The sequence below is a fragment of the Blautia sp. XA-2221 genome (genome assembly GCF_028767025.1).
Taxonomy (GTDB): domain Bacteria; phylum Bacillota; class Clostridia; order Lachnospirales; family Lachnospiraceae; genus Blautia_A.
Genome location: NZ_JAJQXX010000011.1, coordinates 1 through 56,904 on the forward strand (window position 1 = coordinate 1; position 56,904 = coordinate 56,904).

The 56,904-nt window shown below is 40.3% G+C and carries 67 protein-coding genes and 4 pseudogenes (1 of these 71 only partly in view); 3 read left to right on the forward strand and 68 right to left on the reverse strand.

What is annotated here, in order from left to right:
- Window positions 1-128 precede the first annotated feature (128 nt).
- The 16 genes from rd to LU279_RS09795 form a co-directional block, all read right to left on the reverse strand.
- Complete coding sequence (rd, locus tag LU279_RS09720; RefSeq protein WP_022066629.1) at window positions 129-290, reverse strand: rubredoxin; 162 nt, start codon at window positions 288-290, stop codon at window positions 129-131.
- A gap of 99 nt (window positions 291-389) precedes the next feature.
- Window positions 390-1,109 carry a type 1 glutamine amidotransferase gene (locus LU279_RS09725; RefSeq protein ID WP_274422340.1) on the reverse strand — a complete coding sequence of 240 codons (720 nt, stop codon included), beginning with the start codon at window positions 1,107-1,109 and terminating at the stop codon, window positions 390-392.
- The gene (locus LU279_RS09730; RefSeq protein ID WP_274422413.1) at window positions 1,106-2,443 is read right to left on the reverse strand and encodes a MurT ligase domain-containing protein; all 1,338 of its coding nucleotides are present in this window, start codon (window positions 2,441-2,443) and stop codon (window positions 1,106-1,108) included. Before LU279_RS09730 ends, LU279_RS09725 begins: the two co-directional genes overlap by 4 nt.
- 356 nt (window positions 2,444-2,799) lie before the next feature.
- Complete coding sequence (locus LU279_RS09735; RefSeq protein ID WP_022066626.1) at window positions 2,800-3,336, reverse strand: bL17 family ribosomal protein; 537 nt, start codon at window positions 3,334-3,336, stop codon at window positions 2,800-2,802.
- Between the two features lie 100 nt (window positions 3,337-3,436).
- Window positions 3,437-4,396: a DNA-directed RNA polymerase subunit alpha gene (locus LU279_RS09740; protein WP_274422341.1), complete on the reverse strand. Its 960-nt coding sequence runs from the start codon at window positions 4,394-4,396 to the stop codon at window positions 3,437-3,439.
- Window positions 4,397-4,514: 118 nt separating this feature from the next.
- On the reverse strand, window positions 4,515-5,108 hold the full coding sequence (rpsD, locus tag LU279_RS09745) for a 30S ribosomal protein S4 (protein ID WP_274422342.1): 594 nt from the start codon (window positions 5,106-5,108) through the stop codon (window positions 4,515-4,517).
- A gap of 18 nt (window positions 5,109-5,126) precedes the next feature.
- Window positions 5,127-5,522, reverse strand: a complete 396-nt coding sequence (gene rpsK, locus LU279_RS09750; RefSeq protein WP_022066623.1) for a 30S ribosomal protein S11 — start codon at window positions 5,520-5,522, stop codon at window positions 5,127-5,129.
- 180 nt (window positions 5,523-5,702) lie between these two features.
- Window positions 5,703-6,071 carry a 30S ribosomal protein S13 gene (gene rpsM / locus LU279_RS09755; RefSeq protein ID WP_274422343.1) on the reverse strand — a complete coding sequence of 123 codons (369 nt, stop codon included), beginning with the start codon at window positions 6,069-6,071 and terminating at the stop codon, window positions 5,703-5,705.
- A gap of 302 nt (window positions 6,072-6,373) precedes the next feature.
- Complete coding sequence (gene rpmJ, locus LU279_RS09760; RefSeq protein ID WP_003497809.1) at window positions 6,374-6,487, reverse strand: 50S ribosomal protein L36; 114 nt, start codon at window positions 6,485-6,487, stop codon at window positions 6,374-6,376.
- A gap of 335 nt (window positions 6,488-6,822) precedes the next feature.
- Window positions 6,823-7,704: a protease modulator HflC gene (gene hflC / locus LU279_RS09765; RefSeq protein WP_274422344.1), complete on the reverse strand. Its 882-nt coding sequence runs from the start codon at window positions 7,702-7,704 to the stop codon at window positions 6,823-6,825.
- 2 nt (window positions 7,705-7,706) lie between these two features.
- On the reverse strand, window positions 7,707-8,765 hold the full coding sequence (gene hflK / locus LU279_RS09770) for an FtsH protease activity modulator HflK (protein WP_274422345.1): 1,059 nt from the start codon (window positions 8,763-8,765) through the stop codon (window positions 7,707-7,709).
- A 484-nt stretch (window positions 8,766-9,249) separates the two neighbouring features.
- Window positions 9,250-9,855, reverse strand: coding sequence for a hypothetical protein (locus tag LU279_RS09775; protein WP_274422346.1), 606 nt, complete (start codon window positions 9,853-9,855; stop codon window positions 9,250-9,252).
- A gap of 51 nt (window positions 9,856-9,906) precedes the next feature.
- Window positions 9,907-10,920: an LCP family protein gene (locus LU279_RS09780; RefSeq protein WP_274422347.1), complete on the reverse strand. Its 1,014-nt coding sequence runs from the start codon at window positions 10,918-10,920 to the stop codon at window positions 9,907-9,909.
- Between the two features lie 17 nt (window positions 10,921-10,937).
- A complete protein-coding gene (locus LU279_RS09785; protein ID WP_274422348.1) occupies window positions 10,938-11,870 on the reverse strand; it encodes a hypothetical protein in 933 nt (310 codons plus the stop codon).
- Window positions 11,867-12,580: a CpsD/CapB family tyrosine-protein kinase gene (locus tag LU279_RS09790; RefSeq protein ID WP_442870154.1), complete on the reverse strand. Its 714-nt coding sequence runs from the start codon at window positions 12,578-12,580 to the stop codon at window positions 11,867-11,869. The genes LU279_RS09785 and LU279_RS09790 overlap by 4 nt, the downstream gene beginning before the upstream one ends.
- A gap of 26 nt (window positions 12,581-12,606) precedes the next feature.
- On the reverse strand, window positions 12,607-13,329 hold the full coding sequence (locus tag LU279_RS09795) for a YveK family protein (RefSeq protein WP_274422350.1): 723 nt from the start codon (window positions 13,327-13,329) through the stop codon (window positions 12,607-12,609).
- A 420-nt stretch (window positions 13,330-13,749) separates the two neighbouring features.
- On the opposite strand from LU279_RS09795, the gene LU279_RS09800 reads away from it, so the two are divergent.
- A complete protein-coding gene (locus LU279_RS09800) occupies window positions 13,750-15,117 on the forward strand; it encodes an MATE family efflux transporter (RefSeq protein ID WP_274422351.1) in 1,368 nt (455 codons plus the stop codon).
- A gap of 106 nt (window positions 15,118-15,223) precedes the next feature.
- Here LU279_RS09800 and LU279_RS09805 read toward each other — a convergent pair whose 3' ends face one another.
- The 6 genes and pseudogenes from LU279_RS09805 to LU279_RS09825 form a co-directional block, all read right to left on the reverse strand.
- Window positions 15,224-15,895, reverse strand: a complete 672-nt coding sequence (locus LU279_RS09805; protein WP_274422352.1) for a hypothetical protein — start codon at window positions 15,893-15,895, stop codon at window positions 15,224-15,226.
- A gap of 35 nt (window positions 15,896-15,930) precedes the next feature.
- Window positions 15,931-16,119, reverse strand: a complete 189-nt coding sequence (locus LU279_RS13625) for a DUF3696 domain-containing protein (RefSeq protein ID WP_442870155.1) — start codon at window positions 16,117-16,119, stop codon at window positions 15,931-15,933.
- Complete coding sequence (locus tag LU279_RS09810) at window positions 16,053-16,967, reverse strand: AAA family ATPase (RefSeq protein WP_274422353.1); 915 nt, start codon at window positions 16,965-16,967, stop codon at window positions 16,053-16,055. The genes LU279_RS13625 and LU279_RS09810 overlap by 67 nt, the downstream gene beginning before the upstream one ends.
- The gene (locus LU279_RS09815) at window positions 16,936-18,108 is read right to left on the reverse strand and encodes a DUF262 domain-containing protein (protein WP_274422354.1); all 1,173 of its coding nucleotides are present in this window, start codon (window positions 18,106-18,108) and stop codon (window positions 16,936-16,938) included. Before LU279_RS09815 ends, LU279_RS09810 begins: the two co-directional genes overlap by 32 nt.
- A gap of 549 nt (window positions 18,109-18,657) precedes the next feature.
- On the reverse strand, window positions 18,658-19,959 hold the full coding sequence (locus LU279_RS09820; RefSeq protein ID WP_274422355.1) for an AAA family ATPase: 1,302 nt from the start codon (window positions 19,957-19,959) through the stop codon (window positions 18,658-18,660).
- 79 nt (window positions 19,960-20,038) lie between these two features.
- Window positions 20,039-20,296: pseudogene (locus tag LU279_RS09825) on the reverse strand (transposase domain-containing protein); the annotation flags it as partial.
- 20 nt (window positions 20,297-20,316) lie between these two features.
- Here LU279_RS09825 and LU279_RS09830 point away from each other — a divergent pair.
- Window positions 20,317-20,583, forward strand: a pseudogene (locus LU279_RS09830) (transposase domain-containing protein); the annotation flags it as partial.
- Window positions 20,584-20,678: 95 nt separating this feature from the next.
- Here the strand turns inward: LU279_RS09830 and LU279_RS09835 are convergent.
- From LU279_RS09835 to LU279_RS10045, 43 genes and pseudogenes are all read right to left on the reverse strand, one after another.
- Complete coding sequence (locus tag LU279_RS09835) at window positions 20,679-21,605, reverse strand: LicD family protein (protein ID WP_274422356.1); 927 nt, start codon at window positions 21,603-21,605, stop codon at window positions 20,679-20,681.
- 2 nt (window positions 21,606-21,607) lie between these two features.
- On the reverse strand, window positions 21,608-23,050 hold the full coding sequence (locus LU279_RS09840; protein WP_274422357.1) for a lipopolysaccharide biosynthesis protein: 1,443 nt from the start codon (window positions 23,048-23,050) through the stop codon (window positions 21,608-21,610).
- A 7-nt stretch (window positions 23,051-23,057) separates the two neighbouring features.
- On the reverse strand, window positions 23,058-23,933 hold the full coding sequence (locus LU279_RS09845) for a hypothetical protein (RefSeq protein WP_274422358.1): 876 nt from the start codon (window positions 23,931-23,933) through the stop codon (window positions 23,058-23,060).
- Between the two features lie 9 nt (window positions 23,934-23,942).
- The gene (locus LU279_RS09850) at window positions 23,943-25,214 is read right to left on the reverse strand and encodes an O-antigen ligase family protein (RefSeq protein ID WP_274422359.1); all 1,272 of its coding nucleotides are present in this window, start codon (window positions 25,212-25,214) and stop codon (window positions 23,943-23,945) included.
- A gap of 42 nt (window positions 25,215-25,256) precedes the next feature.
- Window positions 25,257-26,042 carry a glycosyltransferase family 2 protein gene (locus LU279_RS09855; RefSeq protein WP_274422360.1) on the reverse strand — a complete coding sequence of 262 codons (786 nt, stop codon included), beginning with the start codon at window positions 26,040-26,042 and terminating at the stop codon, window positions 25,257-25,259.
- Window positions 26,043-26,069: 27 nt separating this feature from the next.
- Window positions 26,070-27,242, reverse strand: a complete 1,173-nt coding sequence (locus LU279_RS09860) for a glycosyltransferase family 4 protein (RefSeq protein WP_274422361.1) — start codon at window positions 27,240-27,242, stop codon at window positions 26,070-26,072.
- A 31-nt stretch (window positions 27,243-27,273) separates the two neighbouring features.
- Entirely contained in the window at window positions 27,274-27,705 is a 432-nt protein-coding gene (locus tag LU279_RS09865) for a 4Fe-4S binding protein (protein WP_118567168.1), read from the reverse strand.
- Window positions 27,686-28,648: a Coenzyme F420 hydrogenase/dehydrogenase, beta subunit C-terminal domain gene (locus tag LU279_RS09870; protein WP_274422362.1), complete on the reverse strand. Its 963-nt coding sequence runs from the start codon at window positions 28,646-28,648 to the stop codon at window positions 27,686-27,688. Before LU279_RS09870 ends, LU279_RS09865 begins: the two co-directional genes overlap by 20 nt.
- Window positions 28,649-28,680: 32 nt before the next feature.
- Window positions 28,681-29,781, reverse strand: coding sequence for a glycosyltransferase family 1 protein (locus LU279_RS09875; protein WP_274422363.1), 1,101 nt, complete (start codon window positions 29,779-29,781; stop codon window positions 28,681-28,683).
- A gap of 11 nt (window positions 29,782-29,792) precedes the next feature.
- Complete coding sequence (locus LU279_RS09880; protein WP_274422364.1) at window positions 29,793-30,794, reverse strand: polysaccharide pyruvyl transferase family protein; 1,002 nt, start codon at window positions 30,792-30,794, stop codon at window positions 29,793-29,795.
- Window positions 30,791-31,855, reverse strand: a complete 1,065-nt coding sequence (locus LU279_RS09885) for a glycosyltransferase family 4 protein (RefSeq protein ID WP_274422365.1) — start codon at window positions 31,853-31,855, stop codon at window positions 30,791-30,793. Before LU279_RS09885 ends, LU279_RS09880 begins: the two co-directional genes overlap by 4 nt.
- A gap of 12 nt (window positions 31,856-31,867) precedes the next feature.
- Entirely contained in the window at window positions 31,868-32,926 is a 1,059-nt protein-coding gene (locus tag LU279_RS09890; protein WP_274422366.1) for an acyltransferase family protein, read from the reverse strand.
- The gene (locus tag LU279_RS09895; RefSeq protein ID WP_274422367.1) at window positions 32,926-33,714 is read right to left on the reverse strand and encodes a WecB/TagA/CpsF family glycosyltransferase; all 789 of its coding nucleotides are present in this window, start codon (window positions 33,712-33,714) and stop codon (window positions 32,926-32,928) included. The genes LU279_RS09890 and LU279_RS09895 overlap by 1 nt, the downstream gene beginning before the upstream one ends.
- A 35-nt stretch (window positions 33,715-33,749) precedes the next feature.
- A complete protein-coding gene (tagD, locus tag LU279_RS09900; RefSeq protein WP_274422368.1) occupies window positions 33,750-34,145 on the reverse strand; it encodes a glycerol-3-phosphate cytidylyltransferase in 396 nt (131 codons plus the stop codon).
- A 21-nt stretch (window positions 34,146-34,166) separates the two neighbouring features.
- Window positions 34,167-35,212, reverse strand: a pseudogene (locus LU279_RS13550) (NAD(P)H-dependent glycerol-3-phosphate dehydrogenase).
- A 443-nt stretch (window positions 35,213-35,655) separates the two neighbouring features.
- A pseudogene (locus LU279_RS09910) lies at window positions 35,656-35,958 on the reverse strand (UDP-glucose 6-dehydrogenase); the annotation flags it as partial.
- A gap of 383 nt (window positions 35,959-36,341) precedes the next feature.
- Window positions 36,342-39,395, reverse strand: coding sequence for a fucose pyrophosphorylase domain-containing protein (locus LU279_RS09915; protein ID WP_274422369.1), 3,054 nt, complete (start codon window positions 39,393-39,395; stop codon window positions 36,342-36,344).
- Between the two features lie 474 nt (window positions 39,396-39,869).
- Complete coding sequence (gene infA, locus LU279_RS09920) at window positions 39,870-40,088, reverse strand: translation initiation factor IF-1 (RefSeq protein ID WP_005428560.1); 219 nt, start codon at window positions 40,086-40,088, stop codon at window positions 39,870-39,872.
- A 22-nt stretch (window positions 40,089-40,110) separates the two neighbouring features.
- Window positions 40,111-40,866 (reverse strand): type I methionyl aminopeptidase, encoded by a 756-nt coding sequence (gene map / locus LU279_RS09925; RefSeq protein WP_274422370.1) that lies wholly within the window; start codon window positions 40,864-40,866, stop codon window positions 40,111-40,113.
- A 3-nt stretch (window positions 40,867-40,869) separates the two neighbouring features.
- On the reverse strand, window positions 40,870-41,514 hold the full coding sequence (locus LU279_RS09930) for an adenylate kinase (protein WP_022067316.1): 645 nt from the start codon (window positions 41,512-41,514) through the stop codon (window positions 40,870-40,872).
- 154 nt (window positions 41,515-41,668) lie between these two features.
- Window positions 41,669-42,985 (reverse strand): preprotein translocase subunit SecY, encoded by a 1,317-nt coding sequence (secY, locus tag LU279_RS09935; RefSeq protein ID WP_274422371.1) that lies wholly within the window; start codon window positions 42,983-42,985, stop codon window positions 41,669-41,671.
- Complete coding sequence (gene rplO / locus LU279_RS09940; protein WP_274422372.1) at window positions 42,985-43,425, reverse strand: 50S ribosomal protein L15; 441 nt, start codon at window positions 43,423-43,425, stop codon at window positions 42,985-42,987. The genes secY and rplO overlap by 1 nt, the downstream gene beginning before the upstream one ends.
- Window positions 43,426-43,462: 37 nt before the next feature.
- On the reverse strand, window positions 43,463-43,642 hold the full coding sequence (rpmD, locus tag LU279_RS09945; protein ID WP_022067319.1) for a 50S ribosomal protein L30: 180 nt from the start codon (window positions 43,640-43,642) through the stop codon (window positions 43,463-43,465).
- Window positions 43,643-43,656: 14 nt separating this feature from the next.
- Window positions 43,657-44,166, reverse strand: a complete 510-nt coding sequence (rpsE, locus tag LU279_RS09950; protein WP_022067320.1) for a 30S ribosomal protein S5 — start codon at window positions 44,164-44,166, stop codon at window positions 43,657-43,659.
- 18 nt (window positions 44,167-44,184) lie between these two features.
- On the reverse strand, window positions 44,185-44,553 hold the full coding sequence (gene rplR, locus LU279_RS09955) for a 50S ribosomal protein L18 (RefSeq protein ID WP_022067321.1): 369 nt from the start codon (window positions 44,551-44,553) through the stop codon (window positions 44,185-44,187).
- Window positions 44,554-44,570: 17 nt separating this feature from the next.
- On the reverse strand, window positions 44,571-45,110 hold the full coding sequence (gene rplF, locus LU279_RS09960) for a 50S ribosomal protein L6 (protein WP_022067322.1): 540 nt from the start codon (window positions 45,108-45,110) through the stop codon (window positions 44,571-44,573).
- A 217-nt stretch (window positions 45,111-45,327) separates the two neighbouring features.
- Window positions 45,328-45,729 carry a 30S ribosomal protein S8 gene (gene rpsH / locus LU279_RS09965; protein WP_274422373.1) on the reverse strand — a complete coding sequence of 134 codons (402 nt, stop codon included), beginning with the start codon at window positions 45,727-45,729 and terminating at the stop codon, window positions 45,328-45,330.
- Window positions 45,730-45,801: 72 nt separating this feature from the next.
- Window positions 45,802-45,987: a type Z 30S ribosomal protein S14 gene (locus LU279_RS09970; protein ID WP_005424988.1), complete on the reverse strand. Its 186-nt coding sequence runs from the start codon at window positions 45,985-45,987 to the stop codon at window positions 45,802-45,804.
- Between the two features lie 14 nt (window positions 45,988-46,001).
- Window positions 46,002-46,541, reverse strand: a complete 540-nt coding sequence (gene rplE / locus LU279_RS09975; protein WP_022067324.1) for a 50S ribosomal protein L5 — start codon at window positions 46,539-46,541, stop codon at window positions 46,002-46,004.
- 17 nt (window positions 46,542-46,558) lie between these two features.
- Window positions 46,559-46,873 carry a 50S ribosomal protein L24 gene (gene rplX, locus LU279_RS09980; RefSeq protein ID WP_022067325.1) on the reverse strand — a complete coding sequence of 105 codons (315 nt, stop codon included), beginning with the start codon at window positions 46,871-46,873 and terminating at the stop codon, window positions 46,559-46,561.
- An 11-nt stretch (window positions 46,874-46,884) separates the two neighbouring features.
- Complete coding sequence (rplN, locus tag LU279_RS09985) at window positions 46,885-47,253, reverse strand: 50S ribosomal protein L14 (protein WP_022067326.1); 369 nt, start codon at window positions 47,251-47,253, stop codon at window positions 46,885-46,887.
- 13 nt (window positions 47,254-47,266) lie between these two features.
- Window positions 47,267-47,521 (reverse strand): 30S ribosomal protein S17, encoded by a 255-nt coding sequence (gene rpsQ / locus LU279_RS09990; RefSeq protein ID WP_022067327.1) that lies wholly within the window; start codon window positions 47,519-47,521, stop codon window positions 47,267-47,269.
- Between the two features lie 21 nt (window positions 47,522-47,542).
- Window positions 47,543-47,752, reverse strand: a complete 210-nt coding sequence (gene rpmC, locus LU279_RS09995) for a 50S ribosomal protein L29 (protein ID WP_022067328.1) — start codon at window positions 47,750-47,752, stop codon at window positions 47,543-47,545.
- Window positions 47,742-48,179: a 50S ribosomal protein L16 gene (gene rplP / locus LU279_RS10000; RefSeq protein ID WP_022067329.1), complete on the reverse strand. Its 438-nt coding sequence runs from the start codon at window positions 48,177-48,179 to the stop codon at window positions 47,742-47,744. Before rplP ends, rpmC begins: the two co-directional genes overlap by 11 nt.
- Entirely contained in the window at window positions 48,179-48,835 is a 657-nt protein-coding gene (gene rpsC / locus LU279_RS10005) for a 30S ribosomal protein S3 (protein WP_022067330.1), read from the reverse strand. The genes rplP and rpsC overlap by 1 nt, the downstream gene beginning before the upstream one ends.
- An 11-nt stretch (window positions 48,836-48,846) precedes the next feature.
- Window positions 48,847-49,236, reverse strand: a complete 390-nt coding sequence (gene rplV / locus LU279_RS10010; RefSeq protein ID WP_274422374.1) for a 50S ribosomal protein L22 — start codon at window positions 49,234-49,236, stop codon at window positions 48,847-48,849.
- 125 nt (window positions 49,237-49,361) lie between these two features.
- Window positions 49,362-49,643 (reverse strand): 30S ribosomal protein S19, encoded by a 282-nt coding sequence (gene rpsS / locus LU279_RS10015; RefSeq protein WP_022067332.1) that lies wholly within the window; start codon window positions 49,641-49,643, stop codon window positions 49,362-49,364.
- Between the two features lie 15 nt (window positions 49,644-49,658).
- Window positions 49,659-50,504, reverse strand: a complete 846-nt coding sequence (gene rplB / locus LU279_RS10020; RefSeq protein WP_022067333.1) for a 50S ribosomal protein L2 — start codon at window positions 50,502-50,504, stop codon at window positions 49,659-49,661.
- 71 nt (window positions 50,505-50,575) lie between these two features.
- Window positions 50,576-50,875 carry a 50S ribosomal protein L23 gene (gene rplW, locus LU279_RS10025; RefSeq protein WP_022067334.1) on the reverse strand — a complete coding sequence of 100 codons (300 nt, stop codon included), beginning with the start codon at window positions 50,873-50,875 and terminating at the stop codon, window positions 50,576-50,578.
- Window positions 50,875-51,495: a 50S ribosomal protein L4 gene (gene rplD / locus LU279_RS10030; RefSeq protein ID WP_022067335.1), complete on the reverse strand. Its 621-nt coding sequence runs from the start codon at window positions 51,493-51,495 to the stop codon at window positions 50,875-50,877. The genes rplW and rplD overlap by 1 nt, the downstream gene beginning before the upstream one ends.
- Before the next feature lie 22 nt (window positions 51,496-51,517).
- Window positions 51,518-52,150, reverse strand: a complete 633-nt coding sequence (gene rplC, locus LU279_RS10035) for a 50S ribosomal protein L3 (RefSeq protein WP_274422375.1) — start codon at window positions 52,148-52,150, stop codon at window positions 51,518-51,520.
- A gap of 135 nt (window positions 52,151-52,285) precedes the next feature.
- Window positions 52,286-52,603, reverse strand: coding sequence for a 30S ribosomal protein S10 (rpsJ, locus tag LU279_RS10040; RefSeq protein ID WP_022067337.1), 318 nt, complete (start codon window positions 52,601-52,603; stop codon window positions 52,286-52,288).
- A 657-nt stretch (window positions 52,604-53,260) separates the two neighbouring features.
- Window positions 53,261-54,382, reverse strand: a complete 1,122-nt coding sequence (locus LU279_RS10045; protein ID WP_274422376.1) for a hypothetical protein — start codon at window positions 54,380-54,382, stop codon at window positions 53,261-53,263.
- A 127-nt stretch (window positions 54,383-54,509) separates the two neighbouring features.
- On the opposite strand from LU279_RS10045, the gene LU279_RS10050 reads away from it, so the two are divergent.
- Window positions 54,510-55,415, forward strand: a complete 906-nt coding sequence (locus LU279_RS10050; RefSeq protein ID WP_274422377.1) for a phosphatase PAP2 family protein — start codon at window positions 54,510-54,512, stop codon at window positions 55,413-55,415.
- 110 nt (window positions 55,416-55,525) lie between these two features.
- Here the strand turns inward: LU279_RS10050 and LU279_RS10055 are convergent, their stop codons facing one another.
- The 3 genes in view from LU279_RS10055 to rapZ are tightly spaced (at most 35 nt apart) and all read right to left on the reverse strand, a layout consistent with a single transcriptional unit that may run on beyond the window.
- Window positions 55,526-55,783: an HPr family phosphocarrier protein gene (locus LU279_RS10055; RefSeq protein WP_138270704.1), complete on the reverse strand. Its 258-nt coding sequence runs from the start codon at window positions 55,781-55,783 to the stop codon at window positions 55,526-55,528.
- Entirely contained in the window at window positions 55,780-56,727 is a 948-nt protein-coding gene (gene whiA / locus LU279_RS10060) for a DNA-binding protein WhiA (protein ID WP_274422378.1), read from the reverse strand. Before whiA ends, LU279_RS10055 begins: the two co-directional genes overlap by 4 nt.
- A gap of 35 nt (window positions 56,728-56,762) precedes the next feature.
- On the reverse strand, window positions 56,763-56,904 hold the 3' end of the coding sequence (gene rapZ / locus LU279_RS10065; protein WP_274422379.1) for an RNase adapter RapZ. The gene runs 740 nt beyond the window's last position; the window shows 142 of its 882 coding nt (coding positions 741-882); its start codon lies beyond the right edge, outside the window — the gene reads right to left on this strand; its stop codon occupies window positions 56,763-56,765.

Consider the following 56,904-nt stretch of genomic DNA (forward strand, 5'->3'; position numbering starts at 1 on the left):
TTTATTTGTTTTTCAAAGTTTCGTTTTTCGGAACAACGAAAAACTCCACAATGTAAAACAGGGCCTTGCCCTAACAAAAAGAAAGGTGTCAAAAGCAGCCTGCTTTCGGCACCTTTCCGTCCGGCTATTTAGTCTTCCGGTACAAATTCATCCTTGCCTACTCCACAGATCGGGCAAACCCAATCCTCCGGAATATCTTCAAATGCTGTGCCCGGCTCGATTCCGCTGTCCGGATCGCCGATTTCCGGGTCATATACATATCCGCATGGCTCACATACATATTTCTGCATAGCTGTTACTCCTTTCAAGTCTGTTTCTAAAACTTATGAAACGGATTCTGTTCCGTTCCATGGCTTCATTATAACGTCAGTGTTTTTTGATTGCAAGCATTATTTCACAAACCTTTTGTAAATATAATCATTGGCTTCTTTTTCCTGAATATCATCCAATGGTTCCAGCATTGGAATCTCTCCGTATTTCCGCCTGAGAGCCTGTGTGATCAACCAGTCTGCAAGCTGAGGATTCTTCGGAAGAAGGGGACCGTGAAGATAAGTTCCGATCACATTTTTGTATACAACACCCTCATAACCTGTTTGTCCGTCATTTCCCGATCCATAAAGAACCCTTCCAAGAGGCTTGTTATTTCCGATAAAAGTCCTTCCTCCATGGTTTTCAAAACCAACTATCGGCATATCAAACAAGTCGCTTTTCAGAACAATATTACTGATCAGGCGCCCTTCCTGCTGTTCTGTGTGCATATCCACAAGCTCCAGACCTTTGATCATTCCCTGATCTGTTTTATAATAATTTCCAAGAAGCTGGTAACCTCCGCAGATGGCGATCACAACTCCGTTATTTTCCACATATTCCTTAAAATCTCCCCGGATCTCTCTGAGTTTTTCACAGACAAGCATCTGCTCCCTGTCTGAACCTCCGCCCAGAAGTACAATATCCAACCCTGTAAAATCAATGGGATCATTCAGCTCAAAAGAAATGGTTTCCGCCTCAATCCCTCTCCACTGACACCGTTTCATAAGGCACTGGATATTTCCTCTGTCACCGTAGAGATTCAGCAGATCCGGATATAAATGTCCTATCGTCAGTTTCATTTCTGCTCTCCCTCCAGTTTTTTCAGTATATTTCTGGTGGCAAAAAGTGCCGTATAATTTACAAGTACATAGAGATTTCCTGTACCATCCTTGATCCTGTCTCTGATGGCTTTTTCCACATCCGGTTCCAGAACAGACGGAATATCCACATATTTCAGGCGCAGACGCATATCCTGACAGCGGATTCCGCTGACAGTAATGCTTCGGATATTCTCTCCGCCAAAAAGATCAAAATCCACATCCCACAGCCAGGAAATATCAATACCGTCCTGAGCATTATCGTTAATGGCAATGATCACATCCTTTGGCGCTGTATCCTGCATAACAGCAGAAATATTCTGGTTAAAGCCTGCCGGATTTTTGGCAAGGTTCAAAGTCACTCCGGTTCCCTGAATACGGAACTGTTCCATACGTCCGTTTTCCGGATTGAATTTTTTCAGCATATCTGTAAAGTGTTCTGCAGAAAATCCCGCTGTACGCACTCCCGCATAGGCAGCCAGAATATTGTACACATTATAAAAGCCCTTATAACTGGCTGAGATAAGTCTGTTTTCCACCCGAAAAGAAAGCCTGTCGCCCACCTGTACATCTTCTGCATCAAAATCAGGCTCCGGTCTTTTAAACCCGCATTTGGGGCAGACATAATCGCCAAGCTGACTGTAGTGATAAAAGCTGTACTGAAGCTTTTCTCCGCATTTTTTGCAGAAACGTCCTTCACGGATCTCATTGGTATCATTTTTCATAACAGGCTGGCTGATCCCATAGAATACACATGGATTGCCGCTGTCCATTGCAAGATATGCGGAAAGTGCATCATCCCCATTGACGATCACCTTCATATCCGGAACTGTTTTTATCATGGTTTCCAGAATGTTCATGGTAATATCAATTTCTCCATACCGGTCAAGCTGATCCCGGAAAAGATTTGTCATGACCATATAATCCGGCCTGATCTCCGGAAAAATATACTTTGTGGAAGCTTCATCTGCTTCAATGCAGGCATAATCTGCATCCATGTGACCGTTGAGCTTTGCGCCAAGAACAAATGCTGCCACAACTCCGTTCAGCATGTTGGAGCCCGTGTGGTTACAGACTACCTTCTGGCCTTCTGCTTCCAGCGCTGCGCAAAGCATATTGTTGGTGGTAGTCTTTCCGTTGGTACCACAGACCACAAAAATATCTTTTCTTACTTCTGATGCCAGTTCTTTCAGAACAGGGGGATAGATCTTCAGAGCAATCTTCCCTGCCCAGGTAACACCCTGTCTTCCCATTTTCTTGCAGATAAAACCTGCCGTCTTTGCCGCCCATATTGCTGCAATTCTTCTTATATTCATGTATCTGATATCCTCTGTATTTTTTCTTATCATATCCCCTGACTCCGGATCTATACACGTTACCCTCAGTTTTCCTGTCTGATGTACCGTCTTTTTCTGAAATTCTCACGATAAATTCTGCAAACCCCATATGACATATTCTGCAATTACCATATCGTATATTCTGGCTGTATCTGTCCCAAAAATATGCGTGGAAGGGTTTGCGGTAAAGTTCACGGAAACTTCTGTCCGGTCAGGTTCCTGTGTTAATGATTGTACGATACTTCCGTTCATTTATCAACAGAAACTTTACTGCTCAGATTTCATTTAAAAAAGGGGGATATCTGCCTGAGCAGATATCCCCCTGAGATACTGAATTATACTAACTCAATAAGTACTTCCATTGCAGCATCGCCCTTACGTGGTCCGATCTTAACGATTCTTGTGTAACCACCGTTACGTCCAACGTATTTTGGAGCGATCTCATCGAACATTTTCTTAACCATGTCGATGTCTTTTGTGTTTTTCTTTCTGCCAGCACCTTTAGCCGGTACTTCTTTTACAGGATAGAAAACTTTTGCCATCTGACGACGAGCGTGAAGTCTGGAAGGAGCGTCTTTTGTGATCTCTTTCTGAACTTCATCGTATACAGTTTTCTTTTTACCGTCTACGACTTCTTTTACTCTCTTGCCTTCAGCGTCTTTACGAGCAACTTTTGCAGTTACTGTAACTGTCTCAAAGTTGTCTTTTTCGCGAACAGCCATAGCAATAAGACCTTCTGCGATTTTGCGGATCTCTTTTGCTTTTGCTTCAGTTGTAACGATCTTTCCGTGGTACAGAAGATTTGTTACCTGGTTTCTTAACAGAGCTTTTCTCTGGTCGGATGTTCTGCTTAATTTTCTATATTTTGCCATGTTATTTTCCTCCATCTGCGGGACACCGGGACATGCTTGTTCGGTCTTACTGCCCTGATGCTTTGGCTCCCCGCGGTAATATTCATAAAATGAGTGTATTTTATTCCTCTGTAGGCTGAAGCTGCAGGCCCAGTTCCTTCAGCTTTGCAAGTACCTCTTCCAGTGACTTGCGGCCAAGGTTACGAACCTTCATCATATCCTCAGATGTTCTGTTGCACAGCTCTTCTACAGTATTGATTCCAGCCCGTTTCAGGCAGTTGTAGGAACGAACAGAAAGCTCAAGCTCATCAATGCTCATTTCCAGAACTTTTTCCTTCTCATTGTCTTCTTTCTCGATCATAACCTCAGCGGTTTTTGCATTCTCAGAAAGATCAATGAACAGGCTTAAATGCTCACTTAATACTTTTGCTGCAAGGCTCACTGCCTCATCCGGATCAAGAGTTCCGTTTGTGAATACATCCAGAGTCAGTTTGTCATAATCTGTCACCTGACCTACACGAGTATTTTCCACAACCATGTTTACTCTGTCAACCGGTGTGTAAATCGCATCTACTGCAATCACACCAATAGGCATATCATCAGTTTTACCTTTGTCAGCGCTTACATATCCACGTCCTCTTGTAATGGTAAGTTCCATTGCAAGTCTGCAGTCCTTACCACCATTCAGTGTGGCGATCACCTGATCCGGATTCATGATCTCGAGATCCTGATCAGTCTGAATATCAGCTGCTGTTACGACACCTTTTCCTTCACACTCAATGTATGCAGTTTTTGGCTCGTTATCAGAGCTGTTATTTTTAATTGCAAGACTCTTCAGATTCATAATAATCTCTGAAACGTCTTCTTTCACACCCGGAATAGAACTGAATTCATGCAGTACGCCGTCAATTTTTACCTGGCTTACAGCTGCTCCCGGGAGGGAAGACAGCATAATTCTTCTGAGAGAATTGCCCAGAGTAATACCATAACCTCTTTCCAGCGGTTCCACTACGAATCTGCCAAATTTCTTATCTTCGGATATTTCGGTAATTTCGATTTTTGGTTTATTAAAATCAAACACTATAAGGCTCCCTCCTTCTGGAAAGCTGCGTCATACTTTTAATATAGTATCCCCAAACTCCGCCTAAGCTTCGTTTGGGGATCGCATAAAAGCTCAGTTGCACCTTAACCTCTATGCTTTACTTAGAGTACAGCTCGACGATAAGCATCTCGTCTACAGGTACATCAATTACTTCTCTGTTCGGAAGTTCTTTTACAGTTCCGCAAAGAGCATCCTGATTTACATCAAGCCACTCCGGAACAAGTCTTCCGCCTGTTACTTCCAGAATTCCTTTGTATCTTTCGGAACCTTTGCATTTTTCTTTGATCTCAACTGTATCTCCGGCTTTTACAAGGTAAGACGGAATGTTTACACATTTGCCGTTTACAAGTACATGCTTGTGGTCAACGATCTGACGAGCTTCACGTCTTGTTCTTGCAAATCCCATACGGAAGATTACGTTGTCAAGTCTTGTCTCAAGCATAACCATCAGGTTCTCACCTGTCTGGCCCGGCATTCTGTCGGCTTTTTTGTAGTAGTTACGGAAAGGTTTCTCAAGAACTCCGTAAATGAATTTTGCTTTCTGTTTTTCTCTTAACTGTAAACCGTACTCAGAGATCTTTCTGTTTGCACGTTTTAACTGTCTTGTAGATTTTTTATCAATTCCTAAATAGATTGGATCCAGACCAAGAGATCTGCATCTTTTCAGAACGGGCACTCTGTTCACTGCCATTTCAAGCTACCTCCTCAATTAGACTCTTCTGCGTTTTGGTGGACGGCATCCGTTATGCGGAACCGGTGTTACGTCACGGATACTTGTTACTTCAAGACCACATGCCTGAAGTGCACGGATTGCAGCTTCACGTCCTGAACCCGGTCCTTTTACCATAACATCAACAGTTTTTAATCCATGGATCAAAGCAGCTTTTGTTGCAGTCTCTGCTGCCATCTGTGCTGCATAAGGAGTAGATTTCCTTGAACCTCTAAATCCCAGACCGCCGGCACTTGCCCATGAAAGAGCGTTTCCTTCGTTGTCAGTCAGTGTAACGATTGTGTTGTTAAAAGAAGACTGAATGTGTGCCTGTCCGTGTTCAACGTTTTTCTTGACACGACGTTTTGTTGTCGTTTTTTTGGTTGCTTTTGCCATTTTAAAACTAACCTACGCTTTCCTTGAATGTAATATTCTTAAGTTACTTTTATCAATTAAGGAAGTTCGATTCGCTGAATTTATCCTCCGCTTACGCTGGAATCCATTAAGCTTTCGAACCAAGTTCCTACCAAACTCACGCTGCGCTTACCAGCCTGCATTTGTTAAGTAGTCTGCTTATTATTTCTTTTTGTTTGCTACTGTTCTCTTCGGGCCCTTGCGAGTTCTTGCATTTGTCTTAGTCTTCTGACCACGAACCGGAAGTCCTTTACGATGACGGATTCCTCTGTAGCATCCGATTTCCTGCAGTCTCTTGATATTAAGAGCGATTTCACGGCGAAGATCACCTTCTACCATCATTGTTTCATCAATGACAGCGCTGATTCTCTTTACTTCTTCATCTGTCAGATCTCTGACACGTGTGTCAGGATTTACTTCTGCCTGCGCAAGAATTTTTTCTGCGCTCGGTCTGCCGATACCATAAATATAGGTAAGGCCGATTTCAATACGTTTTTCTCTTGGTAAGTCTACACCAGCTATACGAGCCATGTACTGTTTCCTCCATTTTCTTTTTTGAAAGCGCTTCTGACATACACCACTTGCCGGATGGCAAGGTGAAATGGGGCGTATCTGAAAGTCTGCTTTCTGTTTTCAGTTTCCTAATTGGGGTGCCTCGGTAAAACACCCAGCCGTCTTTGGCGTAAGACAGCCTTTCCGAAATTGCAGCTGTACGCTGCTGTTGCCTCTCGGTATTAGGCAATACATGCTTTGATAAATCAATTATACAAACAGTCCGAACAACCCTTCCGGGTGTATCAAACTGCAGCCGCACGTTTCACAAACTACCGGAATTAACCCTGGCGCTGTTTGTGTTTTGGATTTTCACAGATAACTCTGATAGATCCTTTTCTTTTAATGATCTTGCATTTCTCGCAGATCGGCTTTACAGATGATCTTACTTTCACTGGAAATCCTCCTCTCGTAATTTAGGCTTGAATCTGCAGTTATAGACGCACTCATAGCGCGTTCGCATTATAGTGTAGCATCAATGTCTAAAGATTGCAAGTACTTTTTTTATTTTTTCCAAAATCATATATACAAAATTATATCTGCTGCAGCCGGATAGCTATTCACAGGTAATATCCCCCCATAACATAAACAGTAACACAACAGGCGCCATCCCGCTTCCACGTTCCGGCGCCTGCTGTATTTCCATAAAAATTCAGTTATTTATTTTTCCAAAAATATACAGTCTTCTGTCTGTCTTTTATAAATTCTTCCATGAATCACGCCCAGTTCATTACTGCACGTTTCCTGTGTTCCCCTGGAAGATCTGCGCGATCGGGGAATCCGGAGAAAGAATCACAGTTTTGTCCTCGCCCTTCATAGAGTTCTTCAGGGCATCCAGACTGCGTACAAAGGAATAAAAATCGCTTCTTCCCTCTTCGCCATAAGCGCCTGCAAGAATCTTCATATATTCCTGCTCGCCCTGGGCTTCCAGGATCTCCGCCTGTTTCTTGGCTTCGGAGATCTGAATGGCAACCTCTTTATCTGTGGTATTGCGGATCACCTTTGCCTCTGAGCTTCCCTCTGCCGTATAGGTGGCTGCTATATTATCTCTCTCTGAGATCATTCTCTCATAAACAGCTTCCTTGTTGTCATCCGGAAGATCCAGCTGCTTGGTATCAAAAAGCATTACCTCAATTCCATACTGCTCCATATTGGCATCCACAGATCCCATTACCATGTCTGCCAGCTCGCCGTCACGACTGGTGATCACTTCGTCCTGGGACATACTGCTGATCGCATTTTTTGTTGCATTATATATAGCGGTATTAATACGGCTCTCTCCGTTTTCTATAGAGGAATTCAGCGTTCTGGCAAACTTCAGAGGATCTGCGATCCTCCAGATCACATAACTGTCTGTGATCATGGTTTTTTTATCTTTTGTGATGACATCTGAAGGCGCAAGATCATAAAGCAGCGTCTGCTTCGGCAATGTTGCTGTTGTTTCCATTAACGGTACACGAAGGCTGATACCTGGCTTGTCAATCACTCTCTGTACCTTTCCGAACTGACGGATCAGTTTATATTCATTCTGCTTTGTCACTGTAACTGATGTAAGAGCCGCAAGTACAACTACAACACCTGCAGCCACAGTAAGAACTTTTTTACGTTTCATGATCATTCACCTCCCTGCACTGCAGCATCTGTATTCTGATTCTGAGCGTTTTCTGTCTCAGTTGCGGTTTCCGGCTGCTGTGCGTCCACTGTTTCCTCACTGCCGTTTTCCCCTGTAAAAGAATCCAGAGGAAGAACTTTCTGTGTTCCATCGCCATTGTCGATCACAATCTTCATATCCGGAAGCACATCTTCCATGGCCTCATAGAACATTCTGAGCTTTGTAACTGTAGGATTTTTTACATATTCCTCATACATGGCGTTAAATCGTGCCACTTCCGCTTCCGCTTCATTGATTCTGACCTGTTTCTGAGCCTCTGCATCCTGAATGATCTGGTCTGCCTGAGCCTCTGCTTCCGGAAGCTTCTCATTTCTGTATTTATTGGCATTATTGACAGCAGTTTCTTTTCCCTGCTTTGCTGTTTCTACAGCCTTAAAGGCTTTCATGATCTCCTGTGTAGGCGGCTCCGCATCCTGAATCGTAATATTCACAAGCTGGATTCCCACATCCTGGGCTTCCATTTTTTTCATGATCATTTCTTTGATCTTTGCCTGTATCTCACTTTTTCCGGTTGTCAGCACATCATCTACCGTATAGCTGGCAATCACTGTACGGATGCAGCTCTGCGCTATGCTTTTCAGAATTTCTTCCGGCTGCTGAGAGGTATAAAGATATTTTACCGGTTCTGTGATCCTGTACTCCACAAAGAAGTCTACATCAATAAAGTTATAATCTGATGTGATCATGATCCCTTCATCTGCCACCACGTCATTGGATTCCTGATCATACCCGATCGGAAAGCCCTGTATGGTAGTGTTTACCTTATGTACCTGCTGGATCAGAGGCAGCTTAAAATGAAGACCTGTTTCTGTCACTGCTTTCGGCACTCCAAAGGTAGATAAGACTGCCTGCTCCTGTTCCTGGATCTGATAGGTACAGTCTGTTGCAAACAGACCTACAACCACAAACCCGGCTACAACTGCCGCAACCTTTCCTGCATGCTTCCCGGCCTTTGGTCTTTTGGAAGACCACTTCTTTTTCATGTTGTTATTTTCCTCCATCTGTATCCTCCTTGCTGCCCGATCTTCTGAACATACAGGTATACCTTGTACTGAAATTTCTAAGATATGTCCGTCAGGGCATTTATTGAAAGAAAAGAAAAAGACTCTTGCTCCGGACAGATTTATTTCTGCCTCAAAACAAAAGTCTTGCTGCTTACTTCATATCGCGGATACCCATTACTGATATCGAACTGACGCAAATATGTACCTCTTCTGAAAATATATTAATTTTCATCTGATGGCCGCTACTCCCTTTTCTTTGAATGAGATAATATCATATTTTATGACAGGTTGCAAGTACAATCGTAACTGAACTGTAAAATCAGAATTTCATCCAAAAAATGTCTCATATTTTTGTGCAGTTTTTCAGTATCAAAAAATCTCCCGAAGAACATCAGATTTTCTAAGCCCTGATCTCCCGGGAGATTCTTTCTTATTCAAAGGATAAAACTGCTATGAAACAGCCGTTCCTTATCTCTTTGTTTTATGCATTCTCGATATTTGCAAGAACTGCAAAAAGAGAAAAGTCTTCTGCTTCAAATTCAATGGTCTGTTTTTCAAAATCAACAGCTACAGGCTCGATGATCTCCCAAGTTTTTAATTCTTTGTTATAATATAAGATATTAACGTCTTTAAGAGTATCTTTCAGAATCGGAACATGAATCATAACATCATATTTGCCGTTTTCATTTTTCTCTACAGTTGCGCCATCTGCTGCTTCCAGAGACATAAAGCCTGTTAAAAAGTCAAGTTTCTTTTCTTTGATTTCATTTACTGTTTTTTCAAGAGCTGCTTTTGCATTCTCATCAGTTACTGTTTCCAGTGTGGCAGATAATTTCTCAGTAAATGCTTCCACATCTTTTGTTCCTTCATTTACTTCTTTGATCAGATCTGTCATTTCTTTGTCTTCTGTTTCCAGTGTAGTAAATACTTCAGCATCCTCAATTTTATCTGTAACGATATATTTGCCTACGCTGTCCTCTACAACTACTACTTCATCTGTAATACTCGGGCCTGCCCATGTAGTTACAGGGCTCATAAGTACAACTGCACTTAAAATTCCGGCAAGAATTTTGTTTGTTTTTCTCATTGTCGTCTCTCCTTTTTTAAATAAATTTTATATAAGATAATGGCATGTCTGCTATTTATCTTCTTTGTAAAAAACAGAATAGATCAAATCCTGAAGTCCGTCCTGATCCACATGAAATTCATCATAGTATTCACCCTGAACGCCTTCTCCCGGTATTGTGTGTGTTACCGGCTGTTTTTTTTGTGATGCTGTCAGAAAATCCACAAAAATATCATTTCCCATGTTTGTCACCATATAGCTTCTGATCCCCTCATAAAGCCTTGTGACAAATGAAGAATCTTTCTGATATTCCTCCTGGGCTTTTTCCATATATGCCTGCAAAAAACTCCTCTGTCTGTTCTGGCGCACCAGCGCGCTTTGTTCCTGATCCGTATCCCGGTAACGAACAAACTGCTCTACGTTATCCTTTGTCAGAACAACTTTTGCTCCTTCTGTAAATTCAGGATTCACCTCTGACAGACTGTTATCCGGAACTGTAACTTCCACGTTTCCTGCAATTTCTGTCATTACAGGAATCGCATCCATATTGACAGCGCAATAATTCTGGATGTGAATCCCTCCAAATAAATTGGAAACGGCATCCTCCATCAATTCACAGCTCTCCCTTTTTCCATCGCCCTGGGCAAACTGAAGATTAAGATGGTTTTTCATTTTGCCAAGACTTTTTCCGCTTACGGTAAAGGTTTCTATTTCTGTTATGGTATCCCGTGGAATCGAGATCACATGGATCTGCTCTGTCACTCTGTCCATAGATACCAGAAAAATCGCATCTGCCTGTCCGATATTATCTGCATCCGGGTTTTCCACATCGCCTCTGGTATCAATTCCCATAAAAAGGAAATTACTTAAATGTTCGTTATATATATAAGACTTTCCCTTATAGACAATGCCATCTTCCTGCTGGTTTTCAGAAACAGCAGTTTTTACCTGTTTAGAATGAGTGTCCTCTGTCTGGTTTTTCCATATCCCAATCCCAAACACCGCTGCCACAGCCAGAACGGAAATCCCCGTAAGAATATATGCTGCTCTTCGTTTCCGGTATCTGCTTCTCTTTTTTGTCAGCATAATTTTGCACTTCCTGTTTATTCCTTGCTGATATACTTCAGTTCCAACATTTTCTGGTAAATTGCCTGCGCCATTGCCGCCTGGGCTTCATATGTGGAAGCAGGTGCAGAAGTAACGGCAGCAAGACTGATGTAATGCTCTTTCCACTTTTCACTTAACGCAGCATCCAGAGTCGCAGCATCCACGGAACCATCCAGAGGCCGTGTTCCAACTACGATAAATCGATCCTGATTGGAAAATGTTTTTAAAATATGTTCCTGCTGCTGTGCCAGCTCAGCGGGATCGTGATTCCAGCCTCCGTAATATCCCATAAATATAACAGGGATACAGTCCAGATCATCACGGACAAGCTCTTCTTCTGTAAAATCACGGATTCCTGTTTCTGTCACATAAAGCTGTGCGCCATTGGCTGCTTTCTGATGCTCGGAAATAAAACTCTGTATGATCTGGTCGCTGACCCCGGCTCTTTTCATCATAGAGAGCGTTCCTCCGCCCTGAAGAGTCTTATTGAGCACCGGGATATCATATCCATTGTCCTGAAGAAGCTTCTGAAGAACAGACGTATAAGAATACTGCTGTGTATCATCAGCTGTCAGAAGATCATCTCCCCAGCAGGATATCCCTGCTACTTTTTCCTTAGCGGGCTCAGAAGGCTTCGGCGACAGAACAGGTGTGGGAGTTACTGCGTTCTCTTTCTCGGAAGCTACTGCATTCTCTTTCTCCTGAGCTGCTTTCTTTTGAAGCGCTTTTTCTGTTTTATCCTGTTTTTTATCGGATTCCTCCAGAGCTTTCTCATCCTTTGCTCTTGTTTCATCCGCCAGTTTTTCCAGTCTCTGTCTGTCCTCTTTCGTCTGATTTTTGTTCCATACGATAAGACTTCCCAAAATCACAACAAGTACAACACAGAGCAGAGCCAGACATACATTTATAAACTTACTATGTCTTCTCAATTTTCTTTCTTATCCTCTTTCATTTTTTCATAATATGCGGCATACTTTCCACTATAATGAGAATAATACTTGTCTTTCTTCATATCAACTTTATTGAGAACTGCTCCAAGAATCCTGCAGCCACTTTTTTCTATCTGTGCAAGTCCTTTTTTTGCAATTTTATAGCTGACCGCTTCACTTTCCACTACCAGAACCGCTCCGTCACATTTCTGGGCTACAATGGCAGCGTCAATAATCGTGCCAACCGGCGGCGTGTCTATAAAAATATAATCATAATGCTCTCTCAGTTTTTTTAACAGGGTTGAAAAAATCCCCTCGCTCAGAAGCGCTGACGGATTTGGAACGGTCGGTCCTGCAAAAATAATATCCAGATTCTCGTAATTGGTTGCATATAATAAATCCGCAATCCCGATCTGTCCGCTTAAAAACTGAGACAGTCCCGAAATACTCTCCGTTACACGAAACCGCAGAGCATAGGTTGATTTTCTCATATCTGTGTCCAGAAGAAGCACTCTTTTTCCTGACTCAGCCATTTCCCTTGCCAGTGAAAATGTAATATCACTTTTTCCCTCGTTGGGATAACAGCTTGTAAGTAAAATAGTCTTTACATCCTTACCGGCAAATTTTACATTTGTCAGCAGTGTTTTAATAGCCTCTCCATAATAGTAATCCGCTTTGCGGACATCCTGCATTGAAATTCTTTTCATTATTCCGGTATCTCCTTTCACTCAGGCTGTTATTTTTTTCTTCTGTTCTTATTAATATAGTCTTTTCTATCCGGAACAGAAGCCAAAACCGGAATACCCAGATATTTTTCCACATCTTCTTCAGACTTAATGCTGTCATCCATAACCGTAAGCACACAGATAATTCCACCGCAGAGAATAATACCTGCAAGGAATCCGATCAGAATGTTCTTTTTCAGGCTTGGTGAAGTCTGCACTGTGGGGATCTTTCCTTTTTCGATAATTTTCGGCGGAACTACTTCCATTTTATCGCCAATGTATTCAGAAGAAATCTCAACGACTTTATCTGTGATCTTTTTGGCAAGTTCTCCGTCTGTATTCACTACAGAAACTTCCAGAATCCTTGTATCTTCCGGATTATTTACAGAAATGCTCTCTCTGAGGTCTTCTGCGGTCATATCCAGATCAAGCGCTTCGATCACATCTTCCATTACGCTTGTACTTTTTATCAACACCTGATAATCTGCTGCCAGCTGTGATCCTAACTGCAGGTCTGCAATAGAGGTCAGAGTTGTCTCCTTGGACAAAACAAGAATACTGGATGTGGAAGTATACAAAGGTTCCATAAAAAATGCTGTGTACGCTCCATACAAACAGCTTCCCAGTAACCCTACTGCAAGAATAAGAAATAATTTTCTCTTAAGCGCAAAGAATATTTCTCTTAAATCAATCACATCTTCGTCCGGAACATCTCTTCTTTCGTTTAATTCCATCTTTACTCCTTCTAAACCCTTCTAAATCTTCTAGTTTCATAAAACAATGCGAGATCATACTCAGAATCCCAAAGTACATTTACATAAAACAACGGCAATGGACTGATATCACTGCCTTGCTCCTATGTTACTATTGTCAATCTGTTTTTTCAATCAGATCTTTCAAATTCTTATCGCATTATTTTTCATTCTATCATATACATAATAAGTTGTAAATCTGAAAAATGCCGGAATTCATCTACATTCCTCCATTTTTCCTCAAATTTCTGCTTTCCCTGCAAGCTCTGTTTTTTATCTCCTCTTTTTTCATCTGTTTCCGAAAGAAATATCCTTTTTATCAGTTGAATTGCCCCAGGGCTTCTGCTATAGTAATGTTCGGTGCAGGTATCCTGCACACTTTTTGGGTGGGAGAAATGAATTATGAAAACTTCAGCAGATCTTGGAAAAGATCCGGTATCTTCACTGGTGCTGCGTCTTGCCATTCCGGCAATGATCGCCCAGTTTGTCAATGTTCTTTACAGTATTATTGACCGCATGTACATTGGACATATTCCCAAAATCGGAGCTCTGGCTCTGGCAGGTGTGGGCGTATGCGGTCCCATTGTAACACTTCTGTTGTCTTTTGGGACTCTGGTCGGTCTGGGCGGTTCCATTCTTCTGGGAATCCGAATGGGAGAACGTGATCTTCCAAAAGCCAGACAGATTTTGTCCAACTCCTTTTTAATGCTGTGCGGATTCTCTGTTATTCTTACAGTGGCATTTCTTTTTATGAAAGATCACCTTCTGATATGGTTTGGAGCCAGCGAGATCACTTTTCCATATGCAGATACTTATATGACCATTTACACTGCCGGAACTTTTTTCGCACTGATGGCGGCAGGTCTTAATTATTTTATCAACTGTCAGGGATTCCCGGTTGCAGGAATGACAACTGTACTCATTGGCGCAATTTCCAACATTATACTTGATCCTGTTTTTATCTTTTTATTCCATATGGATGTGGCAGGAGCAGCCATTGCCACTGTCATTTCTCAGATGGCGTCCTGTACTTTTGCGTTGCTTTTTCTGTTCAGCAAAAAAGTTCATGTACGCATTTCCTTTGGAAATTACAGTCGGCGGCTGATGCTTAATATTATTTACCTTGGAATGTCCCCGTTCCTGATCCTTGCAACAGACAGTATTCTTCTAATCGTTATGAACACTGTTCTTCAAAAATACGGCGGACCGAAGCAGGGCGATATGCTGATCACCTGCGCTACGATTGTTCAGAGCTATATGCTACTGATCACCTCTCCCATGATTGGGATCAGCGGCGGAACTCAGGCGATCATCAGCTATAACTACGGCGCCCGCCAGACACAACGTGTCAAAAAAACAGTACGCACAAACCTGGCACTGATGCTTATGTTTACTACTTTTATGTTTATCCTGTCCCGCTTTGTTCCGGGAAGCTTTGTCCGCCTGTTTACCTCCAGTAAGGAATACATGGACTTCTCTGTCTGGGGAATCAAAATATTTACCATGATGATCATTCCTTTAAGCTTCCAGTATGTATTCGTAGATGCACTGACTGCTCTGGAACGCACAAAGACAGCGCTTTCCCTTTCTGTATTAAGAAAACTGCTGTACGTTGCCGGAACCATTACTCTTCCGCTGTTCTTCCAGGCGTCTGCGGCATTCTATGCAGAACCGCTGTCAGATTTTGTCAGCGCCGTTGTTTCTACTGCTGCGTTTCTTCTGATCATTGACAGACATTTAAAGAAAAGGGAGGCTGCAGTGGCTACTTAACATAAAGTATTGCCACTGTAATACCTCATAAAAACATCGGAAATTCCTGAAATATTATATGTACGTCTGTTTGTAATATTGTTTTTTATTGCTACAGCCCCCAAAGTTATCCATTATCACTAACGCTGTGATCTCTTTCCATACGCAGGACATAAAATATACCATCATCTCTGAATCCAAAACATCTCTTGGGATTTACACAGCGAAATTTATCTATCTGTTTATCCGAATATTTACTTGTCAAAAACCAGTTTTTTCCTTTAGAGGACGGAGAATACTTCTTATATACAAGAGACTTGTCCTGAAATACTTCATTCCAATCCTCCAATTGTACAAATCTGTCAAATGCTCGAATACAATCACAGATCACATCTTTTTCAAAATAATCAAATCCATGCTCTCTTTCCAGCCTTGAAAAGTTCAGACGTGCCCCTTCGGCAATTGAGGTTCCTGATACATCTAAGTCATTCCATTTATACATTGCACTTAAATCCTGGCCCATTTCCTCTAAATCCCAGAATGGAGGAGAATCTGTAGTCGATAATAAAAGAGACTTCAAACGTTTTGCCATATCACTCTTTTCTCCTCTTAAATCATTCCATGTTTTATCCGGAGTGATTTTTCGCCCATAAAAATCTGAAGATTTGTATATTTTTTCGCCTTGCTCCTTCACATATTTCAAGCATTTCATTACTGGTTTTATTTCATCAAAAAAACTGTCAAGGTTTTTAAATTGTCCCTCTAACGATAATTCATTTAAGTATATTCTGTTCATCATGCACCCCACATTATATGCGCACTGATCTGTCCCTTTTATAATCCTAGCAAATCGTCCAGATCTTCATCAAACTGATCGAACAAACCCTTCTCATAATTTTTAATAATCCCATTTTCATCTATTTCTATGAAAACCGGTCTGCTCAGATAATTCTCATCTAATTTAAAGAAATATACCTTTGCCTGTTCTGCAGATATTTTTTCTGCTTTATACTTTTTCTCAATCCATTAAAAATATGATCACTATGTGTTTCTACAATAATCTGCAAACCTCTTGCAGATAAAAAGCTAAGAAATTCCAGCAGCTTTGACTGCGCTCCGGGGTGAAGATGAATTTCAGGATTTTCAATAATGAACAAGCTTCCTTTTTTGCAGGATAATGCGGAAATAATTACATTTGCAAGATAGCTTACCCCTGTTCCAACATGGCCAGGCTTCACAGCTCTGCTTCCACTTAGCTTTCTACTATAGGAAACTCTTACTACTTCTGTCCCCAAAACACGCTCTGCGATCACCTGATATCCCATAATATAATTTAACCAGTAATCTACCTGGCTTCCCAGATTCGCTCCGATCTCCGGATATTGAAAATCCGCTTCGCATAATGGATTCCATTTATTTTGACTCAGATAATCAAATGCATACTCTCCATGAACCCCGATCCTGTATTCATCTGTTAAATTCTGTGGATAAATATCTTCTGCTCCCATTCTTTCCGCAGATAAATAGATAAAATCCATCTTGGAAACCGCCTGCATATTTTCTGTTTTAAATTCTCTGTCTGCGTATAGCTCAAATTGACATTTCTCTTTTGATTCCTCTGTCTCTACACTAATTTTGACTTTTTTAGCATTTGTAACTGTGTTTTTTACATCCTGAAGGAGTCCCAGACGAACATATTTGCCGTTTAACGGGTTCTGTATCTTATCCTTCTGCTGTATCAAAAGTAAAATAGCCTGTATCATTGACGATTTACCTGCTGAATTTATTCCAGTAAATAGGTTCAGATTTTTTAAAGTAAGCTCCTCACATTCAAAGCATTTAAACCCCTGCACGCTTATTTTTTCTAACATCTATAATCTCCTTATACTTGTCTGTCACCTTTTGAAAACGTTTCGCCACACGAAAAGAACTGTCTACCGTGTACTGTAGACTTTCTAAATATTCTCCATCACACAGTAATTCTTTTACCCCCTGTCTCATCATACTGATATCAAAATTTTTTTCGAACAATGTATAATAATAAAACAGCGTTTCAAACAAAGTCATACTGATAGGTCTTCTGCTCTTGCCCTTAGATGGAATCCTGAATCCATCTTCCCCCATACATTCATATGCTCTTTGCATTGTCTGATCAAACAATTTTTCTAATGCATATAATCTTTCCTCTGACATACTGTTAAAAAGCTGCATTCCTGTTCCGAGAAATTCTTCCATATCACTTCGATACTCTATCTTTTCATTATTTGAATTTACTATTTCTCCCTGATATAACAAATAAAAGCATAAGGCACGAAGGATAATATACTTGTCTTTCATATGTGTTGGAGAAATTGAATTTCCTGTTGCTTTTTTAAAACTTGGCATATGAGACAGCCTGTTCAACAGCTTTGTTGCATTTCCCTGATATAATGCATTTCGCATTTCCTGCTTGTTAAGCGGAGTACCGCCTCGATTTACTCTGTCAAAAATATCAAATCTTACTCTGTCTTTCGTAGGGTGTTTAATGATCTGTATTGCAAGCTGCGTATCCTCAATCATAGTCACATATCGGGAATACTTGATATTTTTGTCCATTTCCTGTATGTTCATACCATTAATCTGTTTTAATATCTTCAAATCTCTTAACCGAAAACTATTATTCAAAAATTCAAAAAAAGTTGTAAGACGCTGGCGTCCATCAACTACAACCAGTTTTCCATCTGCATTTTCTGCTAAATAAATCAGCGGAAGAGGAATCCCCATAATAACAGATTCAATTAATTCTGACTTTTGTTTATTCGACCATACAGCTAACCTTTGAAAATCCGGATCAACACATATCATTCCTCTGTCATATCGTCTCTTTAATTCAAAAATAGAAAACCTGGCAGACTCAATTTTTATACTCAGGTCAGGATAATCTTCTGTTACATCATCTTCTGTATGCTCTTCTTTTACTTCCATAGTATTATAATCTTCTAAATCAACTACCTTTTCCTTATCCTCAATCATTGGTTTTCCCTCGTTATAAAAATATGAATTTAACAACTAACTTTAGTTGTTTTACTTCTAACTGATTTCTAGGCCAGCAAAATCTGCCTTGAACTTCCATGCGTTTATACAGTAGCACAAATCCATCGGATTCGCAGAACATCTGTTCTGACCGTTGCGATATAAGTCTTATCGGCAGCTGTGATATCCCCTAACATTCCAACTCCTTCATAATATGAAGTGTCTGAGCCAAAAGCTGTAGATGTATAATGTTATCAGACATGGTTCTATACCTCCTATGGTATATTTTGTGTGGTAACTTTATTCTACCAAACGGCTATAGACCATGTCTATTTTTATGAAATTGAATTTGCAAAATTAATTATACATTATCGCGCTTACATTGCTTCTTCTTTCACTCGCTCCTTAAAGCTCTTTTGTTCTGCCATAATTTTCCTCTCAAAAAAGTAAGAGGGTCAGCACCTGAACACAAAATAACTACATAACAGAAATTTTTGTACTATTTACATTTCATATTTTTCAATCCTGCACTGATGTTCCTTAGTTTTCTTATCGTAATTGATTCCTACAAGTAAGATATCTGGAACTGTTTTGCATATGAACATCCTGCAGCATTTTGGCTACCGCTGTCTCATCCATTGCAAGGGTCGCTTTTAGAAGTTTCTCCGAATTTTCGATTGCCTTGTAAACTTCATCCCACCCTCTATTTCTAGTTGCAAGGACAAATGCACTGCGTACTTCTTCATTCGGAATAAAAGCTTCTTCAGTTTTGCTGTCATAGGCAAGGTATCCCAGATGAATCAGCAATGTCAAAACATCATCTGCACAGTGGAATGTAGTCATATCATTATGGAAAGAACCTACTTCTATTTTGATTCTTAATCCGCCCAGCATATCCACAATTCTCTGCTTTAGATCGTCAAAGTCCATTTCGATATAAACTTTGAGTGATTCATATGTTTCTGTTTGTGACCAGTAATTTTGAAATTCTTCGTTATTGATTGCTTCCATTACAGAATTCGGGCTGTATACATGACCAACCCGGTTCAAATAGTAACCATCATACCATTTCTTCATTTCTGTAAATGGCATATCATACTCTTTGCAAAGCACCTTAACTTCTGTTTCCGTAAAGCCAATATACTTTGCAATCCCTCCCGGTGAAATCATGGTAAGTTCTCTAAAATTATTTAAAGCAGACTGTGTACCATATTTCTTAATTGGCAGAATTCCTGTGATATATGCCAGTTTTACGAATCGATCAGCTGGACCTCCCTTGAAAAGACTTCTAAGAAAATTAATATACTCAGACTGCAAAGCAAGATTTTCCTTATCTTCTCTAAATACACAATCCCACTCATCAATGATGATAATGAACTTTTTCTTAGTTTCCTGGTTGATATTTGCAAGTGCTGCCGCAACGGAATTTTCTTTTTCATTCACATATTGAGGATATTCCTGTCGAAGCTCTTTCAAGATCTCGCTCTGTATATATCCTAATACAGTCGTGTTTTCTCCCTCTTGAATTTTTCCGATTGCAACGCCACGCATCCACTGAACATCAAGACTAATTACATCATACTTATTGAGGTGCAGTTCAAATGTTTTATCCTTTGCAATTTCAAGATTGCTAAAGACTTCACTGGAATCGCAACCTTTACTGTAATATGAAGTTAGCATCTGAGCAGCCAATGTTTTCCCGAATCTTCTCGGTCTGCTGGACGCAATCAAATGTTTTGCTTTTCCAATACAACCATTCATATATGCAATCAAACCTGTTTTATCGACATAAGTATCTGCCTGAACAAGTTCTGCAAATATTTCATTCCCTGGATTTAAATAGAGTCCCATACTTGCACTCTTCTTTCCGTAAACGCAAAATAGCGAGTACCTTGACATTTTTTGGCGGCTGCTTTGCAGCCACCAGTATTTAAGATTTGCGAATTTCTGCCGGAAGTTTTTCTGACCAAGGCAAAAGATCTTCCAAAAAGGAATAGTCCCTGTTATCCATGTGTTTCGGGATTTCTTCCAAAAGATATTCTACATAATCAAAAGGCTTCAGATTATTCGCTTTTGCAGTTTCCACAATGCTGTAAATGATTGCGGAAGATTTTGCTCCGTGAATTGTATCGATCATCTGCCAATTCTTCTTTCCGATACAAAAACCACGGATTGCTCTTTCGGCAGCTTATTCTTATATGAAGATAAGCTGCCGAACGTGCGATCAAGAATTTTGCCATTGGACGCCGGAACTGGCTGTTTGCTAAAAGTATCAAGGGCGCAGATGCCAGTGCGACCGTATACAGTATAACGGAAACAGCACTACTGAACAGCCTGAAACCTTATAACTATCTGACGTATGTCCTGGGACAAATGAAAGATCTTGGTCCATTTCCCAAAGAAAGTGATTTGCTTCAGCTGCTTCCATGGTTAAAATCGCTCCCAGCTGACTGCTATACAAAACTGAAAAAATAATTTGTATCCGCCCGGTGTAAACTACCGGGCGGTTTTCTCTTGTCAAGATACGGATTATTACCTACTTACAAACAATTTATACCTTTTATGAAAAATCATAACTTTTCCAAAGATAAATCGCCCGCAAAATACTGCTCCAAAAGTGGACTATTCTCATATTCAGTATATGGACAATTAGGGTCATAAAAAACTTCAAAAGAATGATGCGTTCCTCTTTTTTCAATAGGAGGCATTTCCATATAGGCCCCATATCGTGTAGACAAACACCTGTCATACCCCTTAGGGATTCTTACTTTAGTATACTCGAACGGAACATAAATCGATTTCTCAACATCTGCTCGATAGAACAAGTGTTGTCCAGTTTTAGCATAATTGGGCAAACAAGGAGTATCCACATATATCGAATTTTTATGTGAATTTTGTAATCTGCAAACTTTATCGAACAACGACCAAGTTCTTTTAATTCCGATTAAATTAACCAAGAATGCTCTAGCTTTCTTTTTGATGTTCATGCTTTGTGATGGCAAAAAATAACACGCCATGCTTCTTTCTAAAAAACTGGTGAGCTTTAGTTGTATATTTCTAATTACTTTATTGTCAGCTGCATCAAAGACATATATTTCGATAAATGCACCTTTATTACCGTTTTTATTGAGATCCCCTCTGGTAATTCCTGTTGTCCTTGCATCTCTGATTCGTAACAATGTATCGACGCCGTGTTCTGAAATACCATACTGTACATCTATATACTCGGGCCAATCACTCTTGTCGGCATTTAGAAATTTTTCAAAGTCCTCACGTAACATACCAAGGTCAATATCATCGTCCCACGGTATAAACCCTTTATGTCTAACCGCCCCAATGGCAGAACCAAACAATAAATAATAATTTATATTTTCTCGTATACATACTTCTTCCAGAAATGACAGCAAATCCAATTCAGTCACCCACAACTTTTTTCTATTCGCAGACACTTTATATCCATCAATTACTTCATCAGTCAGATACTTACGATCAAGCATATTTAATCTCCCTTCTTCTTAAGATTGAGGATGCGAATAATCACACTGCGCTTCACATAGAGTGCAACCATTGTGACTAGAACAACCACATATCTTATTACTGTATAGTTATACAAGCTTGATGCCAACACGGACAATAAGACAGAAATCAATGCAACGCCCCAAATGGCCTTGCCATTAAAAGGTTGCTGTATGCCTTCCGCTTTACATATCCTAAGCATAAAAAAATAATGAAGCATGCTATATAGAATGTAGCACACTAAGGTGGTATATCCTGCTGCCACAAATCCAAACATCGGGATAAAGATGGCATTTAATATGATATTGATAACAGCTGCTGTTAACGTACCAAACATAACAAACTTAGTTTTCTCATAATAGAACGCAAAGTTTCCAATTAGACTGTACAGCATATTAAATACTATACTCATTGCAACTGGAGGAACAATCCAAACAGCTTCAAAATAGTCTTTTCCACCTAAAATCAAGATTATTTCAGGGGCAAACAAAGAAAACAGAAAACACATAATAGACATCACAATTAAAATTGTGAGCGTCATCTCACCGATTTTCTTGTATTTTTTTTCAGAAATACATTGATATGCCCACGGCGCAAAGGAAGCATGTATTGCATTTGTCAGAATATTCATCAATACAGCAATCTGATAGGCTACTGTATATACAGCTGCATCACCCATACTTGTGATTCTGCTAATCATAATTCTGTCAGACTGGTTTAATATTGTTTGTGATAAATAATGAGGAATTAAAGGTAAATTGTAAGTAACTGCATATTTCCAATATTGGGGTTGAATTAATTTTTTCCCTTTCTTCAATATTTTAAGATACACCAAACCATAAACCACAACATGCACTACCACGATGCCCAAAACTTTCAACTCTGCCCGGTAATTCGAACTCACTAAAACAAAAACAACACTTAATGCAGATGCCAATACGTTTGAAATTAATGTAATAGCAACAACGCTTTTATATTCAAATTCAAAGCGTTTCCTAACTGTCCAAAAAAGCATCGCCTCTGTGAAGAAAATATCTGTAAACATCATGACCATAAATACAGTACTTAATTCAAAAAGGCTATTCCAATACTCATATCCCACAATGTACACGACAAAAAAAGCAACAGTCACACACGATGACAGAAATAGTGTTGATGAAGCATACCCATCTCTATCATCTTTGTATTTAATCATCGCCTTATTAAACACACCTGTAGCCAATTCTAATGTAACTATAATCGTGATGATCCCCAGCCAAGAGTTATATACACTTATAGTTCCATACTCTTCTTGTGTTAGAATTCTCGTGAATATTGGTGTAGTGAGCATCGATATCCCACGCTGAACAACACTGCAAAAGACAAACCAAAGCGATGCCTTTACTGGTGCAGACATACTACTATATTTTGTAAATATTTTGTTCATAAGATTGCTATCGTCCTCCGTTTTTTTTTATTTTCCGAATAGTCTTTTTTACCATTCGACCGCAAATATAGGGTATACTTTCCATAGGACTATTGGTTGCAAACATGAATCTTTCTGGGCTAATTTTTCTTTTATTGTATTTTTTGAAAAGATTATCCAGCTCACAGTACGACATACATAGTACTTCTCTAATAGAAATACCATACAAAGGTGCTCCATGCACTTTCCCATTAATCGAAAAGAATCTTACATTCTCCAGATCTGCAATATGCTCATATTGTGCAATATCTTCGTCACAGGCATTCGCATAGAAGAAATACAATGTACCCTTGTATTCATTTATCAACTGTTTCAAATCCATATACTGCTGCTCAACACGATATTTATCGAAATATCTAATTGGATGGTATTTGTTATAGATTTCCAGTGATATCTGTGGGGAAAAAGCATAAATTGCTTCTGCGTTCAATAAACATCCAAATAGTATTGCCATGAATCCACCTGCCGAAGATCCAACTGTAACTACTTTATATCCTTGAGTTAACATTTTCAGTTTTTCAGCGACCTTATAATGGCTGTTAAATTCCGCGCTAATCCCTTCAATACAGAAATTTTTATAAATATCCCTAACAAAAATCTGCTTTGCAGCTTTTTCTTGAAGTTTTTGTTCGCTTCCAATATTCATCCATTCAAATTTATCTTTTTCAACAACTTCTTTTTTAAATTCTGAAATTGTTGTTGGAAAAAACAAACCATGGGAAGTAAAAAATATGTAACAGTACCCCCCCTGCCTGTCAAAATTCAAAACCTTATAATTTTGTAAATTTGAATAAGCTTCAAATATTTCTTGATTGTCTCTTGCATTTTCAAATATTTCATACATAATATGCGTCTACCTCTCCACTTCTATTGCATTCCTTTTTCTATTAGCTCCATCCAATAAATAAGGTAACAGAATTAAAAACGGATAAATATATCTTGATTGTGCTAAACTTGTATTCAGCCACACCAGTGCAAATACTAATCCTAATATAATATTCTTCTTTTTGAGAATTGGTTTTAGAATATACGGGTAATAAACAAATATTGCCGCAGGGATTCCTGCTGCTGTTACAAAACTTACAATAAACGCACCTGTCGCATAAACCCCACTAGTTACAATAGCATTGGTTAATTCAGTAAATCCTGAGCCTAAAAACAACGCCAAAGGATTATTTTTGATTATCTCACCACATACATTCATCATCGATAATCTAGCATTCCCTGATGCATTTTCAAAACTTTGCATCTCATTAAATTTTGAAAACACAAAAATATTCAAAATACTATCTGTACCACACATACTGTTGTTAATAATTAAGAAAATCAGAACAACAACTATAATGCCAATAACATATCTTCGTGCTCGCCGATTTAGTATATCAGTATTACGCTTGACAAGAAATCCGACAATAATAATCCCCAAAGACATATATCCAGTCGTACTACCAGTTGTTAAGATGGTAATGATGAGAAGCAATATGCTTATTGTATAATGTTTCTTTGGCATTTCAAGATATTCCGGAAAGTAAAGTCCAATCATCAACGCCGCATTAAGTACCATTTGATATAAACCTGGTTCTGTAAAAATCCCATTATTTCTGAAACCGGCATACACTCCACGATAGGTATAAAAAAGCGTACCATAAAAGTCACTCAGTTCCCAACCAGGAACTTGTACCAAATATTGTTTTAATTTACTGGCATCAAAAATCTGAACAAGATAGAATCCTAAGCTTATTACTGCAAAGAAGAGAATAGCCTTCACAACTCTATTAAAAAAATGCTCTTTATCGATATTAAATGCAGTAAATAGAAGGATGAGTGGTTCTATAACCTTGATTGCAACAGTGAGAAAATATGGCTGACTGTGAACAAATACTAATACAAACATAAAAACAACAATAACCAGCATGTGGACAATATATTTATTTTGAAATTTATTTCTATTCATCAGAATGTACACAGCGCCAATAATTAAACTCAGGTATGTAAATGTCCATTCATTTAATGAATAGATTTTTGCGCCGTGTGATATTATCAGTAAATATATCAAGAAATATTGCAAAATAGTATTGATATTAGTATTACATATCACCTTGTTTTCACCAATCGTGATTTTCACTTTACTCCTCCTTAAAACGCCAATCAGGATATGTTTAATTGATTACAGTTTCTCTACATGAATCGCTAAATCTTTACTCCTGACTGAAGCAATCCTATCAATAATCTTATAAATCTTCAGTTTCGCCAGCACTTTTTCGTATGGTTTCATGCCGCCTTCTTCATTTAGGTATGCCATTCTATCACCTGACTTCTGTCCTTCGTGAATTCTAAAACCAGAGACAACAGAATTGATGCTATACAAACGCTCCTTTTCCGCAAAACGCTTCCACAGATCAAAATCGCCGGCGAGTTTAAAATGGGTATCAATACCACCAACAGATTCATACAATGCTCTACTCCAAAAACTCGATTCTTGTTGCAGGCATCCCAATTTAGGTCCATTGTGCCAGCCTTTACGAATAAATTCGTGTGGAAACACCTGAATGCCTTTGCCAACGATATAATTGATTCCGTCTTCAGTATATCGCGAACCAAGTCCTACACACCACTGAACTTTATGTCCGTTGACCTCTTTGTTGATTACCTTATTGATAGTAGCAAGCGTCCAAGGCATATACATATCATCAGAATTAATCCAACAAAAGACATCTCCTTTTGCCATTTTGAATCCTTTTGAAATAGCATCATACATACCATTATCCTTCTCACTTATCCAGCGCATCGGATATTTTCCTTCATATTTCTTTATAATTTCAAGCGTCCCATCTTTAGATCCGCCGTCTACAATAATGTGTTCAAAATCTCGATAAGTTTGAGACATCATACCTTTAATACACTCTTCTAAATATTCTTCTGAATTATATGTAGGTGTTATTACACTGATCATACGTTACTCCCTCTTTATTTCTGACATTCACACTTCAAGAAACTTATTCAATCTGTTACTCCAACTTCTATAATCAAACATTGTTTTCGAATTTTCTTTGGAGTTATTTTTTAATTGTTGTCTTTCTTCAAAAGACTTTGATATAGCTCTTCTTATTGCATTTGCACAATCTTCTGGTTCGCAACCATCAAAAATGATGCTGTCAACATTGTCTGTCAAAAAGTCTTCCGTATAATCACCTACTCTGGTACAAACTGGTACGATTCCATAATTCATCATTTCAGGAACCTTACTCGGAAAATTTGATATCGTATATTGATTATTCGGTCTTGCTAACAACAAATAGTCTGCAGTAGAATATAAGCTCATCAATTCTTCGTATTCGAGCCATCCGTGAATATGAAGAATATTTTTAAATTTATCTAATATGTATCCGTATTTTCCCAGATATTCTTTGATCTGCTCAGGTTTATTATTTGTTATGTGAAATTGGAATTTCTCCAATTCTTCGCCGGAAAGTGAATTCAAGGCAATTAACATGCTATCAAGTGCATCTTTCTTAGAAAACGCACCAGCATAGATAAATTTAACTGGGTTACCATTTTCACAAACTTCACCCAAGCCGGCTTCTTCCGAATCGATTAAAGGCGGTAAATAAAAAGTACTACAACTCAAAGCATCAAAATGCCTTTGAAGATTTTTGCTAATTACAATCACTTTTCCCCAATATGGCATCCATTTATAAAATATCCTATGCCATAACAGATACACAGGATCTAGCTTGCCAAGCTTATACTGGCTTGCCATCGGCCATTCTACTACGCATGTAATTATATGTTTTTTAGGAATGCATTGATATTTTTTTGCTATTTGTGAAAACAAACTAATATATCCGCCATACAAGATGAAATAATCATCTGAATTAATATTCCATTTGCTCAACTCACGATGTATTAGATTTCCAAATAACAGCGTTCCCTTGATTTTCATTGGCATCTTTTTCTTCTGAAACGGAATATTAACACAAATTAAATTTTCGTCAACTTGTACTTCGGTTCTATCTTCACCATTATGGCTTCCGATTGCAATTACATCCCATCCGGCATAAGCTAAGGCTTTGCTCATATATAAAATATAATTAGAATTAGCATCCCCATGTGGCAATTTGCTGTTACTTAAAATAAAAACTCTCTTCTTCATTATGCTGTGTTCCTCACATTCCGTTACACAATCAATGGTTTGGACACGCATTGATACATTTGTAACATCTTATACAAATTTCGGCATCAACAACGGGGTATAAAAATCCCTCTTCGTCAGGCAAGAGAGTTATTGCGCCGGTATGAATATAATCCTTCACAAGATTTTTTCCTATTTGGCAGCTAAAATTATAACCATCTTCACCGTTAAGATTTCCTTCTATATTCCGTTTTGCTCGAATTGGTCTGTCATCTCCACTCAAGGGACACACCGCATAACATGCACCGCATCCACAACATTCTTCACGCTTCGCGTATAGTTCCGGTAGCTTTTTCTCATTTTCAGAATCTTTCACAAAAACATAACGCACCGATTCGTGTGGTCTATATTTCTGCCACTTATTTGATACTGGTTGGCACTCATCTGGTAAATACACTCCAGCCTTATTTTGATAAATTTTCATCGTTTTTTCCCAATCTTCTAAATAATTGATATGCTGCTTTTCTCACATATCGTTTAACCTTGAACAGGCCAGTTCCATTTTCAAATAACATTACATCTAGAATGTCAGACGAATGATATTTTCTCCAAAATGCGTTTCTATCCGCAGGTTCCTTAAACGAATCTGTAAGTGCAGGCTGCATATAATTTTGAATATCTACTTCTCTTACATACAAGTCTACATCTTCCATCATTTTTTCTCCGCGATTGGAATTAACCAAAACCAGTGATATGCCTTTTTCATCAAAGAAATCTGCTTCTCCTACTCCCCAAGCGTCTCCCAATGTTATATCTGATACACGATTCAGCCCTCTATACAAGCACTTGTAACAGCTAGGTCGTATCATGTTATGTCCATAAAATAATTTTGCATATTCATCACTATCATACTGTTTGGAGTTTGTGTAAATTGTTTCCTTAGCTGCCGCCCATCCGAACTTAGATTTATTCCGAAAATCGAATTGAACCAACTCATCATCAATACTTTCCATTTTCTTATTAAGCCATGCGGTGCATACACCAGGGCTCGGAATTCCCCGACATACTATATCCAGCGTAAAAAGATTATTCTTTTCAACCTTAGGACACGCACTAATTATTCCTGCAACTTGACAAGCTGTTCCTGAAAACAGCACCTTTTTACCATTATGTAAATCTATCAGTGCTTGTTTCATTCCATCTGAACTGTCACTTTGTACATATTTAGATCCCTGCAGTTTAGACAGATCTGCCGAATTATCTATTCTAATATGTTTAGCTACTTTTTCACCAATATCAAAATAGCACCCATACACTACGCCATCGTATTCATCCATAAATCGCTGTGCTATTGCAAAAAAAGCACCACCGGATCTCGATTTCATCCTAATATCATCTTTTGTATGTTTTGCAACATAAGCCCTCATGATGTTCCCCTTTATGTTTCTAGACTACAAAGCTAAATACGTTCAAACCACGCAAAAAGTTTCTGAGAAGCTACTTTGATATCAAACCCATGTTCAATAACGCTTGTGCACTCATCTTTTCTTTTGAAGTCGTAAAACTTTTCTATTTGTTTTGACCACTGTTCCGCAGGTGTCCCTAAGTTTAAATAAACTGTATTTTCCGTCACTTTTGTTTCGTGCGGAATTACATCAGACATAACACAAGGCAATCCAGCCGTCTGTGCTTCAATCGCAACAATTCCCAAGCCTTCAAATTTGGATGGCATTAAAAACACATCCATAGCCTGAAGCAAATCCGGTACATCTGTTCTTAATCCCAGAAAATGTATGTTATCTTCTAAACCGTATGTGCTTACCTTTTCTTTTAATCTCTTCTCATCTTCTCCGCTGCCAATCAACAATAAGACTGCATTTGTTTTTTTCTTAATCAATTCACGGAAAATTTCTATCATGAAGTCCTGGTTCTTCTGAAAGTGTAACCTACCGACATTTCCTATGACAAAGTTATCTTCCAAACCCAAATCTTTTCTCATTTTACAGCGTACATCTTCTCGATAGCGGTAATTAAACGTATTTATTGCGTTAGGAATCACTCTATAGTTTTTATTCTCTTTCACCGAGTTAGGATAGCTCCATTCAGCCGCCAAATCAGAGCAAGCCCAAAAATCAGTTGCATATTTCGCCACAAAATTTTTATTTATTGTATGACGAACCAACTGAGATTTACTTCCCATTGCTTCAGAGTTATGGGCATGTATAATTCTTGTTTTAATACCAAATTTCTTTGCAAACTTCAACAAATCTAAATTACAGAACATACAGTCATTCAGCCATGCGGCGTCATACTCTGTAGCATGTTCCTGCATATACTCTTTAAATCTGCGATGGTATTCAAAAAATGATTTTTTTCTGCTCGGAAGATGATAAACTTTTCCCCCGAGAGCAATTACTTCTTGTTCAATTGCAATTTTTTCATACGGAGCAATAAAGTCAAATACAATATCGTTATCTTGCATCCCGCGTATATAACTCAGCATAAAAGTTTCCATACCGCCCAGATTATCAGTCATTCCATATACAAGAACCCGTTTCATTACTAACCTCCTTAAGAAATAAATCCTCTTAAGTACTGCTGAGATTTATCTCGTTTTTCCTTTAATTCTTCTGAAACTTTTATATAATCTACTGGGACTCGCTCCATTTCACTCAGTGTTTCATACTTGCAAGCATTTCTGTGTTCTAAATGAAATTCTTTAATGAGCTCAAGGATTTTCTCTTTTCCATCTGCAAATGAACAGAATTGTCTATGAAAATGGATCGACAGTGCAGTTCCATGAAATGTATCCGTCACTACATATTCTGCATTCATAAACAGCCCTAAAACTTCAAAGGGTGATGCCGGAAGGCTAAAATCGCACCAATCAAACTTATTTCCGACCGCTACAATCTTTAAGCCTTTCTGCTTTGCAAACTCTTTTGTTCGTTTAATTTTGTCCGTATCAAAAGAATATGTATAGACTAAAAGATACTTATCCAATTGTGGCTTAACAGCATACTTTCTTAGATCGACTAAAAATGTAGGGTCTACATGCACATCGATTTCTTTATCCGTCAATTCTTGATAGACGCTCTGAGTTCGTGTATCACGAACAGAAATGCTATCCAATTTACGAATGCCATCTATTACAAACTGATATCCACGTACCTGCTCTGAAGATGTCCCATTAGAACATACCGCATATGTGATAATCTTTTTGCTGTCGATACCCACGCCCCAATATTCTGGTAAGGGTTTAACCGTCTTTCCATTTAACTGCCACATCTCATCACTTCCAATGATGACAAGATCGTACCCGCTTTTTTTCTTCGTCTTTTTTAATTTCTTCTGTGCTTTATTCCATTTATATCTGAACTCATTTCTGAAAGCGATTCGATCCAGATGATACGCATATAAATTGTGAACATTCCAATAAACTGACTTCAAAGATCTTGTAGTAATATATTCCACATCCTGATTGTTTTCTTTCAAAAATTCACCTAATGAAAACGCCTGTAAAAAAGCACCATAATTCACAGCTTCGCAGAATGTAATTATTCCAATTTTCATTTGCAGATTACTCCTTCATACACTTTCTCTATTTCTTCAATATGTTTCTCCAACGAATATCTAATCTTCACAATCTCCAGACTCTGCTTACCCATATTTTTTCTCATGGTATCATCCGTCAGAATTTGAATAATCTTCTCCGTAAAACCAGTCATATCTCCTGGCTCACGCAGGAAGCCATTTTCGCCCTCATGAACAATTCTCGGAATCCCCCCAACATTGGTAGAAACAATCGGTAAACCATATCCCATTGCATCCAGCACCGACATCGGCATTCCTTCCGTATAGGACGGCAGAAAGAAAACATCGCTCTCTTTCAGTAACTTTTCCTTATGTTCGCCGCGAACCCAGCCTGGGAAAGCAAAATGCTCAGAAACACCTGCGGCTATCGATTTAGACTTTACCTGCTCGATTTCGCCAGCACCTGCGACCACCATTTTAATACCCGGCACAACTTCAGCTACACGCTTAGTCACATCAACTATGTCATAGCATCCCTTCATCTGATTGATTGCTCCTAAAAACAACACCTGATTGTTACACTGGCTTCTGTCAATTCCATCTTTTACGATACTATAATTTTCAATAACCGTCATTTTCTCGGTTGGAATAACTTCTGAAAATCGCTCTTTCCAACTTTCAGACAAAACAATAAATCTGGCACATTTACTCCACGCCTTCCGAACCAGCTTCTTTTTTCGCTCAGATGCGTTGGTGTAAAGCTTATCAAACTCCGAACCGTGAATATGATTAATCATCGATTTCTTTGCCCAAGATGACATATAGATAAAGGGAAGTGAACGATAAAAAGAAGGACCAAAGGAAGAATGCATATGTACAATATCAGGACGGTCTACCAACAATACTTTAGCAAAGTGGAAATATCCGCAGATACCCTTGAATAACTTTGTCAGTTTTCCACCATCTTTGTAGGACTCGACATATATCATGTCATAGTCCTGTTCCAACTTAGAGCCATAATATCCGCTTACTACAGCAGCAATACCACCCTTGACCATTTTATTCTGTACAATCATGCAAACCTTAGTTTTCTTTTGCATTCATATTTCCTCTCAGTTCATTTTATTTAAAATTCGTTTAATCAGTTTTCCTGATGCCCTTCCTACAAAACGCCAGGAAAGCCATGCAAGAGCAAATGTTACTGTAACAAGCAGTAACAAGCACCAACCCCAGTCCCACAGGTTAATCAAGTCATAATGCACAATTACATTCAGCACAACCCAGTGATAGAGGAAAATTCCGTAGGTGAGGTCGCATTTGATACGAATCGCAGGTAAGCAGTACCCCCCCCCCCCGATAGCAATTAGCGGTGCTAGAATTCCAACCATAATTCCCGCATAGTATCCCGGAAGATTCCAGTTTAAGAGTCTCAGAACTGTATATACAGCCAGTAACGGCAGTGTCATTTTTTTTAGAATTGGAATAAGTACATCTCGCTTATGGTAGATAAAGCATCCCAGCAAGAACCAAATGAAATATGGCACAAATGCCCTTTCAATCATCTTGGCAATCGCTCCGCCGAAGTATTTTGCGGCATAGTCACAGCCCACATTCACTGCAGCACTTACAGTCAGAGCAATACCCCACTGCACATTATTCATCTTTTTCAGAAAGTCATTGAGGAAGCAAATGACAATGTAAAGCTGAATTTCCGTAAAGATTGTCCAAAGGGAGCCATTGACACTGCCTGTTGCAAAATTTGCGAGACAACCGGGAGTATTGGCAACTCCGAAAACCTGCGTTCCAAGCCAAACAATAATACTTTTATCCAGCAAATTCGGCACTACACTACATAGCATAATAAGATTCACAATAGTACATACCCACAGTTCCGGGTATAGACGTACAACTCGTTTGAGCATATATTCCTTTTTTGACTTAGAACGTTCCAATGAAGCCGTAACAAGGAATCCACTAATTGCAAAAAGTAATACAACTCCGGGAAAAAAGTGCATGACAGATACCATCGTATCCATTGCCTTTATCGGTGTATTTGAAAATGCCTGAGCCTTCCATGCAAAATGCCCCAGCATTACGCTAATAGCAGCCCAATAGCGAATCAAGTCAAAACCATTATTATAAAAATCTTTATCTTGAAATTTTTGCTTCATTATTTACCCCTTATCACTGCATTCCAAATAAACTTCGTGTTCGTCACCAAATATCTCTTGAACAGTCTCTTCGGATCTTGCATCAATCTATAAACCCACTCAAGATTGCACTTCTGCATCCATTCGGGAGCTCTCTCAATGTTTCCAGCAAAATAGTCAAAGCCGGCTCCCACACCGACCATAAATCCATCAATTACTCCTTGGTGTGCCGCCATCCACTTTTCCTGTTTCGGAGCACCCAGTCCAACCCACACAAAGTCAGGTTTTGTCTCATTGATACGCTTAACCACAGCAGCATCTTCTTCCGGGGTTGTCGGTCTGAACGGCGGGCTGTACATCCCAGCAACCTGAATTCCCGGATAGTTCTCGGTCAGAGCTTTATATAACTTCTCAAGAGTTTCTTCCGTGGAGCCATAAAAATAATGACGATAGCCCTTTTCCGCGGAAATTTTCAAGATTTCTCCCATATAAGAAGGCCCCGTGGTTCTCTCCATTTTTTCATAACCACGCTTACGACCAACTGTAGATAAAGGGCCGCCGTCTGGGATTGCCATAATACCGCCGTTCTGCACGGTACAATAATCTGCATCATTATAAGAAGTAACTGTAGTGTGTACATTAGAAACACACATATAGTCACCAGATAAGTCTTTGATGTTCTTATCCGTAAAATCCAGTAGCCAGTCCATATTGATGGCAGCTATATTTACCCCCATGATGTTGCACGTGGGGATCTGGGTCTTATCCACTATGCGATTATAATTTGGGGCAAAGGTTCCTATATTCATACTCAGTGGACTCCTCCCTGCTTTTCCAGTTTAATTTACTTCTTATTCAGATCATTCTTAATCTGTGTGGTACTGATTTCAGGGGTTCTCGGCAGATAAACAACCTCAACTCCTTCCTCTTTCAAGAAGTCAAATTTACCCTTCCAATCATCACCCATTACAAAAGTATCTACATGATATTCGTGCACATCTGTTCTTTTCTGTTCCCAATTTTCTTCAGGGATAACAAGATCGACATAACGAACAGACTCAAGCAGTGCCTTTCTCTCTTCGTATGTGAAATAGCACTTTTTCTGTTTCTCATTCCAGTTGAATTCATCTGAAGACAGCACCACGATCAAATAATCACCCAATGCCTTTGCACGGCGGAGAAGATTGATATGACCATAATGCAGCAGGTCAAAGGTTCCGTATGTAATCACGCGTTTCATAGTTGAACTCCTTCTATTTTTTTAAATTGTACTTTCAAAATTAATATCTAAAATCGATTTTGACAATTCGCTCTTTTTGTCTCTATTCATAAGCTGCGCCACTGTTTCTTTTGGATCTGTCCCTTCATTGACAACAGCATTTACAGCAGTCATTATTGGCATATCTATGTCGTAGCGTTGCATCAGCTGCATAACTGCTGGAAGGGCATTAATGCCTTCAACAACCATTCCAACCTGTTTAACCGCTTCTGTCGGTACATATCCATTTCCAATCAACTGCCCAGCTCTATTATTTCTACTGTGTTCACTGGTTGCAGTAACAATCAAATCTCCTATGCCTGCAAGACCATTAAAGGTTTGCTCCATGCATCCCATAGCAACGCCTAATCGGGATATTTCTGCCATGCCTCTCGTAATGAGTGCCGCTTTAGCGTTATCGCCATAACCCAAGCCCTTTGAAATGCCAGCCGCTAATGCGATGATATTTTTCAATGCACCGCACAACTCAACACCTCGCACATCCACATTGGTATAAACACGCATACATGTGTTCATAAAAACATCCTGTACTTTTCCGCAACTTCAAGGTCTGTACAAGCCGATACAATTGTAGTTGGCATATCATTAACAACTTCTTCTGCATGTGTAGGTCCTGACAAAGCAACAATTTTCAGATTTTCATGTAGCCCGTCTTTCTGCATTTCATCTCGAATTACTTCTGACATTGTGTAAAGAGTGTCAGGCTCAATTCCCTTTGCCACATCTACAATAATTTGACTATCTAGGATATATTGGCGTGCTTTCTCTGCAGTGCTACGAACAAATACAGAAGGGACAGCAAACAAAATAATTTCCTTTTGGTCACACACTTCTTCTATTGATTTAGTGAAAATTATAGAATCCGGGATAATCATATCCGGCAGGTTTGGATGACACCTTGTTACGGACAAATCATCTATTTCCTTTCCTATTGCCGACCACACAGTAACATCATGCCCGCTGTTTGAAAGCATTCTGGCTAATGCCATTCCCCAGGTGCCAGCACCTAATACTCCGATTGAACTCATTCACAATGCCTTTCTTTTAAAAATAAAATTTATTTAAATCGCTATACAGCGCAATGGATTTCTCTAACTAAACCTCATTGGATAGACCCATGTACATTTCTCTTTTTTATTCTCGACAATAAAGCGATTTGGATACAGACCACAGCAAAATACCTCCACCACTTCTCTGTATCCATCTACCGCAAAGCCCTTGATTTCACTACATTTTCAGCCATAACTACCTTTATCACTCTCTGCACCCCTCTATCCAAAATGCAGAAAATCACCTTTTTCCCCCCACGTCTGACTTCCTCATTTCGTGTAAAAATAGGTGCGAATCAATACTCACCCACTGCATTTCGTGTTAAAATGATGTTATCACTACGAAGTACCTGTCTATCCAAAACGCTGATTTTGGGTAGTTTTTCATGGGTGTGGACATGATTTTTCCTGTCATTTTACGCCACTAATTTTGCAGGGTAGACATTATCATATAGAGCCTTGGATTCACGCAGAAACTCCGGGCTAAAGATAATATTTTTGCTGTTAAACTTTTCTCTTACACTTGTCGTGTATCCCACAGGAATCATGGACTTGATAACCATAATGGCATTCGGGTTATATTTCATGACCAGCTTAATCACAGCTTCAACAGCAGATGTATCAAAGTGCTGTGTGTGGCTGTCGTAGTTGGTAGGAGCTGCTATTACAACAAAATCCGAATCCGAATATGCAGCCTTTGCATCCAAGGTTGCAGTCAAATCCAGCTACAGCAATTTTGTATTTCTTCATACTATTTCTCCTTTAATCCTCGTTACCCCAATTTTCTAAATAATAATTTTTCTTTACATTCTCATCTCTTAAGGCATGGATACACTTATTTAATTTTCTCCTACATGTGTTTATCATACTGACAAATTGACTGGTAATCAATAAAGGGGTTATAACAATCAAATATTTTTCTTTGCTGTCAGTACTTCAGTTATCATAATACCACAAATTTATTTTACTTCCACCAAGCTTCTATTTAATATACTCAGAATATTTCTTCGGCAATCAAAGTACTCATTATCCATTCCAATCCCACTTAAACAGCTATCGTTCTTTAATAAATTAAAGTTACTGTTCTATTTGACATTTAGCAGGCTTCTCACCACAAAAATTCACTTTCCCACACATCTACACCGGAATCCTGGAACACATTTCTCAGTCTTCCTTTTAAATGTTCTTTGGTAACACCCTTTTTCAGAATTACTTGCAGAAATCCGCCGCCACCAGCTCCTGAAATAAATTTTCCATCAATAAGGTCTTCACAGGATTCAAAAATCTGATCAATACATGTATTAGTGGATTCTGCATCCAGTTTTTTTGATATCTCCCAATGCCGATTTAACAACTTTGCGAATTCATCAATCTGTCCCTGCTCCAACTCATATCGCATCAATACCGCCAGATGTTTCATTTCTTCCAATGCCTCAATAGATTCCAGACGTCCGCCAATATATCCACCAACTACATATCTCAGAAGATTTCTGGCAAGGCGTCTCTGTCCGGTATAAATTAAGGCAAATCTTTCCTGAAGCTCTGCTTTTGTTTCCTCATCCAGTTCTATATGTTCTACTTTGATTTCCTGTTTCATCCCCGGCTTTGTTGTAATATATTTGATACCAGGAGTCAGTCCACCTACCTGATCCTGCCATCCGCCTCCTGTACTCATAATCTGTTCCAAGTTTAATACACGCTGGTATAAAACATTGTCGGGCCAGTCTTCTCCCAAAAATTCTCCAATAGCTTTAACAGCAGCTCCTGCAAGAATACTACTTGTTCCCAATCCGGAACCTTTGGGTACATTACAAACCCGAGTAGAAATATAAATTCCTCCTCCCAGACGTTTCAAGATATCCTGAAGATTTGCAGTTCCATGCTGTGGGATAATTCCACAGGCGATTAAAGCTGCCTTGTGCAATGCAAAGGAATCATAGGGATTATTGCAATCCTGTATTTCTTCTGCGGATATGGCAGTCCCATAAGCCTGAAAATCAAGGCTTGCAAACTCAACCTGAAGTTTCTCCAGTTTACGTACCTCTACCTCAATCTGCCGTTCTCCTTTCAGAAGAATTGCAGCATTTAATACAACGCCTCCTTTTTCATTACAATATGGTGGAGTATCTGTCCATCCGCCGCCCCAGTTTACGCGAACCGGAAGGGTTACTCTTACTTTGTCTCTCTGAATATGATATGCGTCTCCCTCATTGCAGTTATCTTCCAGACATACAGCTTTCTGTATTGCATCAAAGCACATTTTTTCAACTTTATCGTATGCAATTTCATGGAATACTGCTGACTGATACTTCATAGAACGCGAAACAGCATACAGAACACGGATTTTTTCAGAAAATGTCATATGCTCAACTTTTTCCATCAAAATGTCAAATTGCCGTTCATTCAATTCTGATTCGCCAAAAATTTTTAGTGCAGGAATATAATACTCTCCTGCAAACAGACGTTTCAAGAACTTTTCCACCATAATCTGATTCTGAAGCTCTGTACTCCACTCAATAAACCGGGTAGTATCTCCCAACATAAAGGATTCCTGGAGACTGTACCGTCTTTGATTCTTCCAATTTAAAATTTCCTCTTCTGTTGCTGTTCCATCCATAATGTGCAATAAAACCATAGATGCCTTTTGTGCATCTCTTTTTTTCAATGCAGAAGGATATATCTTTGCCGTCCACAAAGTGTGCTCTTCATTGTTCCATATATCCTGTACACCTACTTTAGCATTTTCCAGAAGCTGTCTCATTGTTCCGTTTAAGAACGTTCCATTTTCTTCCAGTGTCTTTTTGGGATTATCATATACTCCATAAATACGTAATACATATTCATTATTTTCTCTCAAACGAACTGAATGAAAAACTGAATTTTCAGGTACCTCTATATCCTCCAGTGTTACCATGCTAACAACGGCTCCTTTATGAACAACCGTACCTCCTGTCAGCATACTACTTTCTATATAACAATCCTCTTCTACCTTTACTGAATCACCAATAAACGAATTATGAACGGCTCCTGAGCATTCTTCTCTGTTGACAGACACCAATGGCTTCCAATCTAGAAATTCATAATCACTGATTTCTTTCGTAAGCAGGGATAATAATTCTCCTGTTGTTCCGAAGTGAATAAATTCTGCCGGAGAAAGACAGATTAGTTTCATGGGAAATTCGTGAAGCGCCTCCCAGATCTTTGTCCTGCATTCTTTTAATTCGTCACAAAATTCTCCCTCCGGCTGTTCCAGATAAAACTGTTCCAGTGTAGATTCTTTTGCTAACGGATAAAGAAAATCTCCGTAAAAGCTAATTCTCGATCTTTCATTTACAAACTGTGAATATCTGTCCTCCTGTATTTCTCCATTCTCGGCAATCAGCGAAAACAACGCTTCCAGCATTTCTGCGCTACATAATACTGCGCCAGTGTCCAGATCCACATTGCCCTGGTTATTTACTGCTCCCATATTCTGCAGCGTTTCCACAGTTTGTTTATGCAAAAATTTCTGAACATGATCTGTACCATCATTTAAAAATACTCCGTGATCTTTTCCAATCTCTACCGGGGACTTCATAGAAATCGCAGCCGCTCCGCTGAATTGTGCATCAATCTGCAAAGGATTAAACAACAGCAGTACGTCTCCTGACAACACTAACATACCTTCTTTAAATCTGGAAGGAACACCTGCCATTCCTATCAAAAATTCGTCGAATAAAGTCGAAGAACGTCCGTCTGGAAGCACACGGGGAACAGGAGAAAATAATTTTCCATATACTGAATATTGTGGCACTCTTTTACTGTCCCCTCCTGAATGAATCACCAGAATTCGCTTACCTTGGAAATTTCCAAAAAATCCCTCCTGCTCGGAAAGTACACGAAGTACCTGTAAAGTTGCTCCTCCTGAACCAATTCTCTTCCCCTCTGGATCTGGAATTACCAGAAACTTTGTGTTTTTAGGTAAAACTCCGAGTTCCTGTCTATATTTGATCTGGCACTTAAAAGCCTCTGCCTGAGCCTCATTAGAAGCCGTCAAAACTATATAATCCCACTGGGTATAACTATTTTTTCGAACACTTCTCATATAATCTTCCCATGCATCTAAATAACTCTGACGCAAAAAAAGATTTTTCAGCCTTCTATATTTTTGTATGTTTTTCATATTCTTCCCCTTCCATCACATATAATCTTCATATATCTGATCATAAATATTCTGACAGTAATTGTCTATAAAAATAAAATTAATTCTTTTTACGGCAAAAAGACAGGAACACTCTTCTATCCCTATCCTGAATTACCTTTTTTATAGCCTGTAATATATAGTAATATTTATATTTTAGCACAGCACATTTTGTATGTAAAGTCATAAAAACGACTAATTTCATCTAAATATACGCAAAATATCTTACATTTCACATCAAAGCATTTTCAAATTGAGTTTGCAATAAATTATAATTCTTCTTACTACCAGCTGATAAAAATTATAATTCTTCTTCCTGATAACTGATAAAAAGCAAAAAGCTCCCCCTGTCAGATATGTATAAAATATACATACCCACAGGGGGAGTTTTATAGAGTCCGTCTGTCCTTATCTGTCAGCCGTCACCAAAAAGTCTCGCCTGATAGCAAGAAATTTTTATTTATCTCTCCAGATAATTCTGCCCTTGGACAGATCATACGGAGAAAGCTCGATTGTTACTTTATCTCCCGGAAGGATACGGATAAAATTCATACGAAGCTTACCGCTGATATGAGCGAGAACCACATGTTTGTTCTCCAGCTCTACCTTAAACATTGCGTTTGGCAGCTTCTCCAGTACAGTTCCTTCTACTTCAATCACATCTGCTTTTGACATCCTTAACCTCCTGTGTCATCTGTCATTTTGTAAGAGTCAGAATTTCCGGTTCGCCGTCTGTGATCAGAACGGTGTTTTCATAATGAGCGGAAAGAGATCCGTCCATTGTGACAACTGTCCAGTCATCGTCCTCCCAGGCCACGTCTGCGCGGCCAATATTGATCATCGGTTCAATTGCCAGAGTCATGCCCGGCATCAGCTTAATTCCGCGGCGCTTCTGGGGGAAATTCGGTATCTGGGGATCCTCATGAAGATGAGTTCCGATTCCATGTCCAACCAGATCGCGCACAATACCATAGTTGTATTTTGCAGCGTAAGCTCCTATTGCTTTGGAAATATCGTTCAGGTGATTTCCTGCCTTTGCAAATTTGATTCCCTCAAAAAAGCTCTGTTTTGTCACTTCCATAAGCTGGCGGGCTTCCGGAGAAACATCTCCTACTGCATAGGTACGGGCCGCATCTGAATGATACCCCTGATAAATCAGTCCCGCATCGATCTTTACAAGATCTCCATCCTGAATGATTTTCTTTTTGGACGGGATTCCATGCACAACTTCATCATTGATGCTGATGCAAAAAGATCCCGGAAATCCGTTATAATTCAGAAAGTTTGGAGTACAGCCCAGAGAGCGGATCATTTCCTCTCCGATACGGTCCAGTTCCTTGGTACTGATTCCCGGTCTGATATGAGCAGCCAGTTCATTGTGGACCTTTTCCAGCAAATGACCTGCATGTCTCATAAGTTCTATTTCATGTTCTGACTTAATTGAAACTGACATTTTTTATTCTCCTAAAACTCCCACGATTTCCTGGAATACTTCATCCAGAGAACGTGTTCCGTCTACTGTTTTTAATACACCCTGCTCTGTATAGTAGTCAATCAGCGGCTGTGTCTGCTCATGGTAAACATTCAGACGTTTCTGAACAGTTTCCGGCTGGTCGTCATCACGAAGAACCAGTTTCTCTCCGCAGGTATCGCATACGCCTTCTGTCTTCGGTGCAGCGTATACCAGATGATAAGTAGCTCCGCATTTCAGGCACGCACGTCTTCCGCCCATACGGTTTACAATGTTTTCATCCGGAACATCCACGTCAATGGCAAAGTCAATTTTGCTTCCCAGCTTCTCAAGAGCCTCTGTCAGACACTCTGCCTGAGGAATGGTTCTCGGAAAGCCGTCAAGTACATAGCCGTTCTTTGCATCATCCTGCTGAATTCTGTCTACTACGAGATCACAGGTCAGTTCATCAGGTACAAGAAGCCCCTGATCCATATAGGTTTTTGCTTTTTTACCAAGTTCTGTGCCGTTTTTAATGTTTGCACGGAAAATATCGCCTGTGGAAATATGGGGAATTCCATATTTTTCAGCAATCTTTTTTGCCTGAGTTCCTTTTCCGGCACCCGGCGCACCCAGCATAATAATCCTCATAATCATACCCTCCTTATATTCCGGAACAAAACAGTCTGTATCCATACATACTCCTGATTTATTCCTGATAACTTAAAATGGCTGCAGCATGCAGAAGCACACCGCAACCTTCATTTCCTGTGCACAACTTCATTGATGCCAATAAATTTGCGCACTAGTTAGCCAGAAAGCCTTTATAGTTGCGGACAAGCAACTGAGATTCAATCTGTTTCACAGTTTCAAGGACAACACCTACAACAATGATAAGTGAGGTTCCTCCAAAGGAAACCTGAGCCTTAAAGATACCGTTAAAGAAGAACGGAATAACTGCCACGATGATCAGGCCAACTGCGCCTATAAATATAATGTATTTCAGGAGTTTCTCCAGATAATCGGATGTTGGTTTACCCGGACGGATGCCCGGAATAAAGCCACCCTGCTTCTTGATATTATCTGCAACTTCCAGTGGATTAAAGGTAATGGAAGTATAGAAATATGCAAAGAATACGCAGAGAACGATGTAAAGAACCAGACCCCAGCTGTATTTCAGCTGAGCCGGATCACACCAGTTACTGGAAGACAGCCCCTTCAGGATTTCACTTCCGATTCCTGTACCATTTGCTTTTCCTGCAAACTGAGCGATCAGTCCCGGAAAAGACATAATGGAAGAAGCAAAAATGATCGGGATAACTCCGGCAGTGTTTACTTTCAGCGGAATGCTGTTTGTCTGTCCGCCTATCAGTTTACGTCCAGCCATTTTCTTGGAATACTGCACCGGAATTCTTCTTTCAGCTCCATTGAGAATAAGAACAAATACCACTACTACAAGAATGACTGCAAAGATGATCACGCCAGCAAGCATTCCTTTGGCAATCGTTTTGCCCTTAATGAAATTCTCATACAGAGTTACCATATCACTTGGAATCCTGGATATAATATTTACTGCAAGTACAATAGAAATACCATTTCCGATTCCCTTTTCCGTGATACGCTCACCAATCCACATCAGCATTGCAGATCCAGCTGTCAGAGATACTACTACAACAATTCCCTTAAGAATGTTCATATCCTGAACAATGTTTCCTCTTGCAAAGCCGATTGTCATTGCAATGGATTCAAACAGAGCAAGACCGACTGTTACATAACGGGTAATTGCTGTCAGCTTCTTTCTTCCCTCTTCTCCGTCTTTGTGCATATCTTCCAAAGCCGGAATAGCGATCGTAAGAAGCTGAATGATAATGGATGATGTAATATATGGTGTAATGTTCAGAGCAAATATTGACATACTCTCAAAGGAGCCACCGGTGAACGCATCAAAAAAGTTGAATGCGTCCCCGGTGTTGCTCTGAAACCACTGTCTGAATACGTCGCTGTCCACACCCGGAACAGGAAGCTGAGATCCGATTCGGATGACAAAGATCATTCCGATCACATAAAACAGCTTACGACGCATCTCTTTTACTCTAAAGAGACTTTTGAGAGTTTCAAACATTAAATCACCTCTACTGTACCACCAGCAGCTTCAATTTTAGCTTTTGCGGTCTCGCTGACAGCGTTCACTTTTACAGTAAGTTTCTTAGTCAGCTCACCGTTTCCAAGAATCTTTACACCGTCGCCGATTTTGGAAATTGCGCGGCTTTCCAGCAGACTCTCAGCTGTAACCTCTGCTCCGTCCTCAAAACGATTCAGAACGTCAACATTGATTGCAATGATCTCTTTGGAGTTTCTGTTTTTGAAGCCTCTCTTCGGAAGACGTCTGTATAAAGGCATCTGTCCACCTTCAAATCCCGGTTTCTTGTGTCCGGAACGTGCTAACTGTCCTTTATGTCCTTTTCCGGCTGTCTTTCCGTTTCCGGAACCATGTCCACGGCCTCTTCTGAAGTTATCACTGTGCTTGGAACCTTCTGCAGGTCTCAGGTTTGATAAATCCATGTTTGGCACCTCCTTTTATAATCTATACTGTGTAGAATTACTCTTCAACTTTTACCAGATGCTGAACCTGTTTGATCATTCCTCTTGTTGCAGCATTATCCGGCATTTCAACTGTTTTATGCATTTTTGTAAGTCCCATAGCAACTACAGTCTTTTTGTGTTTCGGAACTGCACCGATCGGAGACTTTACTAATGTAACCTTAATTGTATCTGCCATTTTTCGTTTCCTCCTTATGCCAGAATCTCATCTACAGATTTTCCGCGAAGTTTAGCAACTTCTTCCGGAGTCTTCAGCTGGCTAAGACCTTCGATAGTAGCCAGGACAACATTCTGTTTATTTCTGGAGCCCATACATTTTGTACGGATGTTCTTGATACCTGCAAGCTCGATTACGGCACGTGCCGGACCTCCGGCGATTACACCAGTACCTTCCGGAGCACGTTTCAGAAGCATCTCAGCGCTTCCGAATTTGCCTACGAAGTCGTGTGTGATAGAACCGTTCTCATCTCTTGCTACTGTTACCAGTTTTTTCATAGCATCTTCTTTTCCTTTGCGGATCGCTTCCGGAATTTCAGCTGCCTTTCCTAAACCTGCACCAACATGTCCGTTGCCGTCACCTACAACAACCAAAGCTGTGAAACGGAAGTTACGGCCACCTTTAACAACCTTGGTAACACGTTTGATTGACACTACTTTATCTTCTAATTCTAACTGACTAGCATCAATAAGATTATGTTTCATGTGTCTTTTTCCTCCCTTTTAGAATTTCAGTCCAGCTTCTCTTGCTGCGTCTGCTAATGCTTTAATTTTTCCGTGGTAAATGTAGCCTCCTCTGTCGAAAACTACGCTCTCGATACCTGCTTCAACTGCTTTCTTACCGATTACAGTTCCAAGATATGCTGCTGCTTTTACATCATCTGTATGCTCAAGCTCTGCTTTTACATCTTTCTGAAGAGTAGAAGCTGATACTAAAGTTTTTCCCACGCTGTCATCAATAATCTGTGCATAGATATGCTTGTTGGAACGGAATACTGCCAGTCTTGGAGTAGTTGCTGTTCCATTAAGATGATGACGGAGTCTTCTATGTTTCTTTTCACGAATTTCCGCTCTGGATGCTTTCTTAATCATGTTCTCACTCTCCTTATTTATTTCTTACCGGTCTTACCGACTTTACGTCTGATCACTTCATCAGCATATTTGATTCCCTTGCCCTTATATGGCTCCGGTCTTCTCTTATCTCTGATCTCTGCTGCAAACTGACCAACTTTTTCTTTGCTGATACCGGAAACAATGATTTTGTTTCCATCAACTTTGGACTCGATTCCTTCAGGATCTTCCATCTCTACCGGGTGAGAATATCCAAGAGAAAGCACAAGCTTTTTGCCCTGCTTCTGAGCTCTATAACCTACACCGTTTACTTCAAGCTCTTTTGTGTAACCTTCGTTTACACCTGTTACCATGTTCTGGATAAGGCTTCTTGTTAAACCGTGTAAAGCTTTCATTTTTTTCAGATCGTTTGGTCTTGTAACAACTACATGACCATCTTCTACTTTGATTTCCATTTCTGTAGGAAGCGCTCTTTCAAGTGTTCCTTTTGGCCCTTTAACGGTCACTACATTGCCTGCTGCAACATTTACTTCAACGCCTGCAGGGATAGCTACCGGAAGTCTGCCGATACGTGACATAATATTGTCCTCCTTACTTAGATTGTCGGAGAGGAGATATACTCCTCTCTGTTTTCAGTGTTTATATCTTTATTTTCATTTTAAGATATCACAATTTTACACGCATCCCTCAACTAAACTCGCCTGCACTGCAGTTGGGCTCGTTAAGGTTCGGGATGGACCTCGCACTAAATTCATGCTGCGCCTGACGGCTTGCATTCATTAAGTTGCTTTCGGCCTACCATACGAATGCAAGAACTTCTCCGCCGACATGAAGCTTACGAGCCTCTTTGTCAGTGATAACGCCCTTGTTTGTGGAAATGATTGCGATTCCAAGTCCGCCAAGTACTCTCGGCAGCTCATCCTTGCCTGCGTATACACGAAGACCCGGTTTGGAAATTCTCTTCAGACCTGTGATGATCTTTTCGTTTTTAGTCTCACCGTATTTCAGTGTGATGTGAAGTGTTTTGATAACACCGTCTTCTACTAAATCATACTTTGCAATATATCCCTCGTCAAGAAGAATATTTGCGATAGCAATTTTCATTTTGGATGCCGGAACATCTACTGTGTCATGTTTTGCAGTGTTAGCGTTACGGATTCTTGTAAGCATATCTGCAATCGGATCGCTCATTGTCATGTTAGTTTCCTCCTCTAATTTTCTTTTCAGACTTTACATGATTGGTTATTATTTATATAAAAATGTTTTTGATTACCAGGATGCTTTCTTTACGCCCGGGATCTGACCTTTGTAAGCCAGTTCACGGAAGCAGATACGGCAGATGCCGTATTTTCTTAAGTAAGCATGCGGACGACCGCAAATTCTGCAGCGGCTGTATTCTCTTGTGGAGAATTTCTGTTTGCGCTGCTGTTTGATTTTCATTGCTGTTTTAGCCATTTAAATTCTCCTCCTTATTTAGCAAAAGGCATGTTGAACTGTGTCAGGAGCTCGCGAGCTTCTTCATCAGTCTTCGCTGTTGTAACGAAGATGATATCCATACCTCTTACCTTGTCTACTTTATCGTACTCAACTTCAGGGAAGATCAGCTGCTCTTTGATACCAAGAGCGTAGTTTCCTCTGCCGTCAAATGCGTTCGGGTTTACACCACGGAAGTCACGTACACGAGGAAGTGCAAGGTTGATCAGACGATCAGCGAACTCATACATCTTCTCGCCTCTTAATGTTACTTTACAACCGATTGGCATACCCTCTCTGATTTTGAAGTTAGCCACAGATTTTTTAGCCTTTGTTGCAACAGCTTTCTGACCTGTGATAAGCTCCATATCTGCGATAGCAGCGTCGAGAAGTTTAGCGTTCTCCTTAGCTTCACCAACACCCATGTTGATAACGATCTTTTCGAGCTTCGGCACTTCCATAACATTTTTGTATCCGAATTTTTTGGTCATGTTGTCCATGATCTCATTTTTGTAAAGTTCTTTTAATCTACTCACCTGTCATGCCTCCTCTCTTATTTATCGATAACCTCGCCTGTTGCTTTTGCAACACGGACTTTTTTGTCTCCGTCCATCTTGAATCCGACTCTGGTTGCTTTTCCGTCTACTACCAGCATCACGTTAGATACATGAAGAGCGGCTTCTTTTTTTGTGATTCCGCCTGCCTGGTTTGCTGCAGATGGTTTGCTGTGCTTAGTAACCATGTTGACGTTTTCAACGATCACGGTGTTGTCTTTTACGTTAACGGCAAGGACTTTGCCCTCTTTGCCTTTATCTTTTCCAGCGATTACTTTAACAGTGTCGCCTTTTTTAATCTTCATAGCTGACATTAGGCACCCTCCTATAATACTTCCGGAGCTAAGGAAACGATCTTCATGAATTTTTTCTCACGAAGCTCTCTGGCAACTGGTCCAAAGATACGTGTTCCTCTCGGAGTTAAATCGTCTTTAATGATTACGGCTGCATTTTCATCGAAACGGATGTAGGATCCGTCTTTACGACGAGCGCCTTTTTTGGAACGAACAACAACAGCTTTTACTACGTCACCTTTTTTAACAACGCCGCCTGGTGTTGCATCTTTAACAGTAGCAACGATAGTATCGCCGATATTTGCATATCTTCTTGTAGAGCCACCCATAACACGAATACAAAGGATTTCTTTTGCACCAGTGTTATCGGCAACTTTTAATCTAGTTTCCTGCTGAATCATACTGGTTTCCTCCTTATTTAGCTTTCTCTACGATCTCAACCAGTCTCCATCTTTTGTCCTTGGACAGCGGTCTGGTTTCCATAACTTTTACGGTATCACCGATATTGCACTCATTCTGTTCGTCATGAGCTTTTAATTTATATGTTCTCTTCACGATTTTTTTGTAAAGAGGATGTTTTACATGGTCTTCAATTGCAACTACGATGGTCTTGTCCATCTTATTGCTGACAACCTTACCCACACGGGTTTTTCTCAGATTTCTTTCCACGATTCTGTCCTCCTATATTCACTATTTAGCAGCGTTAGCCTGCTCAGTGATTACTGTCTGGATTCTGGCAATATTCTTACGAACCTCTTTGATCCGGCTTGTATTGTCTAATTGATTAGTTGCATTCTGAAATCTCAGGTTAAAAAGTTCTTTCTTAGCAGCTACTAATTCTTCGTTTAATTCTGCAGCTGATTTTGCTTTTAAATCTTCTACGAATTTATTAATTTTCACTGTTATCACCGCCTTCTAAGTCTGCACGAGAAACGATTTTACATTTACATGGTAACTTGTGCATTGCAAGACGTAATGCTTCACGGGCAACCTCTTCGGATACGCCTGCAATCTCAAACATTACACGTCCTGGCTTAACAACTGCTACCCAGTACTCCAGGGAACCTTTACCGGAACCCATACGTGTTTCTGCTGGTTTCGCTGTTACTGGTTTATCTGGGAAAATCTTAATCCAAACCTGTCCACCACGTTTGATATAACGTGTCATGGCAATACGGGCTGCCTCGATCTGGTTAGATCTGATCCAGCACGGTTCGGTAGCAACAAGACCGAATTCACCATAATTGATTTTGTTACCTCTAAGGGCTTTACCTCTCATGGAGCCACGGAATTGTTTACGACGTTTTACTCTTTTTGGCATTAACATTATTTATCGCTCCCTTCCTTAGTTCCTTTTGTGGGAAGTACTTCACCATTGTAGACCCAAGCTTTTACGCCAACTTTGCCGTAAGTTGTGTCTGCCTCTGCGAAGCCGTAGTCGATGTCAGCACGAAGTGTCTGAAGCGGAATAGTTCCTTCGCTGTAGAACTCTGTACGAGCCATATCAGCACCGCCAAGACGTCCGGATACAGATGTTTTGATACCTTTTGCTCCGGCTTTCATTGTTCTCTGCATTGTAGATTTCATTGCGCGACGGAAAGAAATACGGTTCTCAAGCTGAAGTGCAATGTTCTCTGCAACAAGCTGTGCATCTCTGTCCGGTCTCTTAACTTCTTTGATATCAACGATCAGTTTTTTATCTGTATATTTCTGAAGTTCAGCTTTTACTTTTTCGATCTCAGATCCGCCTTTACCGATTACGATACCCGGTTTAGCAGTGTAGATGATGATCTTAACTCTGTCAGATGCTCTTTCGATCTCAATCTTGGAAACACCTGCGCTGTACAGTTTTTTCTTCAAAAATGTTCTGATATTGTAGTCTTCAACCAGATAATCTGCGAAGTCAGCTTCTGCATACCATCTGGAATCCCAATCCTTAATAACACCGACTCTAAGGCCATGTGGATTAACTTTCTGTCCCATGCTTTTCCTCCTTATCTTTCATCCAGCACGATGGTGATATGGCTTGTTCTCTTCTCGATTCTGTAAGCTCTACCCTGTGCTCTTGGCTGAATCCGCTTCATTGTAGGTCCTTTGTTTGCATAGCACTCTGCAATGTAGAGGTTTTCTGCGCTCATACCGTTGTTGTTCTCAGCGTTTGCGATTGCTGACTCAAGCAGCTTTTTGAGAACGCTGGAAGCATATCTCGGGTTGTATGTGAGGATACCAAGTGCTGCCTGCACATCTTTGCCACGGATTGCATCTAATACATAGCATGCTTTCTGAACAGAAACTCTTGCATAAGATAATTTTGCAGACGGTCTTGTCTCTTTATTATTCTCATTTCTGGCTCTCTTAATCTGGCTTCTATGTCCCTTTGCCATTTTAAAGTGCCTCCTTTCTTGTAATCAATCATCTATAGGAATCACCGTGGCCACCCTTCACTGATGTCCGGTGACCAGGCGAATTTTCTTATTTTATCTGCGAACTGCTGTTACAGGTTCACAAATTATCTGACACCGGATTTCTTTTCGTCTTTTCCGTGTCCTCTGTAAGTTCTTGTTGCGACGAACTCACCGAGTTTGTGTCCTACCATATCCTCTGTAACGTATACCGGAACATGCTTTCTTCCGTCATGGACAGCGATTGTATGTCCTACGAAGGAAGGGAAGATGGTGGAACGACGTGACCATGTTTTGATCACGGATTTATCGTTTGCAGCATTCATAGCGTCAACCTTTTTCAGCAGGCTTGCATCTGCGAAAGGTCCTTTTTTCAATGAACGAGACATTCTGTACCCTCCTTATTATTTCGCTAAAGCTTTTCCATCGCGTCTTCTTACGATGAGCTTGTTGGACTGTTTGTTTTTCTTTCTTGTCTTCAGACCAAGAGCAGGTTTGCCCCATGGTGTACACGGACCCGGACGGCCGATACCGGTCTTTCCTTCACCACCACCATGCGGATGGTCATTCGGGTTCATTACAGAACCACGAACTGTAGGTCTGATTCCCATGTGACGTTTACGTCCAGCTTTACCGATGTTTACAAGGTTGTGGTCACCGTTTCCAACTTCACCGATTGTTGCGCGGCATACAAGCGGAACCATTCTCATTTCACCTGACGGTAATCTTAATGTTGCATATTTGCCTTCTTTAGCCATTAACTGAGCGCCATTTCCAGCAGAACGAACCATCTGTCCGCCTTTTCCTGGATGAAGCTCAATGTTGTGGATCATAGTACCAACCGGGATAAGTTCCAGTGGCAGGCAGTTACCAACGCGGATTTCTGCCTCCGGTCCGTTCATGACTTTCTGTCCAACCTTAAGCCCTTCCGGAGCAAGGATGTAAGCTTTCTCGCCGTCTGCGTAGCAGATCAGAGCGATGTTTGCTGTTCTGTTCGGATCGTACTCGATTGTTTTAACTGTTGCCGGGATACCATCTTTTCTTCTCTTGAAGTCGATGATTCTGTATTTTCTTCTGCTTCCGCCTCCGCGGTGTCTTACAGTGATCTTGCCCTGGTTGTTACGTCCGGCATTTTTCTTTAAAGACACTACTAAGGATTTCTCTGGGGTGCTTGTTGTGATCTCAGAGAAGTCAGAACCAGTCATATGTCTTCTTGACGGTGTATATGGGTTATAGGTCTTAATTCCCATGGTGTTTCTCCTTTCGAATATTAATTATCATGCTTTCCAGCATATATTCGCAATCGCTATGCGGTTTCTAATCAAAGTCCCTCGAAGATTTCGATATCTTTGCTTTCCTCTGTAAGAGCTACGATTGCTTTTTTGGTTTTAGCTGTTTTTCCAACAACCATACCACGGCGTTTCTTTTTACCATCGTTGTTCATGGTGTTTACGCTCTTAACTTTTGTTCCTTCAAACATCTTCTCAACAGCTTCTTTGATCTGAGCTTTGTTTGCTTCCGGATGTACGAGGAATGTATATTTTTTCTCACCCATGATGTTCATGGATTTCTCTGTAATCACAGGTTTCAGGATTACGTCATAATATTTGATATCTGCCATTATGCGTACACCTCCTCAATGGATGCTACTGCATCTTTTGTAACCACTACAGTATTGTGTTTCATAACATCATATACGTTCATAGTGTTTACTGTTGCAGTCTGTACATCAGCGATGTTTCTTGCGGAAAGTACTACGTTCTTATCATCAGAAGCTGTGATAACCAGAGCTTTCTCTGCTTTCAGGTTTGTAAGCACTCTCTGCATTTCTTTTGTCTTAACCTCAGCAAGTGCAAGGCTGTCAACAACTACCAGTTTATTGTCCTGAACTTTAGAAGTCAGAGCGGATTTCAGAGCTGCTCTTCTTTCTTTTTTGTTCATTTTTACTTCATAGTCTCTCGGAACCGGAGCGAATACAACACCGCCGCCAGTCCACTGTGGTGCGCGGATGGAACCCTGTCTTGCATGACCTGTTCCTTTCTGTCTCCACGGTTTTCTTCCGCCGCCGCTTACTTCAGAACGAGTTTTTGCTTTCTGAGTACCCTGGCGTTTATTTGCAAGCTGACGAACAACAGCAAGGTGAACCAGATGCTCGTTGATCTCTACACCGAACACTGCATCGTTCAGCTCCATTGTTCCAACTTCATTGCCTTCCATATTATAAACAGTTACGTTTGCCATTCTGATGCTCCTCCTTTCTCAATTATAAAGACTTTACTGATTCTTTGATGGTCACCAGAGATTTCTTAGGTCCTGGAACAGCACCTTTAACTAACAGTAAATTGTTCTCTGTATCTACGCGTACGATTTCAAGGTTCTGTACAGTTACCTGAACATTTCCCATCTGACCTGGCATCTTTTTGCCCTTGAATACTTTACTCGGATCAGATGCAGAACCGTTGGAACCTGCATGACGGTGATATTTGGAACCGTGAGCCATAGGTCCTCTGGACTGTCCGTGTCTCTTGATCGCACCCTGGAAGCCTTTACCTTTTGAGATTGCAGTTGCATCGATGTGCTCGCCTGCAGCAAAGATGTCAGCTTTAATTTCCTGTCCTACCTGATATTCAGCAGCGTTGTCAAATCTGAATTCTTTCAGGAATCTCTTTACGTCAACGCCTGCTTTTTCAAAGTGGCCTTTTTCCGGTTTGTTGACCAGTTTCTCTCTGATCTCACCAAAACCAACCTGAACTGCTGCATATCCGTCGTTCTCCTCAGTTTTAACCTGAGTTACCACACACGGACCAGCCTGTAAAACTGTTACCGGAATCAGAAGACCATCTTCATTGAAGATCTGAGTCATTCCGACTTTTGTAGCTAAGATAGCTTTCTTCATTACATTTTCCTCCTTATAGCGGATTACCCGTCCGGGCAATCATATAGTTTTTGAAGCACTCGGGATTCCGAGTGAACTTACCTTGTTCATATGCCGACTGACCTGAGCCAGCCAGCACGCAGTACCGGGTACTGCTTATTTTGTTTTCATTTTGATATCGATGTGAACACCTGCCGGCATTTCCAGTCTGGAAAGTGCGTCTACAGTTTTCTGAGTAGGTGTCATGATATCGATGAGTCTCTTATGAGTTCTCTGCTCGAACTGCTCTCTGGAATCTTTGTATTTGTGAACAGCTCTTAAGATTGTTACAACCTCTTTTTTTGTCGGAAGCGGAACCGGTCCACTTACCTTTGCACCGTTCTTCTTAACAGTGTCGATGATTTTTGCTGCAGATGCATCTACTAACTGATGATCATAAGCTTTTAATGTGATTCTCATTACCTGATTTGCCATAAAAAAAGTCTCCTCCTATTCGTACTCAATTATGCAGTACGACAAGCGGCGACTGTACACATCTCCGTGTGTGTCCTAAGACATCTCTTCACACGCCCATCCCAAGATGGTTATTGAACTCTGTACAGTGACTTGTCGTCAGTTTCCTAACTTGACATTCGCTCCACGGAAAACCTGCTAATTAAAGCAGCAACCTCTCGCTTCATTGCTATCATGTCACAGCAGTTATCAGTATACACAATGATTTCCAATAATGCAAGTACTTTTTTCAATTTTTTTATTTTTTCTTACGCAAGGAAATTTCTATGTCATATATATCGGATCAGACACGTAAAATAACGGGATTCTCTTTTATATACAGCCCAAACACTTTGTAGGATATCCGACACTTCCCTATCATTTTCATAACCATATATAATAGGAAAGATTTTTCTGTTTCTGTCTCATAAAATTAGTTTTTATATGCGCCAGTATTTATTATTGAGCCGCTTTTTATTGTAAAACCTCTTTTATTAGTGAAGAGCTTTCATTATAGAACCGCATTTATTATAAAACCATTTTTATCATTGAATCCCTTTTATTATTGAGCCTCTTTTATTATAGGACTCAAAAAACAGCGCAGACGGAACTTTTTGTTCCTGTCTGCGCTGTTTTGTTTTAATCCTCTTCGCTTTCTTCTGTATCTCCTCCAAGAATATCAGAATAATCAAAAAGTGTTACTTTTGTAATGGAATCTCTCACAATGTCAGGAGCATCGCCTTCTCTTTTTGCCTTATCTGCAAGCTGGGCGGCTGTCCATACCGGCATTGCCATTTTTTTGATCTCAACAGGAGTTTCTTCTTCCTCCCACTCTTCTTCCACGCTCTTCATACGGTTTCTTTCTTCCTGAAGATCCCGGAAGCTCGGAAGCTCTTCTGTGCGCTCAGACGGAACATCTGCTGTTGCTGCTTCTTCAGCCGTAGCAGCTGCGATTTCCTTTTTAAGAAGCTCGTGAGCCTCACTGGCAGCTGCCTGCATATTCTCAGGATGGACGCCTGTTCTTTCCTGAGTTCTTACCGGACGTTCCTGCTCTTCCTCCTCCAGATCGTCCTCATAGATTTCATCTACAAATCCGCCTGTACGGATTTTCTTTCTTCTCTCTTTTTCTTCTTTTTTTGCCCTTTTTCTGCGATCTTTCTCACCGTAAAGAAGCTCTCTGTCCTCTTCCTGCATCCGTCTCTCGCGGGCTTTTTCTTCCATTTTAAGTTCTTTCTGAGTTTTAAGGTATCTGCGGTCTCCCTGAAGATCCTCATATTCATCCAGAGTCTCAGGCTTCTTCCACAGTTCTGCGATCACATAAAGTATGATCAGGAAAAGAACTGCAAGGGCAAGAACAATGATCCCTTCTGTACTCTCTGTTGCTGCCATAAGATAACCGATCAGCGGAATTGTGATCACAACCTTCGGAACCCAGTTCTTTACAGATACGTTAATATTCTCAGATACCGCAGATTCCGGATCAATGGCAACTCCTGTATTTGTCTGTCTGTCAACACTTACAAGGTTATAACGATATGTACCCTCTCCATCCTGTACAAGAATCGGAGCGCCTGCATTTACAGTTTCAGTCTTTACCGGGATTGCATAGGTCACAGATCCCATTGCAAGATTTGTTTCCTTATTTTTATTATCAATGATCACAGTTTTTATTCCAAAAAACGGTGGCAGTGCCAGTCCAAGCACTATGGCAATCGTACAGACTATCACGAAATGTACGATAAATTTCAAAAATTTAGACATTTGTATATCCCTCACTTCTGTTTTTGTGGTAGTAGTGTTTTGAATACTTTAGTTATTATACCTTGTTTTTTTGCCACGGTCAACTTATAATGTCACATATCGAATATTAATTTCAAGGAGGAAGTTTATGGATTTTCTGAATCTGCTTTCACAATACCGAACGCCTGCGTTTGATATTTTTTTTCAGGGTATTACGCTTCTGGCCCAGGAAACCTTTGTAGTTGTAGTAATCTGCTGGCTTTTCTGGTGTTCTAACAAAAAACTTGCCTACTGTCTCGGTTTTACATACTTTACTTCCGGCCTTCTTGTTCAGGGGCTGAAAATAACTTTCCGTGTCCCCCGGCCCTGGCTTCTGGATCCTGCCTTTGAGCCTGTCGCTTCTGCTGTTCCGGGTGCAACCGGATATTCTTTTCCAAGCGGTCACACCCAGAGCATTACCGCTCTTCTCGGTACCCTTGGACTGTATTCCAGAAAAAAGCTCCAGCGTTTTCTGTGCGCGCTTTTTATTCTGCTTGTAGGATTTTCCCGGATGTATCTGGGCTGTCATACTCCTCAGGATGTGATTGTATCTTTTCTTGTCACGTTCCTGTGTGTGATACTCTGCTATTCTTTCCTATATAAAAGAGAGTTCGCTGTGGGAAAAGAGCTTTTTATCTCTGTATGTATGGCTGCAGTGTGCCTGGCGCTTCTAATCTATACAACCGTTCTTTATAAAAGCGGAACCATTGAATTCCATTATGCGCAGGACTGCATCAAAGCCTGCGGCGCCGGTTTTGCCTTTGCTGTTGGCTATTATATTACAGAAACTCATATTTCCTTTACCCCGCCTGATGGTACAAAAAAACGTATCCGCCGTTTTCTTGTAGGTATGGCAGTGACCCTGCTTCTTCAAGTTGGACTGAAGCCACTGATCGGCGAGTCGCTTCCGGCTTCTTTTGCACGGTACTTTATTGTAGTTATCTGGATTGTAACCGTTTACCCGTTTCTCTTTTCAAGAAGGCGGCAAACCTCCTGCGGCAAGGCTCAGGCCTAAAAAACAAAGCCGCTTTACTGCTCTTTTTCATTTTGATAAGTAAATCTGACATAAAAAAACACCTCCCTGAATTGGTCTTCCTTCCGGGCGGTGTTTTTATTTACATTTATTTAATTTTGATTACTTAAATACCGTTCTATACTGCTCATAGCAGCTTCTTCATCTTCTCCATTAGCGGAAAGTGTAATTTCCTCACCTGAATCCAGCCCCAGAGTCATCATCCCCATAATGCTCTTTGCATTGACTTTTTTCTTTCCGATCTCAACATATATCTCGCTGTTAAACTGGCTGGCTACCTGTACCAGCTGCGCCACCGGGCGTGCTTCAAGACCAGTAGACAGTTGAATTGTAACAGGTTTTTTAATCATAATAACTCCTCCTTGTCATTTCGCAGCTCATCCGCTATCTCACTTAATTTCCTGAGACGGTGGTTCACACCGGACTTGCCAACCTGGGGATTCAGCATCATTCCCAATTCTTTTAATGTAGCTTCCGGATACTGCAGTCTCAGCTCGGCGATTTCAGCGAGACCTTCATTGAGGCTGTGAAAACCAACCCTGCGCTCAATAAGCCGGATGTCCTCGATCTGCTTCACTGCTGCACTGACCGTTTTATTAATATTTGCTGTTTCACAGTTTACTTTTCGATTAACAGAATTCCGCATTTCCTTCAGTATCCGGATATTTTCCAGATTCATCAGAGCAACATTTGCTTCCATAACTGCCAGGATATCCACAATCTGTGCGCCTTCTTTCACATAGACCACATATGATTTTTTACGCAGTACAATCTTGGCATCAATCTGAAAGCCACGAATAAGCTCCTGCAGCTGTTCTGCCTTTTGCTGATCCGAACACACAATCTCAAAATGATATCCTTTTTCAGGATCACTGATGGAGCCGGACGCCAGAAAAGCCCCGCGAATAAACGCCCGCTTACAACAGTTTTGCTGTGTGATCAGAGTATCTTCCAAACAGAGCGCCTCTCTGTCTTCTCTGCTCACAGAAAGCTTCGTCCCCTGAAGAATATTTTCTATCTTATCAGAATCCTTTATTTCCACAAAATAGACATTTCCCTTCTTCATCTGACGGCTTTCGCGGACAATTATTTCAGTATCTATATTAAATGTTTTTTGCAATAATGTAAAGCCTTTTCTTACGACTGCCGCATTTTCCGTCTGCAGTCTCAGATTTCCATCACATGTAATTCTGCCGCAGGCGCTTAAAAGCGCTGCTGTCTCTGCAATTCTGCAGTGTCTGGCAGAACTGATCTGCCTGGAAAGTTCTTCTTTCACCATCCCCGAAAAAGACAATTCCACGTTCTCCTGTCTGCTTATTTTTCCGTCTGTTACTGTTTCTTCAGAAGAGCATCTTTCCCGATATCCCTGTGCTCCAGGCGGATCCCATATTCTCTGGTTTCCTGCAGTCTGTCATAAAGAACTCTTGCCAGAGTTACAGACCTGTGTTTGCCGCCGGTACAGCCAATACCG

Bases quoted from the DNA above. Each gene is read 5' to 3' on its own strand.
- rd (WP_022066629.1), bottom strand. From the start codon at position 290: ATGCAGAAATATGTATGTGAGCCATGCGGATATGTATATGACCCGGAA.
- LU279_RS09725 (WP_274422340.1), bottom strand. From the start codon at position 1,109: ATGAAACTGACGATAGGACATTTATATCCGGATCTGCTGAATCTCTAC.
- LU279_RS09730 (WP_274422413.1), bottom strand. From the start codon at position 2,443: ATGAATATAAGAAGAATTGCAGCAATATGGGCGGCAAAGACGGCAGGT.
- LU279_RS09735 (WP_022066626.1), bottom strand. From the start codon at position 3,336: ATGGCAAAATATAGAAAATTAAGCAGAACATCCGACCAGAGAAAAGCT.
- rpsD (WP_274422342.1), bottom strand. From the start codon at position 5,108: ATGGCAGTGAACAGAGTGCCCGTTCTGAAAAGATGCAGATCTCTTGGT.
- rpsK (WP_022066623.1), bottom strand. From the start codon at position 5,522: ATGGCAAAAGCAACCAAAAAAACGACAACAAAACGTCGTGTCAAGAAA.
- rpsM (WP_274422343.1), bottom strand. From the start codon at position 6,071: ATGGCTCGTATAGCTGGTGTAGACTTACCAAGAGAAAAACGTATTGAA.
- hflC (WP_274422344.1), bottom strand. From the start codon at position 7,704: ATGAAACGTAAAAAAGTTCTTACTGTGGCTGCAGGTGTTGTAGTTGTA.
- hflK (WP_274422345.1), bottom strand. From the start codon at position 8,765: ATGGAGGAAAATAACAACATGAAAAAGAAGTGGTCTTCCAAAAGACCA.
- LU279_RS09775 (WP_274422346.1), bottom strand. From the start codon at position 9,855: ATGAGAAAAACAAACAAAATTCTTGCCGGAATTTTAAGTGCAGTTGTA.
- LU279_RS09780 (WP_274422347.1), bottom strand. From the start codon at position 10,920: ATGCTGACAAAAAAGAGAAGCAGATACCGGAAACGAAGAGCAGCATAT.
- LU279_RS09795 (WP_274422350.1), bottom strand. From the start codon at position 13,329: ATGGAATTAAACGAAAGAAGAGATGTTCCGGACGAAGATGTGATTGAT.
- LU279_RS09800 (WP_274422351.1), top strand. From the start codon at position 13,750: ATGAAAACTTCAGCAGATCTTGGAAAAGATCCGGTATCTTCACTGGTG.
- LU279_RS09805 (WP_274422352.1), bottom strand. From the start codon at position 15,895: ATGATGAACAGAATATACTTAAATGAATTATCGTTAGAGGGACAATTT.
- LU279_RS09810 (WP_274422353.1), bottom strand. From the start codon at position 16,967: ATGTTAGAAAAAATAAGCGTGCAGGGGTTTAAATGCTTTGAATGTGAG.
- LU279_RS09815 (WP_274422354.1), bottom strand. From the start codon at position 18,108: ATGATTGAGGATAAGGAAAAGGTAGTTGATTTAGAAGATTATAATACT.
- LU279_RS09820 (WP_274422355.1), bottom strand. From the start codon at position 19,959: ATGGGACTCTATTTAAATCCAGGGAATGAAATATTTGCAGAACTTGTT.
- LU279_RS09835 (WP_274422356.1), bottom strand. From the start codon at position 21,605: ATGCTTGATCGTAAGTATCTGACTGATGAAGTAATTGATGGATATAAA.
- LU279_RS09840 (WP_274422357.1), bottom strand. From the start codon at position 23,050: ATGAACAAAATATTTACAAAATATAGTAGTATGTCTGCACCAGTAAAG.
- LU279_RS09845 (WP_274422358.1), bottom strand. From the start codon at position 23,933: ATGTATGAAATATTTGAAAATGCAAGAGACAATCAAGAAATATTTGAA.
- LU279_RS09855 (WP_274422360.1), bottom strand. From the start codon at position 26,042: ATGATCAGTGTAATAACACCTACATATAATTCAGAAGAATATTTAGAA.
- LU279_RS09860 (WP_274422361.1), bottom strand. From the start codon at position 27,242: ATGAAGAAGAGAGTTTTTATTTTAAGTAACAGCAAATTGCCACATGGG.
- LU279_RS09865 (WP_118567168.1), bottom strand. From the start codon at position 27,705: ATGAAAATTTATCAAAATAAGGCTGGAGTGTATTTACCAGATGAGTGC.
- LU279_RS09870 (WP_274422362.1), bottom strand. From the start codon at position 28,648: ATGAGGGCTTATGTTGCAAAACATACAAAAGATGATATTAGGATGAAA.
- LU279_RS09875 (WP_274422363.1), bottom strand. From the start codon at position 29,781: ATGAAACGGGTTCTTGTATATGGAATGACTGATAATCTGGGCGGTATG.
- LU279_RS09880 (WP_274422364.1), bottom strand. From the start codon at position 30,794: ATGAAAATTGGAATAATTACATTCTGCGAAGCTGTGAATTATGGTGCT.
- LU279_RS09885 (WP_274422365.1), bottom strand. From the start codon at position 31,855: ATGCAAAAGAAAACTAAGGTTTGCATGATTGTACAGAATAAAATGGTC.
- LU279_RS09890 (WP_274422366.1), bottom strand. From the start codon at position 32,926: ATGAAGCAAAAATTTCAAGATAAAGATTTTTATAATAATGGTTTTGAC.
- LU279_RS09895 (WP_274422367.1), bottom strand. From the start codon at position 33,714: ATGAATATAGGAACCTTTGCCCCAAATTATAATCGCATAGTGGATAAG.
- tagD (WP_274422368.1), bottom strand. From the start codon at position 34,145: ATGAAACGCGTGATTACATACGGAACCTTTGACCTGCTGCATTATGGT.
- LU279_RS09915 (WP_274422369.1), bottom strand. From the start codon at position 39,395: ATGAAAAACATACAAAAATATAGAAGGCTGAAAAATCTTTTTTTGCGT.
- infA (WP_005428560.1), bottom strand. From the start codon at position 40,088: ATGTCAAAAGCAGATGTGATTGAAGTAGAAGGAACTGTACTGGAGAAG.
- map (WP_274422370.1), bottom strand. From the start codon at position 40,866: ATGTCAGTTTCAATTAAGTCAGAACATGAAATAGAACTTATGAGACAT.
- LU279_RS09930 (WP_022067316.1), bottom strand. From the start codon at position 41,514: ATGAGGATTATTATGCTGGGTGCGCCGGGTGCCGGAAAAGGAACTCAG.
- secY (WP_274422371.1), bottom strand. From the start codon at position 42,985: ATGTTTGAAACTCTCAAAAGTCTCTTTAGAGTAAAAGAGATGCGTCGT.
- rplO (WP_274422372.1), bottom strand. From the start codon at position 43,425: ATGGATTTATCAAACCTGAGACCTGCAGAAGGTTCCAAGCACAGTGAT.
- rpmD (WP_022067319.1), bottom strand. From the start codon at position 43,642: ATGGCAGATACAATTAAGGTTACATTAGTAAAGTCTCCGATCGGTGCA.
- rpsE (WP_022067320.1), bottom strand. From the start codon at position 44,166: ATGAAACATAATCTTATTGATGCTAGTCAGTTAGAATTAGAAGATAAA.
- rplR (WP_022067321.1), bottom strand. From the start codon at position 44,553: ATGATTAAGAAAGCATCCAGAGCGGAAATTCGTGAAAAGAAACATAGA.
- rplF (WP_022067322.1), bottom strand. From the start codon at position 45,110: ATGTCACGTATCGGCAGACTTCCGGTAGCTATCCCTGCAGGCGTTGAA.
- rpsH (WP_274422373.1), bottom strand. From the start codon at position 45,729: ATGACAATGAGCGATCCGATTGCAGATATGCTTACAAGAATCCGTAAC.
- LU279_RS09970 (WP_005424988.1), bottom strand. From the start codon at position 45,987: ATGGCTAAAACAGCAATGAAAATCAAACAGCAGCGCAAACAGAAATTC.
- rplX (WP_022067325.1), bottom strand. From the start codon at position 46,873: ATGTCAGCTATGAAGATTAAAAAAGGCGACACTGTTAAAGTAATCGCT.
- rplN (WP_022067326.1), bottom strand. From the start codon at position 47,253: ATGATTCAGCAGGAAACTAGATTAAAAGTTGCCGATAACACTGGTGCA.
- rplP (WP_022067329.1), bottom strand. From the start codon at position 48,179: ATGTTAATGCCAAAAAGAGTAAAACGTCGTAAACAATTCCGTGGCTCC.
- rpsC (WP_022067330.1), bottom strand. From the start codon at position 48,835: ATGGGACAGAAAGTTAATCCACATGGCCTTAGAGTCGGTGTTATTAAG.
- rplV (WP_274422374.1), bottom strand. From the start codon at position 49,236: ATGGCAAAGGGACATAGAAGCCAGATTAAGAGAGCCAGAAATGAGAAT.
- rpsS (WP_022067332.1), bottom strand. From the start codon at position 49,643: ATGTCTCGTTCATTGAAAAAAGGACCTTTCGCAGATGCAAGCCTGCTG.
- rplB (WP_022067333.1), bottom strand. From the start codon at position 50,504: ATGGGAATTAAGACCTATAACCCATATACACCGTCAAGAAGACATATG.
- rplW (WP_022067334.1), bottom strand. From the start codon at position 50,875: ATGGCAGATATCAAATATTATGACGTAATCCTGAAACCTGTGATTACA.
- rplD (WP_022067335.1), bottom strand. From the start codon at position 51,495: ATGGCAAACGTAACTGTTTATAATATGGAAGGCAATGAAGTTGGAACA.
- rplC (WP_274422375.1), bottom strand. From the start codon at position 52,150: ATGAAGAAAGCTATCTTAGCTACAAAAGTCGGAATGACTCAGATCTTC.
- rpsJ (WP_022067337.1), bottom strand. From the start codon at position 52,603: ATGGCAAATCAGGTAATGAGAATCACATTAAAAGCTTATGATCATCAG.
- LU279_RS10045 (WP_274422376.1), bottom strand. From the start codon at position 54,382: ATGTCTAAATTTTTGAAATTTATCGTACATTTCGTGATAGTCTGTACG.
- LU279_RS10050 (WP_274422377.1), top strand. From the start codon at position 54,510: ATGGATTTTCTGAATCTGCTTTCACAATACCGAACGCCTGCGTTTGAT.
- LU279_RS10055 (WP_138270704.1), bottom strand. From the start codon at position 55,783: ATGATTAAAAAACCTGTTACAATTCAACTGTCTACTGGTCTTGAAGCA.